The 56,822-nt window shown below is 69.0% G+C and carries 50 protein-coding genes (2 of these 50 running past the window's edge); 33 read left to right on the plus strand and 17 right to left on the minus strand.

Annotated features, from left to right (window positions below):
* The 17 genes from H8R02_RS24770 to H8R02_RS24850 form a co-directional block, all read left to right on the plus strand.
* Positions 1-585, plus strand: partial view of an ABC transporter substrate-binding protein gene (locus tag H8R02_RS24770; RefSeq protein ID WP_187084280.1) — the 3' portion only. The gene continues 198 nt to the left of window position 1, outside the view; 585 of the gene's 783 nt are visible here — the last part of the coding sequence; its start codon lies off the left edge, out of view; it ends in the stop codon at positions 583-585.
* Positions 586-602: 17 nt separating this feature from the next.
* Positions 603-1,559, plus strand: a complete 957-nt coding sequence (locus tag H8R02_RS24775; protein WP_187084281.1) for a FecCD family ABC transporter permease — start codon at positions 603-605, stop codon at positions 1,557-1,559.
* Complete coding sequence (locus H8R02_RS24780; RefSeq protein ID WP_187084191.1) at positions 1,556-2,374, plus strand: ABC transporter ATP-binding protein; 819 nt, start codon at positions 1,556-1,558, stop codon at positions 2,372-2,374. The genes H8R02_RS24775 and H8R02_RS24780 overlap by 4 nt, the downstream gene beginning before the upstream one ends.
* The gene (cbiB, locus tag H8R02_RS24785) at positions 2,364-3,317 is read left to right on the plus strand and encodes an adenosylcobinamide-phosphate synthase CbiB (RefSeq protein WP_187084290.1); all 954 of its coding nucleotides are present in this window, start codon (positions 2,364-2,366) and stop codon (positions 3,315-3,317) included. Before H8R02_RS24780 ends, cbiB begins: the two co-directional genes overlap by 11 nt.
* A gap of 34 nt (positions 3,318-3,351) precedes the next feature.
* Positions 3,352-4,779, plus strand: a complete 1,428-nt coding sequence (locus tag H8R02_RS24790) for a cobyric acid synthase (RefSeq protein ID WP_187084192.1) — start codon at positions 3,352-3,354, stop codon at positions 4,777-4,779.
* On the plus strand, positions 4,776-5,780 hold the full coding sequence (gene cobT / locus H8R02_RS24795; RefSeq protein WP_187084193.1) for a nicotinate-nucleotide--dimethylbenzimidazole phosphoribosyltransferase: 1,005 nt from the start codon (positions 4,776-4,778) through the stop codon (positions 5,778-5,780). Before H8R02_RS24790 ends, cobT begins: the two co-directional genes overlap by 4 nt.
* 64 nt (positions 5,781-5,844) lie before the next feature.
* A complete protein-coding gene (locus H8R02_RS24800; RefSeq protein ID WP_187084194.1) occupies positions 5,845-6,282 on the plus strand; it encodes a universal stress protein in 438 nt (145 codons plus the stop codon).
* Between the two features lie 50 nt (positions 6,283-6,332).
* Positions 6,333-7,979: an alkaline phosphatase family protein gene (locus H8R02_RS24805; protein ID WP_187084195.1), complete on the plus strand. Its 1,647-nt coding sequence runs from the start codon at positions 6,333-6,335 to the stop codon at positions 7,977-7,979.
* A gap of 102 nt (positions 7,980-8,081) precedes the next feature.
* Positions 8,082-9,944 carry an efflux RND transporter periplasmic adaptor subunit gene (locus tag H8R02_RS24810; protein ID WP_187084196.1) on the plus strand — a complete coding sequence of 621 codons (1,863 nt, stop codon included), beginning with the start codon at positions 8,082-8,084 and terminating at the stop codon, positions 9,942-9,944.
* Positions 9,945-10,035: 91 nt separating this feature from the next.
* Entirely contained in the window at positions 10,036-13,167 is a 3,132-nt protein-coding gene (locus H8R02_RS24815) for an efflux RND transporter permease subunit (RefSeq protein ID WP_187084197.1), read from the plus strand.
* Positions 13,164-16,361 carry an efflux RND transporter permease subunit gene (locus tag H8R02_RS24820; RefSeq protein ID WP_187084198.1) on the plus strand — a complete coding sequence of 1,066 codons (3,198 nt, stop codon included), beginning with the start codon at positions 13,164-13,166 and terminating at the stop codon, positions 16,359-16,361. The genes H8R02_RS24815 and H8R02_RS24820 overlap by 4 nt, the downstream gene beginning before the upstream one ends.
* Positions 16,358-17,761 carry an efflux transporter outer membrane subunit gene (locus tag H8R02_RS24825; RefSeq protein ID WP_187084199.1) on the plus strand — a complete coding sequence of 468 codons (1,404 nt, stop codon included), beginning with the start codon at positions 16,358-16,360 and terminating at the stop codon, positions 17,759-17,761. Before H8R02_RS24820 ends, H8R02_RS24825 begins: the two co-directional genes overlap by 4 nt.
* A gap of 44 nt (positions 17,762-17,805) precedes the next feature.
* Positions 17,806-18,099: a hypothetical protein gene (locus tag H8R02_RS24830; protein WP_187084200.1), complete on the plus strand. Its 294-nt coding sequence runs from the start codon at positions 17,806-17,808 to the stop codon at positions 18,097-18,099.
* Positions 18,099-18,569, plus strand: a complete 471-nt coding sequence (locus H8R02_RS24835) for a PIN domain-containing protein (RefSeq protein ID WP_187084201.1) — start codon at positions 18,099-18,101, stop codon at positions 18,567-18,569. Before H8R02_RS24830 ends, H8R02_RS24835 begins: the two co-directional genes overlap by 1 nt.
* Before the next feature lie 10 nt (positions 18,570-18,579).
* Entirely contained in the window at positions 18,580-19,653 is a 1,074-nt protein-coding gene (locus H8R02_RS24840) for an alpha/beta fold hydrolase (protein WP_187084202.1), read from the plus strand.
* A 129-nt stretch (positions 19,654-19,782) separates the two neighbouring features.
* Complete coding sequence (locus H8R02_RS24845) at positions 19,783-19,965, plus strand: hypothetical protein (RefSeq protein ID WP_187084203.1); 183 nt, start codon at positions 19,783-19,785, stop codon at positions 19,963-19,965.
* Positions 19,966-19,975: 10 nt separating this feature from the next.
* Positions 19,976-20,776, plus strand: a complete 801-nt coding sequence (locus H8R02_RS24850) for a class I SAM-dependent methyltransferase (RefSeq protein ID WP_187084204.1) — start codon at positions 19,976-19,978, stop codon at positions 20,774-20,776.
* On the opposite strand, the gene H8R02_RS24855 is transcribed toward H8R02_RS24850, so the two are convergent.
* The 5 genes from H8R02_RS24855 to H8R02_RS24875 are packed head-to-tail and all read right to left on the minus strand — an operon-like array spanning position 20,764 to position 33,043.
* Complete coding sequence (locus H8R02_RS24855) at positions 20,764-21,789, minus strand: adenylate/guanylate cyclase domain-containing protein (protein WP_187084205.1); 1,026 nt, start codon at positions 21,787-21,789, stop codon at positions 20,764-20,766. The genes H8R02_RS24850 and H8R02_RS24855 overlap by 13 nt on opposite strands.
* The gene (locus H8R02_RS24860; protein ID WP_187084206.1) at positions 21,782-22,108 is read right to left on the minus strand and encodes an Hpt domain-containing protein; all 327 of its coding nucleotides are present in this window, start codon (positions 22,106-22,108) and stop codon (positions 21,782-21,784) included. The genes H8R02_RS24855 and H8R02_RS24860 overlap by 8 nt, the downstream gene beginning before the upstream one ends.
* Entirely contained in the window at positions 22,108-31,698 is a 9,591-nt protein-coding gene (locus H8R02_RS24865) for a GAF domain-containing protein (RefSeq protein WP_187084207.1), read from the minus strand. Before H8R02_RS24865 ends, H8R02_RS24860 begins: the two co-directional genes overlap by 1 nt.
* Before the next feature lie 47 nt (positions 31,699-31,745).
* Complete coding sequence (locus H8R02_RS24870) at positions 31,746-32,030, minus strand: hypothetical protein (protein ID WP_187084208.1); 285 nt, start codon at positions 32,028-32,030, stop codon at positions 31,746-31,748.
* 20 nt (positions 32,031-32,050) lie between these two features.
* Positions 32,051-33,043, minus strand: coding sequence for a LysR family transcriptional regulator (locus H8R02_RS24875; protein WP_187084209.1), 993 nt, complete (start codon positions 33,041-33,043; stop codon positions 32,051-32,053).
* A 68-nt stretch (positions 33,044-33,111) separates the two neighbouring features.
* Here H8R02_RS24875 and H8R02_RS24880 point away from each other — a divergent pair, with 68 nt between their 5' ends.
* From H8R02_RS24880 to H8R02_RS24910, 7 genes are read left to right on the plus strand one after another with little or no spacing between them, the layout of a single operon-like run.
* Entirely contained in the window at positions 33,112-34,242 is a 1,131-nt protein-coding gene (locus tag H8R02_RS24880) for an FAD-dependent monooxygenase (protein WP_187084210.1), read from the plus strand.
* Position 34,243: 1 nt separating this feature from the next.
* Complete coding sequence (locus H8R02_RS24885; RefSeq protein ID WP_187084211.1) at positions 34,244-34,798, plus strand: GAF domain-containing protein; 555 nt, start codon at positions 34,244-34,246, stop codon at positions 34,796-34,798.
* 5 nt (positions 34,799-34,803) lie between these two features.
* Positions 34,804-35,214 (plus strand): VOC family protein, encoded by a 411-nt coding sequence (locus H8R02_RS24890; RefSeq protein ID WP_187084212.1) that lies wholly within the window; start codon positions 34,804-34,806, stop codon positions 35,212-35,214.
* On the plus strand, positions 35,207-36,016 hold the full coding sequence (locus H8R02_RS24895) for an alpha/beta fold hydrolase (RefSeq protein WP_187084213.1): 810 nt from the start codon (positions 35,207-35,209) through the stop codon (positions 36,014-36,016). Before H8R02_RS24890 ends, H8R02_RS24895 begins: the two co-directional genes overlap by 8 nt.
* Before the next feature lie 49 nt (positions 36,017-36,065).
* On the plus strand, positions 36,066-36,812 hold the full coding sequence (locus H8R02_RS24900; protein WP_222622633.1) for an ABC transporter ATP-binding protein: 747 nt from the start codon (positions 36,066-36,068) through the stop codon (positions 36,810-36,812).
* A gap of 1 nt (position 36,813) precedes the next feature.
* Positions 36,814-37,683, plus strand: coding sequence for an ABC transporter permease (locus tag H8R02_RS24905; protein ID WP_187084214.1), 870 nt, complete (start codon positions 36,814-36,816; stop codon positions 37,681-37,683).
* Between the two features lie 18 nt (positions 37,684-37,701).
* Positions 37,702-38,787, plus strand: a complete 1,086-nt coding sequence (locus tag H8R02_RS24910) for an ABC transporter substrate-binding protein (protein WP_187084215.1) — start codon at positions 37,702-37,704, stop codon at positions 38,785-38,787.
* Here H8R02_RS24910 and nth read toward each other — a convergent pair.
* Both nth and H8R02_RS24920 read right to left on the minus strand, forming a co-directional pair.
* Entirely contained in the window at positions 38,777-39,421 is a 645-nt protein-coding gene (gene nth, locus H8R02_RS24915; protein WP_187084216.1) for an endonuclease III, read from the minus strand. The two genes, H8R02_RS24910 and nth, sit on opposite strands and share 11 nt — an antisense overlap.
* Positions 39,418-40,275, minus strand: a complete 858-nt coding sequence (locus H8R02_RS24920) for a LysR family transcriptional regulator (protein WP_222622629.1) — start codon at positions 40,273-40,275, stop codon at positions 39,418-39,420. The genes nth and H8R02_RS24920 overlap by 4 nt, the downstream gene beginning before the upstream one ends.
* A 99-nt stretch (positions 40,276-40,374) precedes the next feature.
* Here H8R02_RS24920 and H8R02_RS24925 point away from each other — a divergent pair, with 99 nt between their 5' ends.
* From H8R02_RS24925 to H8R02_RS24935, 3 genes are all read left to right on the plus strand, one after another.
* On the plus strand, positions 40,375-41,982 hold the full coding sequence (locus H8R02_RS24925; RefSeq protein ID WP_222622630.1) for a gamma-glutamyltransferase family protein: 1,608 nt from the start codon (positions 40,375-40,377) through the stop codon (positions 41,980-41,982).
* A 108-nt stretch (positions 41,983-42,090) separates the two neighbouring features.
* Positions 42,091-42,309: an AbrB/MazE/SpoVT family DNA-binding domain-containing protein gene (locus H8R02_RS24930; protein WP_187084218.1), complete on the plus strand. Its 219-nt coding sequence runs from the start codon at positions 42,091-42,093 to the stop codon at positions 42,307-42,309.
* Positions 42,310-42,313: 4 nt separating this feature from the next.
* Complete coding sequence (locus tag H8R02_RS24935) at positions 42,314-42,703, plus strand: type II toxin-antitoxin system VapC family toxin (protein WP_187084219.1); 390 nt, start codon at positions 42,314-42,316, stop codon at positions 42,701-42,703.
* 1 nt (position 42,704) lies between these two features.
* Here H8R02_RS24935 and H8R02_RS24940 read toward each other — a convergent pair whose 3' ends face one another.
* The 4 genes from H8R02_RS24940 to H8R02_RS24955 form a co-directional block, all read right to left on the minus strand.
* Positions 42,705-43,502: an esterase/lipase family protein gene (locus H8R02_RS24940; RefSeq protein WP_435531302.1), complete on the minus strand. Its 798-nt coding sequence runs from the start codon at positions 43,500-43,502 to the stop codon at positions 42,705-42,707.
* A 98-nt stretch (positions 43,503-43,600) separates the two neighbouring features.
* A complete protein-coding gene (locus tag H8R02_RS24945; protein ID WP_187084221.1) occupies positions 43,601-44,932 on the minus strand; it encodes an anthrax toxin-like adenylyl cyclase domain-containing protein in 1,332 nt (443 codons plus the stop codon).
* 21 nt (positions 44,933-44,953) lie between these two features.
* Positions 44,954-46,504, minus strand: a complete 1,551-nt coding sequence (locus H8R02_RS24950; RefSeq protein ID WP_187084222.1) for a wax ester/triacylglycerol synthase family O-acyltransferase — start codon at positions 46,502-46,504, stop codon at positions 44,954-44,956.
* A 40-nt stretch (positions 46,505-46,544) separates the two neighbouring features.
* Positions 46,545-47,717, minus strand: a complete 1,173-nt coding sequence (locus tag H8R02_RS24955; protein WP_187084223.1) for a GNAT family N-acetyltransferase — start codon at positions 47,715-47,717, stop codon at positions 46,545-46,547.
* On the opposite strand from H8R02_RS24955, the gene H8R02_RS24960 reads away from it, so the two are divergent.
* Together H8R02_RS24960 and H8R02_RS24965 are read left to right on the plus strand one after the other, a co-directional pair.
* Complete coding sequence (locus tag H8R02_RS24960) at positions 47,716-49,368, plus strand: NAD+ synthase (protein ID WP_187084224.1); 1,653 nt, start codon at positions 47,716-47,718, stop codon at positions 49,366-49,368. The two genes, H8R02_RS24955 and H8R02_RS24960, sit on opposite strands and share 2 nt — an antisense overlap.
* A gap of 16 nt (positions 49,369-49,384) precedes the next feature.
* Positions 49,385-49,723, plus strand: a complete 339-nt coding sequence (locus H8R02_RS24965) for a P-II family nitrogen regulator (protein WP_187084225.1) — start codon at positions 49,385-49,387, stop codon at positions 49,721-49,723.
* Positions 49,724-49,725: 2 nt separating this feature from the next.
* Here H8R02_RS24965 and H8R02_RS24970 read toward each other — a convergent pair whose 3' ends face one another.
* The 6 genes from H8R02_RS24970 to H8R02_RS24995 are packed head-to-tail and all read right to left on the minus strand — an operon-like array spanning position 49,726 to position 52,910.
* Entirely contained in the window at positions 49,726-50,313 is a 588-nt protein-coding gene (locus tag H8R02_RS24970; RefSeq protein ID WP_187084226.1) for an LOG family protein, read from the minus strand.
* Positions 50,310-50,711 carry a diacylglycerol kinase gene (locus H8R02_RS24975; protein WP_187084227.1) on the minus strand — a complete coding sequence of 134 codons (402 nt, stop codon included), beginning with the start codon at positions 50,709-50,711 and terminating at the stop codon, positions 50,310-50,312. The genes H8R02_RS24970 and H8R02_RS24975 overlap by 4 nt, the downstream gene beginning before the upstream one ends.
* A gap of 25 nt (positions 50,712-50,736) precedes the next feature.
* Positions 50,737-51,195, minus strand: a complete 459-nt coding sequence (locus tag H8R02_RS24980) for an RDD family protein (protein WP_187084284.1) — start codon at positions 51,193-51,195, stop codon at positions 50,737-50,739.
* 41 nt (positions 51,196-51,236) lie between these two features.
* Entirely contained in the window at positions 51,237-51,914 is a 678-nt protein-coding gene (locus H8R02_RS24985; protein ID WP_255429544.1) for a DUF3106 domain-containing protein, read from the minus strand.
* A 4-nt stretch (positions 51,915-51,918) separates the two neighbouring features.
* Complete coding sequence (locus H8R02_RS24990; RefSeq protein ID WP_255429545.1) at positions 51,919-52,314, minus strand: DUF3619 family protein; 396 nt, start codon at positions 52,312-52,314, stop codon at positions 51,919-51,921.
* Between the two features lie 29 nt (positions 52,315-52,343).
* Positions 52,344-52,910 carry an RNA polymerase sigma factor gene (locus tag H8R02_RS24995; RefSeq protein ID WP_187084229.1) on the minus strand — a complete coding sequence of 189 codons (567 nt, stop codon included), beginning with the start codon at positions 52,908-52,910 and terminating at the stop codon, positions 52,344-52,346.
* 211 nt (positions 52,911-53,121) lie between these two features.
* Here H8R02_RS24995 and H8R02_RS25000 point away from each other — a divergent pair, with 211 nt between their 5' ends.
* The 4 genes from H8R02_RS25000 to pssA all read left to right on the plus strand — a co-directional run.
* On the plus strand, positions 53,122-54,897 hold the full coding sequence (locus tag H8R02_RS25000; RefSeq protein WP_187084230.1) for an acetolactate synthase 3 catalytic subunit: 1,776 nt from the start codon (positions 53,122-53,124) through the stop codon (positions 54,895-54,897).
* Between the two features lie 86 nt (positions 54,898-54,983).
* Complete coding sequence (gene ilvN, locus H8R02_RS25005) at positions 54,984-55,475, plus strand: acetolactate synthase small subunit (RefSeq protein ID WP_187084231.1); 492 nt, start codon at positions 54,984-54,986, stop codon at positions 55,473-55,475.
* Positions 55,476-55,505: 30 nt separating this feature from the next.
* On the plus strand, positions 55,506-56,525 hold the full coding sequence (gene ilvC, locus H8R02_RS25010) for a ketol-acid reductoisomerase (RefSeq protein WP_187084232.1): 1,020 nt from the start codon (positions 55,506-55,508) through the stop codon (positions 56,523-56,525).
* Between the two features lie 9 nt (positions 56,526-56,534).
* Positions 56,535-56,822, plus strand: the 5' portion of a protein-coding gene (gene pssA, locus H8R02_RS25015) for a CDP-diacylglycerol--serine O-phosphatidyltransferase (RefSeq protein ID WP_187084233.1). The gene runs 531 nt beyond the window's last position; only the first 288 of its 819 coding nucleotides appear in the window; it begins with the start codon at positions 56,535-56,537; its stop codon lies beyond the right edge, outside the window.

Here is a 56,822-nt window from a genome sequence, read left to right on the forward strand (position 1 = left end):
GCGCTCAAGCCGGACCTGGTGCTGCTGCCGGTGTCGTCGCGCGCCACGGAGCGCCTGAAGTCCCTCGGGCTGCGCGTGGTATCGCTGGAGCCGCGCAGCCTCTCGGACCTGCAACGCGTGCTGGCGGAAGTCGCGCAACTGCTGGGCGCGAGCGATGGCGCGAGCGCCTGGAAGCGCATCAACGAAGGCGTGGACGCCGCGGCCCGCGAGCTGCCGCCCGCGCTGCGCGGCACGCGGGTGTACTTCGAAGTGAACAGCGGGCCGTATGCGGCGAGCGAGTCGTCGTTCATCGGCGAAGTGCTGGCGCGCGTGGGTGCGGCGAACATCGTGCCGGGGTCGTTGGGGCCCTTCCCGAAACTCAACCCGGAGTTCGTGGTGCGCGCGGACCCGCAGGTGATCATGGTGTCCGACCGCAACGCGCAGGCGCTCGCGTCGCGGCCGGGCTGGGCACGCATCGATGCACTTCGCAGCGGCCGCGTGTGCATGTTCACGCCGGCGCAGGGCGACGTGCTCGTGCGCCCCGGCCCGCGCATGCCCGAGGCGGCGCAGCTGATGGTGCGGTGCCTCACCGGCAGGCTGAAGTGACGCGTTCGCCGTTTTCGTTGTTCGTCACGCTCGTGGTTGCGAGCGTGCTGCTGCTGGCGTTGGGCACGGCGATCGGCAGCACAGGTTGGGAGAACCTGTGGGCGGGCGGTGGCACGACGCAAGCGATCCTGTGGGAGATCCGTTTGCCGCGCAGCCTGGGGGCATGGCTGGCGGGGGCGTTGCTGGGGCTGGCGGGTGCCGTGGCACAGGGGCTGTTTCGCAATCCGCTGGCCGACCCGTATTTGTTGGGCAGTGCAACGGGTGCGGCTTTGGGTGTCGCGTTGCTGCTGGTGTTGTTCGGTGCGTCACCGGCTGCTGCGGGCTGGGCGGCTCGCGTGGGGCTCACCGGGGCGGGCTTCGTTGGCGCCGTGGCTGCCGTGATGGTCACGCTGGCGCTCGCGAAAGGTGTGCAGCACACATTGCGCTTGCTCCTCGCCGGCGTGATCGTCGGGATGGTGTTCGGCGCGTTCGCGGCGCTGGTGATGTTCTGGGTGCCGGACATCATGCGGGCGATGCAGGCGTTCCTGCTCGGCACGACCGGCTACCTCGGGTGGAGCAGCGTGGCGCTGCTCGGTGTGTTGTTCGTCGTGAGCCTGGGGGCGGTGGTGGTGTTCAGCCGCGCGCTGGATGCGCTGTCGCTCGGGGAGACCACGGCTGCGAGCCTGGGCATTGCGCTCGGCCCGGTGCGCTTCGTGCTGATCGCGGTGATGGCGTTGGCAACCGGGGCCGCGGTGGCGCAGGTGGGGCTGATCGCGTTCATCGGGTTGATCGCGCCGCATCTCGTGCGGGCCGCGGTGAAGCCGACGCATCGCTGGCTGCTGCCGCTTGCCGCGCTTGCCGGCGGGGTGCTGCTGCTGGCGGCCGATGTGCTGGCCCGTTGGGTGCTGGCGCCGCAGGAGTTGCCGGTGGGCGTGCTGACGGCGGTGCTCGGAGGTGGGTACCTGTTGTGGTTGATGCATCGGAGGCCCGCATGACGCCTGCGCTGACCGCGCGCGGCTTGCGTGTCGCATTGGGCGGCGTGGAGGTGCTGCATGGTGTCGACGTCGACATCGCACAGGGCCGCTGGACCGCGATCGCGGGGCCGAACGGCGCGGGCAAGACGACGCTGCTCAAGGCGCTGGCGCACCTGCTGCCTTGCCGTGGCGAGGTGACGCTGCTCGGCCGTGACATCGCGCAGTGGCCGCACAAGGAGCGCGCGCGGGCGATGGCGTGGCTGGGGCAGGGCGAGACCGGTTCCGAGGACCTGCTCGCGCGCGATGTCGTGATGCTCGGGCGATTGCCGCACCAGGACTGGCTGGGCACGCCGAGTGCGGCGGATCGTGCGGCGGTGGAAGCGGCGATGCGCGAGACACAGTCGTGGGACTGGCGCGACCGCGCGCTGGGGCAGCTCTCCGGCGGGGAGCGCCAGCGCGTGCTGCTCGCGCGTGCGCTTGCCGTGCAGGCGAGCGTGCTGCTGATGGACGAGCCGCTGGGCCACCTCGACCCCCCGCACCAGGCGGACTGGCTCGCGATCGTGCGGCGGCACGTCGCGCGCGGCGGTACGGCGGTGAGCGTGCTGCACGAGATCACGATGGCGCTGCAGGCCGACGAACTGCTGCTCGTGGACAAGGGGCGCATCGTGCATCACGGTGCGTGCTCGGATGCCGAGACGCATCGCGCGCTGGAACAGGTGTTCGAAGCACGCATCGCCGTACACCAGGTTGCGGGCCAATGGGCTGCGTTGCCGAGGGAGAAATTGGAATCTGACCCCGATTCTTTTGCGGGGGTGCGGGAAAAAATTGGAATCTGACCCCAATTGTTGGGCGATCGTGGTGGCGCTGGTGCTGGACCGCGTGTGGGGCGAGCCGCGGCTGCGGTGGCATCCGGTGGCGTGGATGGGCAGGTACCTGGGGTGGATCGGGGGCTTGATCGCGCCGAGAAGCGCGCAGCCTTCGCCGAACTGGACGGCGTTCTGGGCGGGAGCGCTCGCGTGGTACGGCGGGGCGGTGATGGTGGGTATCGCCGCGTGGGGCTTGCAATGGGATGCCATGACGCTGCATCCGTTGGCAGCGGGTGCGCTGGTGGGCGTGATGCTCAAGCCGATGCTGTCGTGGAAGATGCTTCGCGACGAGGTGATGCAGGTGGAACAGGCGCTTTCGCAATCGCTCGACGCGGGCCGCAGGCAGCTGGGGCGCATCGTGAGCCGCGAGGTGATGCAGCTCGATGAATCGCAGGTGCGCGAAAGCGCGATCGAGTCGCTGGCCGAGAACCTGAACGACTCGGTGGTGGCGCCGCTCTTCTGGTTCGTGGTGGCGGGGCTGCCCGGCGCGGTGGTGTACCGCTTCGCGAACACGGCCGATGCGATGTGGGGCTACCGCGGCTTCCGCGCGGGTGTGCATTGGGAATGGGCCGGCAAGTGGGCGGCGCGTGCCGACGACGTGCTGTCGTGGATCCCGGCGCGGCTGACGGCCTTGCTCCTCGCGATCGCATCGGCCGATGTGGCGGTGTGGCGCTTGCGCAGGGAGGCGAAGCAGACGCCGTCGCCCAACAGCGGCTGGCCGATGGCGGCGATGGCGCTCGCGCTGGGTGTGCGGCTGCGCAAGCCGGGCGTCTATGCGCTCAATGCCAGCGGCCGGGCGCCCGGCAGCGACGACACGGTTCGCGCCGTCGCGCTTGGCAGCCGCAGTATCGTCATCATGGCCGCATGGGCAGTGCTGATGCTGCTCGCGCTGCAATGGGGCAGGGCGGTTTGATGCGGCTGATCACCAAACGGGCGGGAGCGACTTGATGCGCGCGAAGTGCGTGATGGTTCTGGGCACCACCAGCGGCGCCGGCAAGAGCTGGCTGGCCACGGCGCTGTGCCGCTGGTACGCGCGGCAAGGCCTGAAGGTGGCGCCGTTCAAGGCGCAGAACATGAGCAACAACGCGCGCGTTGTCGCCGGCGGCGAGATCGGCAGCGCGCAGTACTTCCAGGCACTGGCTGCGCGCGCGGAACCGGAGGTGCGGATGAACCCGCTGCTGCTCAAGCCCGAGCGCGACACGCACAGCCAGGTGGTGCTGCTCGGGCAGGTGAGCGACGAGCTCACGCATGCGCCCTGGCGCGGGCGCAGCGAGAAGGTGTGGCCCGTTGTCGCGAAGGCACTCGACGAACTGCGCGAAGAGAACGACGTCGTCGTCATCGAAGGCGCCGGCTCGCCGGCCGAGATCAACCTCAAGGACGCCGACATCGTCAACATGCGCATCGCGCGGCATGCCGGCGCGCGCTGCCTGCTCGTCACGGACATCGACCGCGGCGGCGCCTTCGCGCACCTCTACGGCACGTGGGCGCTGCTGGACAACGAGGAGCGCAAGCTGCTCAAGGGCTTCGTGCTGAATCGCTTTCGTGGCGATGCCTCGCTGCTCGCGCCCGGCCCGCAGCAACTGCAGCAACTCACCGGCGTGCCGACCGTCGCCACGCTGCCGATGTGGTGGCATCACGGCCTGCCGGAAGAAGACGGCGTGTTCGACGACCGCAGCACGGCCGCGGGCGAGGTGAAGCTCACGATCGCCGTCGTCGCATACCCGCGCATCAGCAACCTCGACGAGTTCCAGCCGCTGAAGAACGTGCCCGGCGTGCGCCTCGTGTGGGCGCGCAGCCCGGCCGCGTTGGCCGGTGCCGACTGGATCGTGCTGCCGGGGTCCAAGCACACGACGGGCGACCTCGCGTGGCTGCGCGCGCAAGGGTTGGACCGCGCGATCGCCGCGCACGCGCAACGCGGCGGCCGCGTGCTGGGCATCTGCGGCGGGCTGCAGATGCTGGGCGAGGCGCTGGTGGACACGCACGGCATCGACGGCAATGCGCCCGGGCTCGGGCTGCTGCCGCTGGTGACGCACTTCGAGCCCGACAAGACCGTGAAGCGCACGGCAACGCGGTTCGCGGAGCTCGCCCAACCATGGGCCGCGCTGTCGCACGTCAGCGTGAGCGGCTACGAGATCCACCACGGCCGCACGTTGCAGCACCCGGCGATGGCACCCGCGCGTGAGCTCATCCCGGCGCTGGCGTGGCAGTCGGGCAGCGTGCTGGGTGTGTACCTGCATGGCATGTTCGAGGACACGGCCGTGCTGCAAGCGCTGTTCGGTGCCGCCGCACCTACGCTTGACAGCGTGTTCGAAGGCCTCGCCGATTTCATCGACCGACACTTCGACCGCGGCCGCCTGCAGGCCCTCATTGCATGAACCTCGAACAGACATTGCGCGAAAGGCTCGACGCCAAGACCAAACCCATCGGCTCGCTCGGCCGCCTCGAAGACCTCGCGGTGCAACTCGGCGTCGCGCTCGGCACCGACGAACCTTCGCTCGACCACCCGCAGATGATCGTCTTCGCGGGCGACCACGGCGTGGCCGCCGCGCACGGCGTCTCGGCGTACCCGCGCGACGTGACCTGGCAGATGGTCAAGAACATCCTCGCGGGCGGCGCCGCGGTCAGCGTGCTCGCGCGCCAGCATGGCATCGCGCTCACCGTCGTCGACTGCGGCGTCGACCACGACTTCGCGCCGCAGCCCGGGCTGGTGTTGCGCAAGGTGACGCCGGGGACCGCCGATTCGACGCAAGGCCCCGCGATGACGGCCGCCGAGTGCGCGCAAGCCATCCAGCATGGGCGCGAAGTCGTGCGCGCATTGCCCGGCAACGCCGTGCTGCTGGGCGAGCTGGGCATCGGCAACACGTCGGCGGCATCGCTGCTGTGCGCGGCGCTGGCCGGGTGCACGCTGGACGACTGCGTGGGGCCCGGCACGGGGCTGGACGCCGCCGGTGTGCTGCGCAAGCGCGGCGTCCTGCAGCGCGCGCTCGAGCTGCACAAGCACGCGAGCGAGCCGCTGCAGGTGCTCGCGGCCTATGGCGGCTTCGAGATCGCGGCCATGGTCGGCGCGATCCAGCAGGCCGCGCAGGAGCGCCGCGTCGTGGTCGTGGATGGCTTCATCTCGACTTCCGCCGTGCTGGTGGCGCACGCCGTCGACCCGAAGGTGCTGCCAAGCTGCGTCTTCTCGCACCGCTCCGGCGAGCGCGGGCACGAACTGATGCTGCGCCACCTCGGTGCGAAGCCCTTGCTGGACCTGGGCCTGCGGCTCGGGGAGGGTTCCGGGGCTGCGTTGGCGTGGCCGCTGCTGGTCTCCGCGTGCCTCATCATGCGGGACATGGCCACTTTCGAGTCCGCGAGGGTTTCGGGTAAGACCCCATAGAAACCAGTTGTGGCGCCGCGTCCCCGGGGCTATCCTCCGCGCATTACAAAGCCTGGGAGCGCACATGTACAAGCGAATCCTCCTCGCCTATGACGGCTCGGACGCGGGCCAGAAGGCCCTGCTGGACTGCGGCGAGCTTGCGCAGTGGAGCCAGTCCGAAATCTTCCTCGTGGCCGTCATGCCGTCGGCCATGAGCTTCGTGGGCCTCGAAGGCGGCGTGTACGACGTGGAGCTCGAGGAGCGCGAGAAGAAGAAATACCAGGCCGTGCTGGAAGACGGGCTTCGGCGCCTGTCCGAGCGCGGATGGGCGGCCAAGGGTGAAGTGGTCGTGGGCGAGGCCATCGACGAGATCACCAAGTACGCGAGGAAGGTCGACGCCAACCTGATCGTCGTCGGCCACAAGCACCTGGACAGCTGGGCCGCGCGCTGGTGGCGCGGCTCGATCTCCGGTGCGCTGATCGAGCACGCACCGTGCAGCGTGCTGGTCACCATCACGCATTGAGGTTGCACCCGGATTGCGAGGGCGAGTCATCTGCCCTTAAGCTCGCGGGCATGAAGCAAGCACGCTGTACTTTCCTTGCCGCCTCCCTTGTCGTCCTGCTGGCCGGCTGCGCCGGCATGGCGCCCAGCGCGTCCGCGCCGCCGCCGAAGCTGGTGGTGTTCATGGCCGTCGACGGCCTGCCGCAGCGGCAGGTGCTGGCCTACCGCGACCAGCTCGCGCCCGACGGGTTCGCCCGCTTCCTCGACCGCGGCGCGTGGTTTGCCGACGCGCACTACGCGCACTCGTTCACCGTCACGGCCGCGGGACACGCCACCATGCTCACGGGCGCCTACCCGCACCGCACCGGCATCATCGGCAACGAATGGAAGGACCAGGCCACCGGCGCCGACGTCTACAACACGGGCGACACGTCCTGCCAGTACATCGGCAACCGCACGCGCCCGCTGGACGGAACCAGCCCGCGCAACCTGAAGGTCGAGACGGTGGGCGACGTGCTGCGCCGCGTGAGCCCGCAAAGCAAGGTGATCGGCATCTCCGGCAAGGACCGCGGCGCGATCCTGCCCGCGGGCAAGACCGGCACGGCGTACATGTACATGGGGGAGACCGGCCAGTTCGCGTCCACCACCTGCTACATGCCCAGGCACCCCGCCTGGGTCGATGCGTTCAACGCCGCCAAGCCGGCGGACCGCTGGTTCAAGCAGGAGTGGAAGCCGGTGCTGGCGGAGGAGGCCTACGCGCGCTCGCTGCCCGACGCGCAGCCGTGGTTCGGCCGCAAGGGCGCGAAGCTGCCGATGATGATGGGCGCCGCGTCCGACGACAAGCCGGGCCCCGCGTACTACACCGGGCTGCTGCCCAGCCCCTTCGAGGACATGCTGTCGCTCGAATTCGCGCGCGCCGCCATCGCCGGCGAGCAGCTCGGCCGCGACGACGCGCCGGACATCCTGTCGGTGAGCCTCTCGGGCCACGACTACATCAACCACGCGTACAGCGCGGAGTCGCGCCTGTCGCACGACCACTTCCTGCACCTCGACCGCATGCTGCAGGCCTTCTTCCGCGACCTCGATGCGACGGTAGGCCCCGACAACTACATGGTGGTGCTCACGGCTGACCACGGTTTCATGCCGGCGCCGGAAGTGTCGCAGCAGCAGGGGCGCGACGCGGGCCGCATCGACTTCCGCCGCGCGCTGGCCAACATCAACCAGGGGCTGGCCACGCAGTTCGGCGTGCCGGGCCTCGTGATGAACTATTCGTCGGCGACGCTGCTGCTCAACAAGAAGCTGATCGCCGAGAAGAACCTCTCGCTCGACGCGGTGGCCGACGCGGCGCGCAAGCTGCTGCTCGCGGAGCCCGGCTTCGACACCGCGTACACGCGCGCCGAGCTGCTGTCGGGCAGCCGCCGCGGCGACAGGTTCTTCGACGCGCAGCGCAAGGCCTGGCACCCGGACGTGTCGGGCGAGGTGCAGTTCTCGCTGAAGCCGTACTGGATGTTCGCAAGCTCTTCCGCGGCGACGCACGGCTCGCCGCATCCGTACGACACCAACGTGCCGATCCTCGTGTACGGGCCGAAGTGGGTGAAGCCGGGGCGCATCGACATGCGCGTCGAAGTTGCCGACATCGCGCCGACGCTGGCGGGCCTGCTGCACGTGCCGCCGCCTTCGACGGCCGAGGGCAAGCCTCTGCCGCTCATCAGGCCTTAACAATCGGGACACCCAAGCTACATCGCGGTCGGGCATGCTTGAGGGCTGGCGCGGTATAACAGCGGGCAACTCGAGACTCGCAGCCAGCCAGCAAGGATCGCGATGCAAGAAAAAACGCCGGGACCACCGGCCGACCCGCCCGAGTATTTCGAAACCCCCAACCCTGCCCAACCGCGGCGCCTGAGCCGCCGCGCGCTCGTGGGCGGCGGCGTCATCGCCGTCGCCCTGCTCGCCGGCCTCGGCTGGTGGGTGTGGGAGCTGACGCATCCCGACACGCCGGCAACTGCCGGTGCGGGTGGACCGGGCGGGCCGGGTGGGCCTGGGGGTGGCGGCGGCGGTGGTGGCCGCATGGGTGGCGGCGGGCCGGGCGGCGGCGGCCTCGGTGGCGGGCGCACCGCCACCACGGTAGGCATCGCGGTCGCGCAAGCCGCGGACATCCCCGTGAACCTGGAGGCGCTGGGCACCGTCGTGCCGCGCGCCACCGCACGCGTGCGGCCGCAGGTCTCGGGCCCGCTGGTCAAGATCCATTTCACGGAAGGGCAGAACGTCAAGCGCGGCCAGCTGCTGGCCGAGATCGACCCGCGGCCCTTCGAGATGCAGCTGCAGCAGGCCATCGGCCAGCGCATGCGCGACGAGGCGCAGCTCGCGGTGGCGAAGACCACGCTCACGCGCTACCGCACGCTGCTGCAGCAGGACTCCATCGCCCGGCAGGAGGTGGACCAGCAGGCGGCGCAGGTGGGCCAGCTCGAAGCCACGGTCGTGTCGAGCAAGGCGCAGGAGGGCACGGCACGCCTGAACCTCTCGTACACGCGCATCAGCGCGCCCATCTCCGGCCGCATCGGCCTGCGCGCGGTGGACGTGGGCAACACGGTGAGCCCGAGCGACGCCAACGGCATCGGCACGATCACCGAGCTCACGCCGATCGACGTGGAGTTCTCCATCCCGCAGGACCACGCGTCCTGGCTGCAGCACAACAGCGGTGCCTTCATGGAAGTCAAGGCGTACGACCGCACGAAGACCGAGCTGCTGGACACGGGCGTCTTTGCGTCGCTCGACAACCAGATCGACACGACGACGGGCACCGTGAAGGCCAAGGCGCGCTTCAACAACGCCCGCATGCAGATGTTCCCCAGCCAGTTCGTCAACGTGCAGCTGCAGGTGCGCACGATCAAGGACGCGGTGGTGGTCCCGGTGACGGCGGTGCGCCAGAGCGGCACGGGCGAGTTCGTGTTCGTGCTGCAGCAAGACCGTACGGTACAGATGCGCCCCGTGGTGCGCGGCCAGCTCATGGGCGACCGCGTGCAGCTGGTGAGCGGGCTGAGGATCGGCGAGCGCGTCGTCACCGAGGGTGCCGACCGCCTGCGCGACGGTTCGCGCGTGATCCTGCCGGGCGATACGCCGGGGCAAGGCTGGGGTGGCGGTGGCGGCCGCAGGCGGCAAGGTGGCGCGAGCGGCGCCACGCCGGGCGCTTCGTCGCCGTTCCAGGGTGCGTCGGCGGCGCAAGGGCCGGGTGGCGGTGGCTGGGGTCGCGGTGGCGATGCCGGTCCGGGCGGCTCGGGTGGCGGGCCCGGCATGGGCGTCGGCCCGCGTGCCGGTTCGCCCTTCGCGGGTGCGAGTGCGATGCAGCGGCAGGCGGAAGCGGGTGCACCTTCCGCGCGGCCGGGCGGGCAACCCGAGGCAGGCGCGATGCCTGCGCGGCCCAACGCACAAGCGGGCAGCGCGCCGGCACGCCAGCGCGCGGAAAGCGCAGCGCCGCCGCCGGCGCAGGCTGCGGCCGCCGGCGGCAGCAAGGGCCCCACGCCCGAGCAGCGCCAGCGCATGCTCGACGCCGTGAAGGACAACCCCGAGCAACTCGAGCGCCGCAAGCGCTTCCTGGCCGCGCTCGACCGCGGCGACCCCGAAGCCATCGAGCGGTGGCAGATGATGCAGCAGCGCCGTCGTGAAGGCGGGGGCGGGAGTCAATGAGCCCCCACGCTCCCCGCTTCGCGAGGATCGCTGCCCCCCGAGGGGGCTGTTTCGCCTTGGGGCGGCCCGGCGGCGAAACGGTCGCGCACTGATGTCTCCCTCGCGCCCCTTCATCCTGCGACCGGTGGCGACGTCGCTGCTGATGCTCGCCATCGTGCTGGCGGGCCTCGTCGGCTTGCGCTTCCTGCCGCTGTCCGCATTGCCGCAGGTGGACTACCCCACGATCCAGGTGCAGACGCTGTACCCCGGCGCGAGCCCGGAGGTCATGGCGCAGACCGTCACCGCGCCGCTCGAACGGCAGTTCGGGCAGATGCCGGGCCTCTCGCGCATGGGGTCCACCAGCGCGGCTGGCGTGTCGATCGTCACGCTGCAATTCAGCCTCGGCCTCGCGCTCGACGTCGCCGAGCAGCAAGTGCAGGCCGCGATCAACGCGGGCGCGTCGCTGCTGCCCGCGGACCTGCCCGCGCCGCCGGTCTACGCGAAGGTGAACCCGGCCGACGCACCCGTGCTCACGCTCGCGCTCACGTCCGACGCGATGCCGCTGACCGAAGTGCGCAACATCGCCGACACGCGCCTTGCGTTGAAGATCAGCCAGGTCTCCGGCGTCGGCCTCGTCACGCTCTCGGGCGGGCAGCGGCCGGCCGTGCGCATCCAGGCCGACAACCGCGCGCTGGCCGCCATCGGCCTCACGCTCGACAACGTGCGCACGACGATCTCGCAGGCCAACGCGAACGCGGCCAAGGGCAGCATCGACGGCGCCACGCGCTCGTACACGATCAACTCCAACGACCAGCTGATGACCGCCAAGGACTACCAGAACCTGGTGGTCACGTACCGCGGCGGCGCGCCCGTGCGGCTGGGCGAAGTGGCGACCGTCGTCGAAAGCGCGGAGAACGTGAAGCTGGGCGCCTGGGCCAACCTGCAGCCGGCGATCGTGCTGAACGTGCAGCGGCAGCCCGGCGCCAACGTCATCGCCACCGTGGACGCGATCAAGCAGCGGCTGCCGGAGCTCACGGCGGGGCTGCCGGAGTCGATCAAGGTGGAGGTGCTGGCCGACCGCACCACGGGCATCCGCGCCTCGGTCCACCACGTGCAGATCGAGCTGGTGCTGGCCGTGGTGCTGGTGGTGCTGGTGATCTTCGCTTTCCTGCACAGCCCGCGCGCGACGGTGATCGCGAGCCTGTCGGTGCCGATCTCGCTCATCGGCACCTGCGGCGCGATGTACCTGCTGGGCTATTCGCTCAACAACCTGTCCTTGATGGCGCTCACGATCGCGACCGGTTTCGTCGTGGACGATGCCATCGTGATGATCGAGAACATCTCGCGGCACATCGAGGAGGGCCAGCCGCCGATGCAGGCCGCGCTCAACGGTGCCACCGAGATCGGGTTCACCATCATCTCGCTGACGGTGTCGCTCATCGCGGTGCTGATCCCGCTGCTGTTCATGGGCGATGTCATCGGGCGGCTTTTCCGCGAGTTCGCGGTGACGCTCGCGATCACGATCATCATCTCCGCGGTGGTGTCGCTCACGCTGGTGCCGATGATGTCCGCGCGCTGGATCAAGGCCGAGCAGATGCACCCGCGCGGCTTCGGCAAGAAACTGCAGGACGGCTTCGACTGGGTGATCGGCCACTACGACCGCGCGCTCGTGTGGGTGCTGGCGCGCCAGCGCCTGACGCTGCTGGTGGCGCTGGGCACGCTGCTGCTCACGGTGCTGCTGTACATCGCCATCCCCAAGGGCCTGTTCCCGATCCAGAACACGGGGCAGCTGCAGGTGCGGGTGGAGGCGCCGCAGTCGGTGTCCTTCCCGCGCATGGCCGAGCTGCAGCAGGAGGTGGCGCGGCTCATGGCGGAAGACCCGGCCGTCACCAGCATCGCCAGCTTCGTCGGCGTGGACGCGGCCAACAACACCATGCTGCACACGGGCCGGATGCTCGTGAACCTGAAGGAGGCGCGCGGCAGCGTCGACGACATCATGGAGCGGCTGCGCCAGCGCGGCCAGCGCGTGCCCGGCGTGCGCCTCTATTTGCAGCCCACGCAGGACCTGACCATCGAGTCCGAGACCGGCCCCACGCAATACCGTTTCTCGCTCGAAGGTGCCGACCAGGCGCTGGTGGCCGAGTGGGCGCGGCGCATGGTGCAGCGCCTTTCGAACGAGAAGGCGGTGCGCAATGTGTCGACGGATGCGGACGCGACCGGCGCCGCGGTGTACGTCGACATCGACCGGGACACGGCCTCGCGCCTTGGCATCAGCACCTCCACCATCGGCGAGGCGCTGTACAGCGCTTTCGGCCAGCGCATCATCTCCACGATCTTCACCGAGACCAACCAGTATCGGGTGATCCTGGAAGCGCGGCCCGAGCAGAACGCATCGCCCGAGTCGCTCACCAACGTGCAGGTGCGCACCTCGTCGGGCGACCCGACGCCGCTGTCGGCGATAGCGCGCATCACCGAGCGCCGCGCGCCGCTGCAGATCACGCACGTGGCGCAGTACCCGGCGGCGACGGTCGGCTTCGACACGTCGCCCGGCTATTCGCTCGGGCGCGCGGTGGACACGATCAAGGACGCCGCCGAAGACCTGAAGCTGCCCGCCGGTGTGAGCATGACCTTCCTCGGTGCCGCGGGCGCGTACCAGGCGTCGCTGACCAACCAGCTGTGGCTGATCCTGGCGGCCGTGGTGTGCGTCTACATCGTGCTCGGTGTGCTGTACGAAAGCTACGTGCACCCGATGACGATCCTCTCGACGCTGCCGTCGGCCGGTGTCGGCGCGCTGCTCGCGCTGATGGTGACGGGCAACGACCTCGGCGTGATCGGCGTCATCGGCATCATCCTCCTGATCGGCATCGTCAAGAAGAACGCGATCATGATGATCGACTTCGCCATCGACGCCGAGCGCAACGAGGGCAAGAGCCCGCAGCAGGCCATCCACCAGGCCGCGCTGCTGCGCTTCCGGCCGATCATCATGACGACGTTCGCGGCGCTCTTCGCGGCCATCCCGCTGATGTTCGGCTGGGGCGAGGGCGCCGAGCTGCGCCGGCCGCTGGGCCTGTCGATCTTCGGCGGGCTGATCGTGAGCCAGCTGCTCACGCTGTTCACCACGCCGGTCATTTACCTGTGGTTCGACCGGCTGGGGCAAAGATACCGTCGTCCCCGCGCAGGCGGGGACCCAAAGCGTTCGGAAGCCTTGGATTCCCGCCTTCGCGGGAATGACGGTGCCGCATGAACCTCTCTGCTCCGTTCGTGCGAAGACCCGTCGGCACCGTGCTGCTCACGGCATGGCTGGCGCTCGCGGGCATCGCGGCGTTCTTCAAGCTGCCGGTGGCCTCGCTGCCGAACGTGGACTTCCCCGTCATCTCCGTGCAGGCGCAGTTGCCCGGCGCGAGCCCGACGACGATGGCGACGAGCGTCGCCACGCCGCTGGAACGCCGGCTGGCCACGATCGCCGGCGTGAACGAGGTGACCTCCAGCAGCGGCGTGGGGAGCACGCGCATCACGCTGCAGTTCGACCTCAAGCGCAACGTCGATGCCGCCGCACGCGAAGTGCAGGCCGCCATCAACGCGTCGCGCGTGGACCTGCCGTCCACGCTGCGCAGCAACCCGACCTACCGCAAGGCCAACCCGGCAGCCGCGCCGGTGATGATCCTCGCGCTCACCTCGCCGAAGCTCAAGCCGGGCGAGATCTACGACGCCGTCTCCAATATCGTGCAGCAGAAGGTGGCCCAGGTGCCGGGCGTGGGCGACGTCGAGCTGGGCGGCGGCTCGCAGCCCGCGGTGCGCGTGGAGCTGATCCCCTTCGCGCTCAACCGCTACGGCATCTCGATGGAGGACGTGCGCGCCGCGCTACAGTCCGGCGCGGCCAACCGGCCCAAGGGCGACATCGACATCCAGGGCCGCCGGCTGCAGATCTACACGTCCACCGGCATGAAGACGGGCGGCAAGACGGCCGCGGACTACCGCGACCTCGTCGTCGCCTACCGCAACGGCTCGCCGGTGCGCCTGAGCGACATCGCCGAGATTTCCGACAGCGTGGAGAACATCAACACGCTGGGCCTGTTCAACGGCCAGCCGGCGGTGATCGTGCTGATCACGCTGCAGGCGGGCGCCAACGTGATCAACACGGTGGACGGCGTGCGCAAGCTGCTGCCGGAGCTGGAGGACCAGCTGCCGCACGACATCAAGCTGGAAGTGGCGAGCGACCGCACCAACTCCATCCGCGCGGCGCTGTTCGAGGTAGAGGTGACGCTGCTCATCTCCATCGCGCTGGTGGTGCTCGTGGTCAGTGCCTTCCTGCGCAGCGGGCGTGCGACGCTGATCCCGGCTGTGGCCACGATCGTGTCGCTGCTGGGTACGCTCGGGGTGATGTACCTGCTGGGGTACTCGCTGAACAACATCACGCTGATGTCGCTGACCGTGGCGACCGGCTTCGTGGTGGACGACGCCATCGTCGTGCTGGAGAACACCAGCCGCCACATCGAGGCGGGCATGGACCGCTTCAAGGCGGCGCTGCTGGGCGCGCGCGAGGTGGGCTTCACGGTGCTGTCGATCAGCCTCTCGCTCGTCGCCGTGTTCATCCCGCTGTTCGCGATGGGCGGGCAGGCGGGCCCGATGTTCCGCGCGTTCGCCGTGACGCTGTCGGTGGCCGTGATGATCTCGCTGGTGATCTCGCTGACCACCACGCCCATGATGTGCGCCTGGCTGCTCAGCCGCGACGCGCACGTCAAGAAGCCCGGGCCCATCGGCCGCGCCTTCGAGCGCAGCTTCGCGTGGACGCTGCGCATGTACGAATACGCGCTGGACTGGGCGCTGGCCGCGCGCTGGCTCGTGCTCGCCGTGCTCGTGATCCTCGTGGGGCTGAACATCTACCTGTTCATGTACATCCCCAAGGGCTACTTCCCGCAGCAGGACACGCCGCAGATCAGCGGCGGCATGCGCGCCGACCAGAGCATCTCGTTCCAGGCGATGCAGTCCAAGCTGCGCGAGGTGGTGGACATCATCCGCGCGGACCCCGCGGTCGCAACGGTGGTGGGCTTCACCGGCGGCGGCCGCGCCGGCGGCGGCTTCATGCAGGTGACGCTCAAGCCCGCGCGCGAGCGCAACGGCGAGAAGGCGTCGCAGGTCATTGCGCGCCTGCGGCCGCAGCTCGCGCAGGTGACGGGCCTGAGCCTGTTCCTGAGCCCTGTGCAGGACCTGCGCATGGGCGGCCGCCAGAGCAACAGCACCTACCAGTACACGCTCAAGAGCGACAACGTCACCGACCTGCGCCGCTGGGCCGCGCGCCTGGCCGAAGCGATGAAGGCGCAGGACGCGCTCGTCGACGTGGACACCGACCAGCAGGAAAACGGCGTGGAGGTGTACGTGGACGTGGACAAGGACACGGCTTCGCGCATGGGCATCACCTCGCGCGACATCGACAACGCGCTCTACAACGCGTTCGGCCAGCGGCAGGTGGCCACGGTCTACGACGAGCTGAACCAGTACCGCGTGGTGATGCAGATCTCGCCGCGCTACATCCGCAGCCCGCAGGCGCTGAGCGACGTGTTCGTGCCCGCGCGCAACCCGGGCAACGCGGTCACGCTGGGCGCCGCGGTGAACCCCTCGCTGCGCGACGCGTCGCGCGGCAACGCGATCAGCGGCACGGCCACGCGCATGGTCCCGCTGTCCGCCATCGCGAAGATCGCCGAGCGGCCGACGGCCAGCGCCGTCAACCACCAGGACGCGGAGCTGGCGACGACGATCTCCTTCAACATCGCCGAGGGCAACAACCTGGCCGATGCGCGCAAGGCGGTGGCGGATGCCGAGGCGCAGATCGCGATGCCGAGCAACGTCCGCGGCAGCTTCCAGGGCACCGCGCGCGCGGCGGCGGAGTCGCAAAGCCAGCAGACGCTGTTGATCATCGCGGCCATCATCGTCATCTACATCGTGCTGGGCGTGCTGTACGAGAGCCTGGTGCACCCGATCACGGTGCTCTCCACGCTGCCGGCGGCGGGCATCGGCGCGGTGCTGGCGCTGCTGATGTTCAGGATGGATTTCTCGATCATGGCGCTGATCGGCCTGTTCCTGCTGATCGGCATCGTCAAGAAGAACGCGATCATGATCATCGACTTCGCGCTCGACGCCGAGCGCTCGCGCGGCCTCACGCCGTATGCCGCGGTGCGCGAGGCGTGCCTGCTGCGCTTCCGGCCGATCCTGATGACGTCGCTGGCCGCCGCGCTTGGCGCGCTGCCGCTGGCCATCGGCTTCGGCGAGGGCGCCGAGCTGCGCAAGCCGCTGGGCGTGGCCATCGTGGGCGGCCTCATCGCCAGCCAGGTGATCACGCTTCTCACCACGCCCGTGGTCTACCTCCTGATGGACAAGCTGCGGCGCCGCAGCCCGATCGAGCGCCAGCTCGGCCGGCATGCGGAGCCGCAACCGACATGATGAAGAAGCTGATACCCCTGACTGCGTTGACGGCCGCGCTGGCGCTGGCCGGTTGCGCGAACCTCGCACCCGAGTACAAGGTGCCCGAGGTCGAAACCCCGGTCGCCTTCAAGGAAGGGCAGGGCGTGTGGGAGCCCGCGAAGCCCGCCGACACTCTGGAACGCGGCCCCTGGTGGGAGCTGTTCGGCGACCCCGTGCTCAACGACCTGGCCTCGCGCATCGAGGTGTCGAACCAGAACGTGGCGGCGGCCGTCGCCGCGTACGCGCAGGCCCGTGCCGAGGTGGCGGAGCAGCGCGCCACGCTGTGGCCCACCGTCAACCTCAATTCCAGCAGCAGCCGCAGCGGCACCGGCGGCAGCAACGGCAGCACGCGCAGCAGCCACCAGGTGAACATCGGCGCGAGCTGGGAGCCGGACGTGTTCGGGCGGCTGCGCCTGGGCGTGCAGAGCGCGCGCGCCGCGGAGCAGGCCAGCGCCGCCGACCTCGCGGCTGCGCGGCTCGCAGCACAGGGCGAACTGGCGGTGAACTACTTCAACCTGCGCGAGGCGGAGATTTCGCGTGCGCTGCAGGCCGAGACCATCGAGGGCTACAAGCGCTCGCTGCAGATCGCGAAGAACCGCTACGAGGTCGGCGTGGTGGCGCGCACGGACGTGTTCCAGGCCGAGTCGCAGCTTGCCAACGCCGAGGCCGAGCTGCTGACGCTGGAGCGGCAGCGCGCCGTTTTCGAGCACGCCATCGCCGTGCTCGTGGGCCGGGCCGCGTCCAACTTCTCGCTGCCGGCCGACCCCAAGGTGAAGCTCAATGTGCCTGCGATTCCGCCGGAAGTGCCCTCGACACTGCTGCAACGCCGCCCCGACGTCGCCGCAGCTGAACGCCGAGTGCAACAGGCCAACAATTCGATCGGCGTCGCGCGCTCCGGCTACTTCCCGAACATCCGGCTGACCGGCTCGGCCGGCTTCACGGCGGCGAGCATCGGCGACCTCTTCAATGCCTCTGCGTTCGCGTGGTCGCTGGGCAGCTCGCTCGCGCAGATGATCTTCGACGCCGGCGCGACGAGCGCGCGCGTGGAGCAGGCGCGCGCGGGGCTCGAGCAGGCCTCGGCGCGCTACCGCAACGTCGTGCTCAACGCCATCGCCGACGTCGAGGACCAGCTCGTTGCGCTGCGCGTGCTGGAGCAGCAGCAGGTGCTGCGCCAGCGCGCCTACGAGGCTGCCGAGCGCGTGGAGCAGCAGGTGATGAACCGCTACCGCGCGGGGCAGGTGGGTTACACCGAGGTGATCACCGCGCAGAACAGCGCGGCGAATGCGCGCCGCGCGCTGGTGGGCGCGCAGATCGACCGGCAGGTGGCGGCAGTAGCGCTGATCCAGGCGTTGGGTGGGGGCTGGACGGGGCTGCAGTAGCGCCACATCTTCCGTGTAACACGGATTACGTGTAATATCTTCGTATGGCAAACCTGACCCTGTCCATCGACGACAAGCTGCTGCAGGCCGCGCGCGTGCGTGCCGTGCACGAGGGCACCAGCGTGAACGAGATCTGCCGCCAGGCGATCGAGAACTACGCGCGGGCGGCCAACGCGGACCGTTTGCGCAGGTTCGACGAGCTGATGGCCAGCATCGACGCAGCCCAACGTGACGTGCAGCCGGTCGAGGTCCCGTGGAAGAACCGTGCCGAGATGTACGAGCACATCATCGCGGAGCGTCACCCCACGCTGATGAAGCGTGGCAAGGGCAAGGCCTGATGGACTTCTTCGACACGAACATCCTCGTCTACACCGTCGACCCACGCGACCCGCACCGCCGTTCGGTGGCGCGGGAGGTGCTGCGTGCCGCGGTGGACGGTGAGCGGCTTGTCTTGAGCGTGCAGGTGATGCAGGAGTTCTACAACGTCGTCATGGGCAAGCGGCTTCTGCCGCACGCCAACGCCGTTGCGGCGCTGCGCGAATGGAGCCGCACGGCACCGGTGGCGCCGACAACTCCCGAATTGCTGTGGCATGCGCTGGAGCTGCGCGAGCGCTGGCAATTCTCGGTCTGGGATGCTCTCGTCGTGCAGGCGGCACTCCACGCGGGCTGTTCGCGCCTGGTCACGGAAGATCTCCACCACGGCCTGCGCATCGGCGCGTTGGAAGTGTTCAATCCGTTCCTGCCGGGCCACGCCGTCCATGAGCCGAGACCGCGGTACGGCGCCCGCAAGAAGACCGCGAAGGCCTAAACTGCCGCGGATGACGGCCTTCCGGCAGCAGATCCGCTTCGCCACCGCATCCGACGGCGTGAAGATCGCCTACGCCACCAGCGGCGACGGCCCGCCTCTCGTGCGCGCGGGGCACTGGATGACGCACCTGGAATGGGACTGGCGCACGCCGGTGTGGGGGCCGTGGATCGAGCGGCTGTCCGCGCGCCACCGCCTCGTGCGCTACGACTCGCGCGGGTGCGGCTTGTCGGACGGCGAAGTCGAGGGCGTGGGGCTCGACGCCCTCGTGGCCGACCTCGAAGCGGCGGTCGATGCCGCGGGACTGGAGCAGTTCGCGCTCCTCGGTGTCTCGCAGGGCGGCGCGGTGGCGATCGCGTACGCGGCGCGGCACCCGCAGCGCGTGAGCCGGCTCGTGCTCCTCGACGCGTTCGCGCGCGGCGCGCTCGTGCGGCGGCCGGGCGACGAGGAACTGCTCGACGCGATGGCGCGGCTGGTGCTCGCGGGCTGGGGCCAGGACAACGCGGCGTTCCGGCAGATGTTCACGTCGCAGTTCTTCCCGCGTGCCACGCCGGCGCAGGCCGAAGCGTTCAACGACCTGCAGCGCGTCTCGTGCACGCCCGCGCATGCGCACCGCCTGATGCGATCGTTCGCGCGGCTGGACGCTTCGGCGCTGCTGCCGGCGGTGCGCTGCCCCACGCTCGTGCTGCATTGCCGCGGCGACGTGCGCGTGCCGTTCGAGGAGGGCCGGTTCGTGGCATCGGGCATCGCCGACGCGAGCTTCCAGCCGCTCGAGTCCGCGAACCACGTGCCGCTGCAGGGCGAAAGCGCGTTCGACGAGGCGGTGCAGCGGATCGAGGAGTTCCTGGGCGTTGCCGCAGCCGGCGGCGGCGCGTTCGCCGCGCTGTCCCCGCGCGAGAGGGAGGTGGTCGAGCTGCTGGCGCGCGGGCTCGACAACGCGCAGATCGGCGCGCACCTGGGCCTGGCCGAGAAGACGGTGCGCAACAACGTCTCGCTGCTGTTCGACAAGCTCGGCGCGGAGAACCGCGCGCAGGCGATCGTGCGCGCGCGCGAGGCGGGCTATGGGCGCGGTGCGGCGGGCGGTTGAGCGTGTGCCGGGTCGGTTGTCCCGTGTCCCTGGGGGGCTCCGGGCGTTGCCCGGGACAACCGTCCCGCGAAATGCGCGGCCGGATCGCCTTCAATGAACCCATCGCAACCAACCAGACCGGAGAGCGCGATGGAAACCACGAACCGCAACGCCGAAACCGCCCGCATCTGCCGCGAGGCCTTCCGCCGGGCGCACCAACTGCGCCGCGAGAGCCACGACGAGCTCGTCAAGGCGATGCTTGCGGCCCTCGCCGGCCCGCTGCACGCGGTGCACGCCTTGCTGCCGCGTCGAAACCAGAAGCGCCCCGCCTGAGGCCCGCACGATGAGCGACCTGGAAGCCTGGAATTCCGCCGATGCCTACGAGCTGTGGGTCGGCCGCTGGAGCCGGCAGGTAGCCGCCGGGTTCGTGCAGTGGCTCGCGCCCGCGCCCGGCCTGCGCTGGGCCGATGTGGGCTGCGGCACCGGAGCGCTCGCGGATATCGCGTTGCGCGAAGGCGGCGCGTCGATGCTGCGCGGCGTGGACCGGGCCGGCGGCTACGTGCAGGCTGCGCGCGAGCGCATCGCCGATCCGCGTGCGCGCTTCGAGACCGGCGACGCCCTGGCCTTGCCGTGGGCGGACCGCGAGTTCGACGTCGCCGTGTCCGGCCTCGTGCTGAACTTCGTGCCTGACCCCGCGCGAATGCTCGCCGAGATAAAGCGCGTCACGCGCCCCGGCGGCACGGTCGCCGCCTATGTATGGGACTACGCAGGCGGCATGCAGATGATGCGGTTCTTCTGGGACGCGGTACTCCAGCTGCGGCCCGGCGACGCGTGGCTGGACCAGGCCGAGCGTTTCCCGCTGTGTGCCCCCGAGCCGCTGCGCGACGCGTTCGAGGCGGCCGGCCTTGCGGAGGTCGACGTTCGCGCGATCGAGATCGACATGCCCTTCGCCACCTTCGACGACTACTGGCGGCCCTTCCTGGGCCGGCAAGGCGCCGCACCCGCGTATCTCGCCAAACTGCCGCAGGAGGAACAGGACCGCATCCGCGAACACCTGCGCGCGAAGTTCGAGGCGCGCGGCCAGGGCACGATGCCGGCGCGTGCCTGGGCCGTGCGCGGCCGCGTGCCGGCTCAGGCGGCGTAGACCTCCGTCGCCACCGTCTTGCCCTTGAACGTGAACACGCCGCAGCTCTCCATCGGGATGCGCTCGCGCACCGCAGCCCAGGTGGCCCCATCGACCGCGATCCCCTTGTCGATGGCCTTCGTGTGCGCCTCCAGCCGGGCCGCAAGGTTCACGGTGTCGCCGATGCACGTGTAGCTGGCGCGCTGGTGCGTGCCCGCGTAGCCGGCGATCATCTCGCCGGTGGCGATGCCGATGCCGATCTTCAGCGGCGGCTTGCCCTGCGCGCTGCGCTCGTCGTTGAGCAGCTTCACCATCTCCTGCATGTCGAGCGCGGCCCGCACCGCGCAAAGCGAAGGCTCCTGCAGCGGCAGCGGCGCCCCGAAGATCGCCATCAGCCCGTCGCCCGCCATCGTGTTCACCACGCCGCCATGCGCGCCGATCGCATCGAACATCAGCGCATACCAGGCGTTGAGCAGCTCGATGCATTCCTGCGGGCCGATCGCCTCGGACAACGTGGTGAAGCCGCGGATGTCCGTGAACATCACGGCGCCGTGCACGTGCCGGCCGCCGAGCGCGAAGCCGGACTCGTCGAGGTGCTGCTCGACCTCGGGCGTCGCGAATCGACGCAGGGTCAGGCGCAACTCGTCGCGCAGGCGCTTCTTCTCCAGGCTGGAGCCGATGCGTGCCTTCAGCAACACGGCGTTGACCGGCTTGCGCAGGTAATCGTCGGCACCGAGCTCGATGCAACGCACCGCATCCTGCAGCCCTTCCAGCGCGGAGGTGACGATGACGGGGATGTCGCGCAGGCGGCGGTCGGCCAGCATGTGCTCCATGACCTGGAAGCCGTCCATCTCCGGCATCTCCACGTCCAGCAGCACGAGGTCCCAGCGGTCCTCGCGCAGCATGTCGAGGGCGATGCGGCCGTTCTCGGCGGTGCCCACGCGGTGGCCCAGCTGCTCCACGCTGCGCGCGAGCAGCAGGCGGTTGACCTTGTTGTCCTCCACCACGAGCAGGCGCGCGCCCGATTCAGCCATGGGCGAGCTCCTTCAGTTCCGCGGTGGCGGCGTCGAAGGCGCGCTGCAGGTTGTCGAGCGGTTCGATGTCATCCGGCAACCCCCCCGTTTCGAGCTGCCGCGCCAACGCGGCGAAGTCCGTCGCACCGAAGGTCATGCCGTTCGACTTGAGCGAGTGCGCGGCGCGGCGGAAGCGGTCGGCCGACTTCTCGTGCCACGCGGCCCGCAGGTCGGCGATGATCCGCGGCCCTTCCTGCAGGAAGGTGTCGACGAGTTCGACGACGAAGTCGGCACCGGCCGTCTCCTGCAACTCCCGGAAGATGCTCGTGTCGATCGCCATCAGCGGTCCTTTCGTGGTGTTGCCAGGTTCAAGGCCTCGACCAGCCGGTCCACGCGGATCGGCTTGGTGACGTAGTCGTCCATGCCGGCACCGAGGCATTCCTCGCGGTCGCCCTGCATGGCGTTGGCCGTCATCGCGACGATGCGCGGCCGGCTCTCGCGCGGCCAGCGCGCGGCGATCGTGCGCGTGGCTTCGAGCCCGTCCATCTCGGGCATCTGCACGTCCATCAGCACCACGTCGTAGGGCTGGCGTTCGACGGACTCGACGGCCTCGATGCCGTTCGAAGCGACGTCGGCGCGGTAGCCCAGCTGCTGCAACAGCCGCAGCGCGAGCTTCTGGTTCACGGCGTTGTCTTCGGCCAGCAGGATGCGCAGCGGGTGGCGCTCGGCCATGCGCGCGTCGCCGGAGACGGGCGCGCGCGTCGCGATGGGGCGCGGCTGCGCCGGCTCGCCCAGCAGCGTGACGAGCGTGTCGAACAGCTGGCTCTGGTGCAGCGGCTTGGCCAGCAGCGCCTTGAACAGCTCCGGCCGCGCGTTGTCGCGGTGGCCGAGGCTGGTGAAGAGCACCATCGGCAGCTGCGGGTCGAGCTCGCGCGCGGCCTGCGCGAGTTCCACGCCGTCCATGCCGGGCATGTGCATGTCGAGGATGGCGAGGTCGAAGCGCTCGCCGGCGCGCAGCAGCTCCAGCGCCGCCTCGGGCCCGGCGCAGTCGCGTGGCGCCATGCCCCAGCGGGACATCTGCAGCACGAGGATCTTGCGGTTGGTGGCGTTGTCGTCCACCACCAGCACGCGTTTGCCCGCGAGGGCGGGTTGTTCGCCAGTGAAGTCCCGCCGCGCAGTTGCAGGCATGGGGGCCGGCGGCGCATCGATGGTGAAGCGGAACACCGAGCCTTGGCCGGGCCCCTCGCTCTCCACCCACATCATCCCGCCCATCAGCTCCGCCAGGCGCATGCTGATCGCCAGGCCGAGGCCCGTGCCGCCGTACTTGCGCGTCGTGGAGCTGTCGGCCTGGCTGAAGCTCTGGAACAGCTTGCCCATCTGTTGCGGCGTGAGGCCGATGCCGGTGTCGCGCACGCAGAACTCCAGCTGCGGCGTGCCCTCGCGCGGCGGGGCTGGCGACACCGTGAGAACCAGCTCGCCTTCTTCGGTGAACTTCACCGCGTTCGACAGCAGGTTGAGCAGCACCTGCCGCAGCCGCGTCACGTCGCCTTCGATGGCCGGCGGCACGTCGCCCTCGAAGAGGTACGCGAGGTCGAGGCGCTTGTCCGCGGCACGCACGCTCACGAGGTCCAGCGCCGACTCCACGCATTCGCGCAGGTCGAAGGGCTGCGACTCCACGTCCATGCGGCCCGCCTCGATCTTCGAGAAGTCGAGGATGTCGTTGATGATGGTCAGCAGCGTATCGCCCGAGTCGCGGATGGTCGATGCGAAACCGCGCTGCTCGTCGTTCAACGGCGTGTCGAGCAGCAGCCCGCTCATGCCGATCACCGCGTTCATGGGCGTGCGGATCTCGTGGCTCATGGTCGCGAGGAAGGCGCTCTTGGCTTCGTTGGCGGCTTCGGCGGCGGCGCGGGCCTCCTGCAGTTCGTTGAACAAACGCGTGTTGCGGATGGCGATGACGGCTTGCTGCGCGAACGCGGTGAGCAGCGCCACGTCCTGCTCGCTGAAGGCGCCCGCCTCGGCGCGGTTGACGACGACCGTGCCCAGGGCGGCGCCCTCGTGGATGAGCGGCACGACAAGGAAGCTGCGCGCGCCCCGCGCCCGGGTGGCCTCGCGCACGGCCGGCGACACGCCGGGGTCCGTCTCGACGTCGGCCACGACCATCGGCGTGCCGTCCTGGAAATGCCTCTGGAGCGAGGTCGACTCGACCTTCAAGGGGTACATGCGCTTGAGCGCCTCTTCAGACGCCGCACCGCTGAGGCTCCAGGCCGCCAGGTGCAGGTGCCCGTCGATCAGCTGCGTGACGTGCGCGGTGGCAGCGTGCAGCAGCCGCTGCGCGCTGGCCACGATTTCCTCGAAGACGGGCTGAACGTCGGAAGGCGAAGCGGCCATGACCTTGAGGACGGATGCGGTCGCCGTCTGGCGTTCCAGCGCCTGCTGCGTCTCCGTGAAGAGCCGCGCGTTCTCGATGGCCACGGCAGCCTGGTCCGCGAAGCTTCGGAAGAGCGCCTGCTCGCCGGGCGTGAACACATCGCCCGGCCGGCGCGTGATGACGAGCGAGCCGATGCGTGTTTCCCCTTGCGAGAGCACGGCAGCCATCAGCGAGTAAGTGGCCCCGACGCGCCTGGCGAGCGCCCGCGTCCCTTCGGGAACGGAAGGGTCGCCCATGACGTCCACGGTCGTGAACACGCCGCCGAGCGGCAGCAGCCGCGTCAGGTTGCCTTCGTAAGGCATCGGGTACCCGGACTGGACGAGCCTGCGCACTTCGTCGACGTCGATCTGGAGGTCGTTGGCCAGCACCTGGAAGTCCGGCCCGTCGAAAAGTTGCAGGGCGCCCAGGTGCATCAGCCCGTCCGCGCCGCGGATGTTCACGGTGGCCGATCCTGCTCGCAGCAGCTTGCCGCAGCTCTCGACGATCTTCTCCAGCACCGGCTTCGGGTCGGCCATCGACTGGCTGATGACGCCCAGGACCTCGGCCGACGCGGTCTGCCGCTCCAGCGCCTGCTTCGTCTCGTTGAACAGCCGCACGTTCTCGATGGCGATCACCGCCTGGTCGGCAAAGGACTTGAGCAGCTGGATCTCGCCGGCACTGAACGGCCCGGCCTCGCTGCGTCCCACGAACACACTGCCGATGCCGCGGCCTTCGGACACCATGGGCGCGAAGATGGCGGCCCGCACGCCGGTGACACGCGTCGCCACGCGCGTGAATTCGGGCACGCCGGGCGCTTCGATGTCGGGGTAATGCACGACCTCGCGGTTCGCGATCGCCCGGCCGTTGCTCGAGTCTGCGAAGGGCACCGGGAAGAGCGCCGCAAAGGCTTCCTTTTCGGGGCCGCGGTACGCGCCCAGTGCGAGCGTGCCGTCCGCCTGCACGACCGTGATGCCCATCGTCTGGACGCTCATGATCCGCTCGCAACTCGCGGTGATCGCATCGAACACCGGGGTGGTGTCGGCCATCGAGTTGCTGATGACGCGCAGCACCTCGCCGGTGGCGCGCTGCTGGTCGAGCGCTTCCTTCGTCTCGCGGAACAGGCGAGCGTTCTCGATGGCAACGACGGCCTGCCGGGCGAAGCCCTCGAGCAACTCCAGCTCGCGCGGGTCGAAGGACACACCCGCGGCGCGCGTCACCTGGATCGAGCCGATGCGCCGGTCGGCCTTCTGCAGCGGAACCAGCGCCGCCGCGTAGCTGAAACCGAGGGCCAGGGCGGGGCGGCGCATCCGCTCGGGGATGTCCGGGTCGCCCAGGACGCTCGCGGAACAGATCGCTCGCCCGAGTTCCAGCGCCACGCGGGTGCTGGACTGCTCGTAGGGCACGGGGTAGACGGAGCGCGTGAGCGCCTCGAACTCCTCGGCGGTCATGTCCGACACGCCCCCGGATGCCGCTGCGGGGTCGGCGACCTTGAGGTGCGCGAGATGCACCATGCCGTCGTCGCCGACGAGATTGATCGCGACGCCGGTGACGTTCAGGAGCTTCTCGCAGCTGTCCGCGATCTTCTCCAGCACCGGCTGCGAGTCGGCCATCGAACCGCTGATGACCTGCAGCACGTCGGCGCTGGCCGTTTGTTGCGCCAGGGCCTCGCGCGTGTCGTTGAACGCCTGCGCGTTCTGGATGGCCACGACGGCCTGCGCGGCGAAGGTCTCCAGCAGGGCGACTTCCTGTTCCGCGAACGGCCCCGGCGCCGCGCGGGTAACGGCCACCACGCCCAGCGTTTCGCGGTCGCGGATGAGCGGGCACACGAGCATGCTGCGCCAGCCGCGCGCCCGCGCCATGTCGCGCATGGCGGGGATTTCGTCCTCCGACTGCGCGTCCTCGATCACCACGGTGTGGCCGGCCAGCACGCCGTCGCGGTAGGCGTCGTCGAGCGGGCGCGGGAACGACGCTTTCAGCGCGGCATCACCCTCTGGCGAGGTGGGCGTGAACGAGACCAGCTCGAGGTGGTCGCCGCGGATGCGGCTGACGGTCGTGGAGTGCGCATGCAGCAGCCGCTTGGAATTCGCGGCGATAGCATCGAACACCGGCTGCACGTCGTCCGGCGAGCCCGCGATCACCTTCAGGATCTCGGAAGTGGCGGTCTGCCGCTCGAGCGCCTGCCGTGTCTCGTTGAAGAGGCGAGCGTTCTCGATCGCGACGACCGCCTGCTCGGCGAAAGCCTCCAGCAGTTCGACGTCGGCGGCCGACAGCGGCGCATCGACCGGCCGCGTGACGCCGATCGACCCGATGCTTCGCGTGCCCGCACGCATGGGGACGATCGCGGTCGTCCAGCTGAAGCCGGCGGCGGCAGCCAGGCGGGACTGCATCTCGATGGTGCGGTCGGTCATCACGTCCGCCACGACGATGGGGCCTCCGCGCTCCAGCGCCATGGCGGTCGCCGAGCCGGCGAACTGCAGCGGGAACGCGGCCCGCGTGCGCGCCACCAGCGCGTCGACGTCCGCGACGCCGTTCTCGCGCAAGCCGCGGCGGCCCGCTTCGGTCATGCGGAACGCGCCCAGGTGCACGCGGCCGTCGTCGCCGAGCAGGTTGACGGACAGCGACCACACATTCAGCAGGCGGTCGCAGCTCTCGGCGATCTTCTCCAGCACCGGCTGCGCGTCCGCCATCGAGCCGCTGATCACCTGCAGCACTTCGGCGGATGCCGACTTCTGCGCAAGCGCCTGCCTGGTCTCGTTGAACAGGCGCACGTTCTCGATGGCGATGGCCGCCTGCGCCGCGAAGGTCTGGAGCAGCTCGACATGGTGCGGCTCGAGCAGCCCCGGCTCGCGCCGGGCGATGTTGATCGTGCCGATCGCCTTGCCGTCGCGCAGCATCGGGATCCACGCCAGGCTGCGGTAACCCCGCAGCCGGCCGGCGTCGCGGGTACCCGGCCCGATGTCCGGGTCGGACTCCGTGTCGGCAACCATCTGCGGCTGGCAGGTCTGCAAGGCCTCGATGATCCGTGCCGACGCCTGCGCGACAGGGCGCGGGAACTGCGCCGCCAGCGCCTCGTCCGCTTGCGGGTTGAGCCGGGTGAAGGCCTTCAGGTGCAGCTCGTCGCCGATCACCTGGGTCACGGCTGTCGTCGAAGCCCCGATCAGCCGCCGCGCGCTTTCGCAGATGGCCTCGAAGACCGGCTGCACGTCGCTCGGCGAGTTGGCGATGACGTTCAGGATCCCGGCCGTCGCGGTCTGCCGCTCGAGCGCCTGCTGCGTCTCGTTGAAGAGCCGGGCGTTCTCGATCGCCACGACGGCCTGCGCCGCAAAACCCTGCAGCAACTGGCGTTCGGCCTCCGGGAAGTCCTCGCCTGACGCGCGCGTGACCTGGATCGCCCCGATGCGACGGGCGTCCTTGCGCAGCGGCACGACGAGCGCCGAGTAGCTCACGCCGATCTGCCGCGCGCGCGCGCGCAGGCCCGGCGGGGCGGCGGTGTCGTTCAGCGCGTCGAGCGTGAAGATCGGGCCATCGGCGTCGAGTGCCGCTTCCGTCGCCGTGCCCGCCACCGGCGAAGGGTACGAGCCGCGGATGCGGGCAACGAGCGCTGCGGCATCCAGCCCCGCGCCGCGGCCGATGGCATCCATCGATTCACGGTCGTAGCGGAACGCGCCGAGGTGAAGCCGCCCATCCTCGCGGATCAGGCTGATGCGCGTCGTGCTGCCGGGCAGCAGCCGCTCGCAGCTCTCCGCGATCTTGTCCAGCACCGGCTGCGCATCGGACATCGAGCCGCTGACCACCTGCAGCACCTCGGCCGACGCCGACTTCTGCGCCAGCGCGCGCTGCGTCTCGTTGAACAGGCGCGCGTTCTCGATGGCGATCACCGCCTGGTCGGCGAACGTGCGCAGCATCTGCTTCTCGGCGTCCGTGGTTGCGCCGGGCTGCGGCGACATGATCGCGATCACGCCGATGCTGCGGTTGTTGGACACGAGGGGCACCGCGCAGATCGAGCGGTACATGGTCGCGACGTCATTGCGCCGTGCGAAGGAGTCGGCGTCCATCGCGCTCGTGTCGGGCAGGTCGACCACCTCCGCCCCCAGGAAGGCACGGCCCGCCGCGCTGTCTTCGCCCACTGCGATCTCGAGGAACCGGCCGGCGGCGTCGCGCGGGAAACCGGGGCTGATCGCGCGGCGCACCAGCTTGTCGCCCTCCAGCACGCGCACCGAGCAGTAGCGGGTGCCGCCGCAAAGCCGCTCGGCGCTGTCGACGATGGCCTGGAACACGGGTTCCACCTCGCCGGGATGCCGCGCGATGACCTTCAGGATCTCCGCGGTGGCCGTCTGGCGCTCGAGCGCACGCTGCGTCGCGTTGAACAGCCGCGCGTTCTCGATGGCGACGACGGCCTGTTCCGCGAAAGTCCGCAGGAGCCCGATGTCGTCGTCCGTGAACTCGTCACCGAGCGAGCGGGTCAGCACGAGCGAGCCGATCGGCCGCGTGGCGCTTCGCAGCGGCAGGACCGCCGTCCCCCAGCTGAAGCCCGCGCGGCGCGCCCAATCCTGTTGCGAGGGCAGCCTCGGGTCTTCACTGACATCGCGGCTCACCACGACTTCGCCGGTGCGCAGCACGTGCCCGGTCGTCGACGTCTCGAGCTCGAGCGGATAGTCGGAGCGGATGCGCGCCATCCATGCGTCCGGGTCGAGGCCGTGCCGGCGGACTTCTTCGTACCAGTGGCGGGATTGCCGGTCGGCGCCCCGATACAGGCGGCCATCCTCGCCGACGACGTTGATCGTGATGGAGCGGCCGCGCAGGAGGTGGTCGCAGGCCTCGCAGATCTTGTCGAGCACCGGCTTCGCATCGGACATCGAGCCGCTGATCACCTGCAGCACCTCCGCGGAGGCGGACTTCTGCGCCAGCGCCCGCCGGGTCTCGTTGAACAGGCGAGCGTTCTCGATCGCGATGACGGCCTGCGACGCGAACGACTCGAGAAGTTCCACCTGCTCGGGCGCGAAGCCGCCGGTCTGCGCCCGGCCCACGTTGAGGGTGCCGATGGCTTCGTCGCCGCGCATCAGCGGCACGAAAATGCAGCTGCCGTAGCCGCCGGCGCGCGCGGCGTCGCGGATGGAAGGGTCCAGGCCCTCGGTCTTCTCGAAGTCCTCGACCACGTGCGGCGCGCGGCGCCGGATCGCCTCGCCGGCATCGCCCGGCACCGCGACCGGGCGCGGATAGCGCGCCCGCACGATCGCTTCGGATTCCGGCGTGCTGCCCGTGTGCGCCGCGAGGTGGAGCATCCCGCTTTCATGGCGCGTGACCGAGACGACCAGCGCGCCGATGAGCCGCTTGCTCGTGTGGGCGATGCTCTCGAACACCGGCTGCACGTCTTCCGGCGAGCGCGCCACCACCTTCAGGATCTCCGCCGTTGCGCTCTGCCGCGCGAGCGCGCGCTGCGTCTCGTGGAACTGCCGGGCGTTCTCGATGGCGACGACCGCCTGCTCGCCGAAGCCCTTGAGCAGTTCCAGCTCGTCGCCGCTGAACCCCTGGCCCGCGCGTCGCGCAACGAAGAGCGAGCCGATCGGCCGGCCGGGCCGCTGCAGCGGCACCATCGCCATCGCGAAGTCCAGGCCGAGACGCGACCGGGACCGCATGAATGCCGCCGGCAGGCTCGCGTCGTTGACCACGCCGTCGCTCGTGATGGTCCCGGCGCGCAGAACGTGCTCCGTGCCGGTGCCGTCGATCGGCCAGGGGTACATGTCGCGGTAGCGCTGCTCGAAATCCTTGACGTCGATGCCATGCTCGGCGAGCAGCCCATGGGCCGTATGCCCAGGCACGCGCAGCTCGCCCAGGTGCAGCAGCCCGTCCTCTCCGATGACGTTGATGACGATCCATTCCGTGCGCAGCAGCTTCTCGCAGCTTTCGCTGATCTTCTGCAGCACGGGCTGCGCGTCCGACATCGAACTGCTGACGACCTGCAGCACTTCGGCCGAGGCCGTCTTCTGGGTGAGGGCGCGTTTGGTCGCGTTGAAGAGGCGAACGTTCTCGATCGCGATGACGGCCTGCGCCGCGAACGTTTCGAGCAATGCGAGGTCTTCGGCGTGGAAATTGCCTGCCTCCGCGCGTGCGACGGCGATGGCGCCGATCACCTCGCCGTCCAGCAGCAGCGGCACGATCGCGCCGCTGCGATAGCCGCCCCTGCGGGCGGCCTCCGCCGTACGCGGGTGCAGCCCCTCGGCGGCCAGGATGTCTTCGGTGACGAAAGGCATGCGCTTGCGCACGACCTCGCGCATGCCCGATGCTTCCGACAGCGGCATGGGATAGACGGAATCGTAGTCCGCGTCGCTGGCGGGGTTGGCCGACGACCTCGCCGCGAGGTGCACGCAGCCGCCGTCCACCCGCGTCACCATGGCGGCCACCGCGCCCATCAGGCGCTGCGCGGCGTCGGCGATGGCCTGGAACACGGGCTGCACGTCTTCCGGCGAGCGCGCGACCACCTTCAGGATCTCGGCCGTGGCGGTCTGGCGCTGCAGCGCCTGCTGCGTGGTGTTGAAGAGGCGCGCGTTGCGGATGGCGACCACGGCCTGCGCCGCGAAGGTCTCCATCAATGCCACCTGGTACGCAGGGAACGCGCCCGCGCGGCGGCGGCCGATGCTCAGCGACCCGATGACGCGGCCGTCGTCGACCAGCGGCACCATCAGGTTGGCGCGAAATCCTCGCGCCCGCGCCAGTGCGCGGTACGAGTCGTCGATGCCGGGCGCCTCGCTGTCGGCGAGCATGGAGGCGCGGCCGGTGGCGTACACCTCACGGATCGTGGACGTCGCCTGCGCCAGCTTGAGCGGGAAGCGCGTGGCCAATGCCCGGTGCGCCTCGTCGGTGCCGGCCGTGTGCGCGACGAGGTGCAGCGTGTCGCCCTCGCGGCGCAGCATGGTCGTCGCGACGGAGCCGGCGAGCCGCATCGCGCTCGCCGCGATGGCATCGAAGACGGGTTGCGGGTCGCCGTGCGACCGGCCGATCGCACGCAGCACTTCATCGATCGCTGCCTGCGCCGCCCGGCTGCCGTCCAGCTGGACGAGCGTCTCCAGCGGGCCGGCCGCCAGCTCGCCCAGCCGATCGAGCAGGGCACGGTGGCCTGCTTCGAAGCGGCCCGAACGCCCGTCCAGGTCGGCATAGATGCTGGCAAGCGCCGCGCCGGCCCCCGCAATCGGGGCCACGAGACAGGACCGCTGCTGCACGTTCGGCACGCCGGCCGGCCCATGGCGCAGGCGCGAGGCAAGGGACGTTTCGGCTTCGGCAAGCCATGGGCCGATGGCGGCCAGCAAACCCTGCCGGGTTTCGCCGCGCCGCAGCCGGGCGTGCAACACGTGCGTGCCGTCGTTGCCGTGCAGCACGAACGCGACGCGCGTCGTGCCCAGCAGCCCTGAGGTTTCCTCCACGACGGCGCGCGCAAGCTGCGGCAAGTCGCGCGACCGCGCGAAGCGCAAACCAGCATCGGAAATCCTGCGGCCGACATCGACCGAGCGCTCTTTCGTCGCCATGGGCCCCCGTCCTCGCGGCCCACTCTACAGGACCGGGGCGGGTTGCGCTATTCCTTCTTGCCGGGCTCGGTGCCTTCGCCGAGCAGGGCGAGCATGCCGCCTTCGAGCGCGTCCATGTGGCGCGCGAGCTGGGGCGTCTGCTCCTTGGCGATCTTCATGTAGCCCTTGAAGGCGCGCAGCAGCGTCGGCCGGTCCGGGTGGTGCAGCAGCACCGTGGCCAGCGCGGCCTGCAGCACCTGCACCTGGCCCGCCAGCAGCAGCTGGTTGTCCATGAGGCCCTGGATGCTCTGCGTGTGCACGTCCAGCAGGGCCTTGAGTTCCTTGTCGTCCATTTCGTCTCGCGATGCGGGTGTCAGCCCATTGTCGCCTTGTTTGCGCCGGCGCGGGACCCCGCGAGCTTCTTCGATGCGTCGCGCAGCACGGCCGCCAGCGAATCCATCGGCGCGCTGCCCGCCAGCGGCTGCAGGCAGAAGAACGTGACCGGCGGCAGCGTCCACGCCAGCCGGTGCTGCAGCGGTGCGATGCGGCCACCCTTGAACAGCTCGTCCACCACGTCGCGCGGCAGGATGGCGATGGCATTGGGCTCCGTGCTGAGCACGGTCTCCATGCTGCGCACGGAGATCGTCTCCATGATCGCGAGCGGCGGCTGCACGCCGGCCGTGACGAAGATGGTGTTGTAGAGCCGGCGCATCGGCGTGTTGGGCGGCGGCAGGATCCAGTCGAGCTGGGCGAGCTTGTCCCAGTCGAGCGGGCCGCGCGACAGCCGCTTCTGGTGGCGCGCGCCGACGACGAGGCATGGCTCCTGCTCGTAGATCGGCTCCTGCACGATGCCCTGCGCCTCGCCCTCGTAGGAGCGGCCGATGGCGCAATCGAGCTCGCCCTCGACCATGCGGCCGACGAGCTGGTCGGTCGTGCCCTCGGTGACGAACACCGACAGGCGCGGGCGCTGCCCAAGGAGGTGGCCGAGCGCGGCGGACATCAGCGCCTGCGGTACCTGCGTCGTCATGCCCATGCGAACGCGGCCGCCGTGGCCGGCATCGATGGCGGCGAGCACCTGCGACGTGGACTCCAGTTCCGCCAGCCACCTCTGCGCGTACCGCAGCACCGCATCGCCGGCCGGCGTGGGCGTGAGGCCGCGGCTGGATCGCTCGAAGAGCGTCGTGCGGAAGATGTCTTCCACTTCGCGCAGCGCCTTCGTGATCGCGGGCTGGCTCAGCCGCATCTCGGCAGCCACGCGGTTGAGGGTGCGATGGCGGTCGATCGCCTGCAGCAGCGCGAGCTGGCGCAGCTTCAGGCGCGACTGCACGGAGTGGCGGATGGCGGCGGCGGGGTCGTGGATGGCCATAACCGTGAGGTTATAGCGGCATCAGAAAATAGCGCATTCGGGTGAACACGAGCGCCTAGACTGGATTCATGACGAAAGACGTCCTCATCTCCGGAGCCAGCATGGCCGGCCTGTCGGCAGCCCACTGGTTTGCCCGCCTGGGCCACCGCGTGACGGTGGTCGAACGTGCCGACGGCCTGCGGCCCGGCGGCGCGCCGATCGACGTGCGCGGGCGCGCGCTGGGCACGGCGCAGCGGATGGGGATCCTCGCGAAGATCGAAAGCGAGAAAGTGGCGATCGTGGAGCCGGCGCCGGTGCTCGACGGCACGGGCAAGCAGGTCGCGACGCTCGACCTGCGCTGGTTCGCAAACGAGACGGACGAGGACGTGGAGATCACGCGCGACCGGCTGAACCGCATCTTGCTCGAGTCGATTCCGGAAGGCGTCGAGTTCCGCTTCAGGACGTCGATCGTTTCCATCGCGGGTAACGACGTTGCTTTCACCGACGGCGGGCGGGGCCGCTACGACCTCGTCGTGGGCGCGGACGGCCTGCACTCCAACGTGCGCAAGCTCGCCTTCGGGCCCGAGAAGGACTTCGTGCGGCACTTCGGCTACTACGTCGCGCTCGTCGACCTGCCGCGCGGCCGCGACTGGGGCCGCGCGATGCTCAACATCCCCGGCCTGACGGTGGCCGTGCGCGACGCGGGCGACGGCCCGCAGGCAATGATGCTCGTGGCGAGCCCCGAGATCGACTACGACTACCGCGACCTCGACGCGCAGCGCCGGATGATTGCGGAGTTTCTTTCACGCGTCGATGCATGGCAGGTTCCCGCGCTGCGCGCGGCCTTCACCGACCCCGCCGCGCAGGGCTTCTACTTCGACTCGGTCAGCCAGACGCACATGCCCAGCTGGATCAAGGGCAATGTCGCGGTGATCGGCGACGCGGGGCACTGCGCGGCCCTGTTGTCGGGCATGGGCACGACGCTGGCGATGTTCGCGGCCGAAACGCTGGCGAACACGTGGACCGAGTACGGCTGCGATGCGGAAGCTGCGTCGCCGGCGTACCACGAGCGCCTGCGCCCTTACGTGCAGCAGTGCCAGGCTTTCGCGCATGAAGGCGCGCCGATCATGGTGCCGCCCACCCAGGCAGCGCTCGACGAGCGCAACGCGATGTTCCGCGAATACGCGGCGAAGTTCGCGGGGGCGGCCCAGGATGCATGACATGGTGATGACCGCACTGGCTTCCAACCTGCTCGACGCGCTGGGCGAGGCGCGCGATGCGGACACCGCGCTCGAACTCATTGACCATGCGCGCAGGGTGATCGCCGGGCCGGGCATCTTCAGCATCCAGGTGAACGTGACCACCGCGCGAGACCCGAAAGGCGAGCTGCGCCTGCAGCGCTTCTACGCCTCGCCCGCGGCCGCGGTGCGTTGGCCGGTGAACGGCGTGAAGCGCAAGACCTACACGCCGTGGACCGAGACATTGTTCGTACGTGGCCAGCCCTTCGTGGCGGCGGGCGCGGATACGATGGCGCGCGCCTTCGACGACTACGACCAGATGAAGGCGATGGACATCGACTCCGTCGTCAACGTTCCCCTGATGAAGGGCAACCTCTGCTACGCCACGTTCAACGTGTTCGGCACGAAGGGCGAGTGGCAGCCGCACCAGGTGCTGGCCCTGCGGCTGCTGGCGCTTGCAGCCGCACGCTGGGTGCCGCCAGCGGCCGACCTGATGTACAGCTTCGACAACCACGAGGCCGCCGCGCAAGCGGCGTGACTGCCATGCCCGGAATCGTCACCGGCCTGAACCACTACACCATCCGCTGCGCGCCGGGCGAGCTGCCGGCGCTGGACGACTTCTACATGCGCGTGATCGGGCTGGAGAAGGGCAGGCGGCCCGACATCCCCGCGCCCGGTACGTGGCTGTATGCCGGCGGGGTGCCGATCGTGCATCTCTACGCCATCCTCGATCGCGTTGTCGAGGCGGGCGAGCCCGTCACGGGCCCGCTGGACCACATCTCGTTCAAGGGCCGCGACCTCGAGGCGACCAAGGCGCACTTGCGCGCGCAGGGCGTTGCGTTCACGCAGGCGCCCGTCCCCGGCTGGAACATCGAGCAGCTGTTCCTGCGCGACCCGAAGGGGCTGAAGATCGAGCTGACCTTCTTCCTGGACGAGGAGGGCGGCCGTGCCTGAGTTCCTGCAAGCCGGCGATGTGCGCATCGCGTACGAGCGCACGGGTGAAGGGCCGCCGCTCGTGTTGATGCACGGGGCGGAAGCGAACCGGCAGATGTTCGGCGCGCTCGTGCCGCTGCTGGCGGATCGGTTCACCGTCATTGCGTACGACCAGCGGGATTGCGGCGACACGGAATCACCCGCACAGCCCGCGACGCTACAAGAGCTGGCGAATGACGCCGCCGCGCTTGTGCACGGTCTCGGTTGGGAGCGCGCGCACGTGTTCGGTTCGTCGTTCGGCGGGCGCGTGGCGCAAGCGATGGCGCTGCTGCATCCCGGCTCGGTGGATCGCCTCGTGCTGGGCAGCACCTGGGCCATCCCGCTCACCTATGAGCAGGCGTACCCCGAGGGCGCGTCGCGCATCGGCGAGTTGCGTTTGCGTTTGCCTGACACCGCGGAGGAGCTGGCCGGCTGGTTCTTCCCCGAGCGCTTCCTGCGAGAGCGGCCGGACCTGCGCCGCATCTTCGCGAATGCGCGGCCGAACACCGAGCGCTCGCAGCGGCGCACGCGCACGGTTTCCGCGGCGTTGAATCTCACGCCCGCTGCGATCGAAGCGCCCACCCTCGTGTTTGCGGGTGCGTTGGACCGCGTGGTGCCGCCGCAGATCACGACGGCGCTCGCGGACAGCATCCCCGGCAGCCGCCGGCTGATGCTGGACGACGTGGGCCACGTCACTGTCATGCAAGCGACTGACGCCGTTGCGCACGCAATCACGAATTTCCTCGAGGAGACGGAACATGAACACGTGTCATCCCGGGCTTGACCCGGGATCCATGGTGGCGCAGGACGATGGACGCCGGGTCGAGTCCGGCATGACGATCCGGGGCCTTTCGAAAACTTTCGGCGACGTCGTCGCACTCAAAGGCATCGACTGCACCATCGAACGCGGCAGCTTCGTATCCATCGTCGGCCCCAGCGGCTGCGGCAAGAGCACGCTGCTGCGAATCCTCGCCGGCCTGCTCGATGCCTCCCATGGCAGCGTTACGCTCGACGGGCAGCCGGTCAACGGCACCCGCCGCGACGTCGGCTTCGTCTTCCAGAGCTCCATCCTGCTGCCATGGCGCACGATCCTCCAGAACGTGATGCTCCCGGCCGAAGTGCTCGGCCTCGACCTCAAGGCCGCGCGCGAACGCGCGATGCAGCTGCTGCACATGGTGCGGCTCGATGGTTTCGAGGACAAGCTGCCGCGCCAGCTCTCCGGCGGCATGCAGCAGCGCGCCTCCATCGCACGCGCGCTGCTGCACGACCCCAAGATCCTGCTGATGGACGAGCCCTTCGGCGCGCTCGATGCGCTCACGCGCGAGCGCATGAACCTCGAGCTGCAGCGCATCTGGTCCGAAAGCGGCAAGACAGTCATCCTCATCACGCACTCGATCCCCGAAGCCATCTTCCTGGGCGACAAGGTGCTCGTGATGACGCCGCGCCCCGGCACGATCGAGCGCGAGTTGCGCGTGGACCTGCCGCGGCCGCGCACGATGCATTCGATGGCCGAGCCCGAATTCGGCCGAATCGCGGACGAGATCCGCGACCTGTTCTCCCACACCGGATCGTTCGACTGACATGTCCACCACCTTCCCTGTGACCACCGCCATGCCCGAGGCACCCACCACCCGCCCGCAGCCGCGCAAGCGGTGGCGCATGGGCCCGCGCGCGAGCTCGCTCGCGCTGCTGGTGGTGCTGCTCTCGGCGTGGGAGGCGGGCGTGCGGCTGTTCCACGTGCCCAAGTTCCTCATCCCGCCCGTGAGCGACATCGCGGTGGCCTTATGGCGCGGGCTTGCGACGTCGCCGATGGCGAAGGACGGGCTCTGGTACCACAGCGGCGTCACGCTCATCGAGATCCTGCTCGGCTTCTTCGTCGGCAGCGCGATCGGCCTGGCGATCGGCGTGATCGTGTCGCAGATGCCGCGGCTGGAGGCGATCCTGGAGCCCTATGTGGCCGCGCTGCAAAGCCTGCCCAAGGTGGCGGTGGCGCCGATCATCGTGGTCTGGCTCGGCTTCGGCATCGGCTCGAAGGTGGCCATCATCTGCCTGCTCACGTTCTTCCCGGTGCTGGTGACCAGCATCGCGGGCTTCAAGGCGGTGGACCCGGACCGCATCGACCTGCTGCGCTCGCTTTCCGCCACGCCGTGGCAGATTTTCCGCAAGGCCAAGTTCCCGAGCGCGCTGCCCTACATCTTCGCGGGGCTGAACATGGCCGCGGCGTTCGCGGTGGTGGGCGCCATCGTCGGCGAATTCGTCGGCGCGCAGGCGGGGCTGGGCGTGCTGATCCTGCAGATGGAAGCGCAGATGGACACGGGCGGCAGCTTCTCGGTGTTCATCGTGCTGTCGGTCATCGGCATCGTGCTCACCGCGATATTGCGGCGCATCCAGCAACGCGTGCTGCACTGGATGCCGCAGGACCCGGCGCAGCAGCGGACCATCAACGTTTGACATCGAAGGAGAGACTCCATGTTGACGCGACGTGAATTCGGCCTGGGCTCGCTGGCCCTGGCCGCCGTGCCGGCCTTCGGGCAGGGCGTGAAAGTGCTGAAGGTGGCCAACACCGCCGGCGTGATGGATGCGCAGCAGTGCTTCATCACGAGCGGGCAGCACCCGAAGATCAATTTCTACAAGGCCGAAGGCGTGGACGTCGAGTACGTCAACATGACCTCGATCACGCAGGCGCTGCAGAGCCTCATGACGAACCAGGTGCACTTCGGGCCGATGGCGCCGGGCATCCTGCTGCCGGCGATGGCGAAAGAGCCGACGCTGGACCTCGTCGCGGTCTACGAATGGCTGCCGCGCAACGCGAACGTCATCGTGGTGAAGCCGGGCAGCCCGATCAAGAGTGCGGCGGACCTCGCGGGCAAGAAGATCGGCGTGCGCAACCAGGGCGACCCCGGCATCGTCGTCACCAAGACGATGCTTGCGGAACTCGGGCTGAAGGACGACAAGAACGAGTACATCGCGATCGGCGACGGCGCGCCTGCCGGTGCGGCGATCGACAACGACCGCGTCGATGCGATGGTGACGTTCGACACGGCAGCAGCGCGCATCGAGCTGGTCGGCACGAAGTTGCGCTACGTGCCGCTCACGCCCAAGTTCACCAAGGTGGGGTCCAGCTGGATCTGCGTGCCGCGCAAGGCGCTGCAGGCGGACCGCAAGGCCTACGTCGGCCTGTTCCGCGCGATGGCGAAGTCCACGCTGTTCGCGCACTCGAACCTCGACGCCGCGATCGACGCGCACTGGGGCGTGTACCCGGAGAGCAAGCCCAAGGGCAAGACCGAGGACGAGGCGCGCAAGGAGATGAAGTTCATCCTGAAGGACCGCAAGGAGAACTGGATGCGCCGGCCCGACGACAGCGACCAGCGCTTCGGCGCGTCGAGCCTGGAGGAGTGGAAGGCGCACATCGCGGTCGCAAGCGAAACGGCGAAGATGCCCGAGCTCGCGAAGCAGGTCGACGCCAACAAGGTGTTCAGCAACGAGCTGATCGACGAGGTGAACGCGTTCGACCGCAAGGCCGTCATGCAGATGGCCCAGGCCTTCAAGGCGTAGGCGGCGCGGTTTTCGGCTGGTAGTCGCAGTACTGGATCACGGCGCACTGCCAGCACTTCGGCGTACGCGCCACGCAGACATAGCGGCCGTGCAGGATGAGCCAGTGGTGGGCGTCCACCATGTACTCCTCTGGCACGCGCTCGACCAGCTTCATCTCGACCGCGTACGGGTCCTTGCCGGGGGCAAGGCCCGTGCGGTTGCTCACGCGGAAGATGTGCGTGTCGACCGCCATGGTGGGCTCCCCGAACGCGACGTTGAGCACGACGTTCGCGGTCTTGCGGCCGACGCCGGGCAGGGCTTGCAAGGCCTCGCGGTCTCGCGGCACCTCGCCGCCGTGTTGCTCGACGAGGATGCGGCACGTTTCCAGCAGGTGCTTGCCCTTCATGCGGTAGAGGCCGATGGTCCTGATGTAGCCCTCGAGGCCTTCGGGCCCGAGCGCAAGGATCGCCTGCGGCGTGTTCGCGACGGGGAAGAGGCGGCGGGTCGCCTTGTTCACGCCCGCATCGGTGGCCTGCGCGGAAAGCAGCACGGCCACGAGCAGCTCGAAGACGCTCGTGTATTCGAGCTCGCTCGTGGGCAGCGGGTTGGCCGCGCGCAGCGTGGCGAAGAAGGGGTCGACGTCCTGGTCTTTCATTTGTCGGTTCTCAGCTGGAATTCGCGCGCGACGGCGGCGATGACGGCGGCCTTGTCCGAGTCGCGCCGCCGCGCGAGCGCCATGCGCCGCTCCTCCGCGTGCGGGATCTCGACGACGCGCAGCCGCGGCTCGGTGGCCCAGCGCGCATCCCGCAGCAGCGGCAGCACGGACACGCCGAGGCCCGAGCGCACGAGGTCCACGATGCCCTCGATGGCGTTGAGCTCCAGGAATTCCTGCGGCTTGGCGCGAAGCTTCTTCAGCGTGCGCTCGACCAGCTGGCCGGTGTGCTGCGTCGGGTCGAAGCGGATGAAGCGGTGCCGCTGCAGCAGCTCGCGCGGTGCAGCCGCCTCCACGTTGCGCGGCGCGAGCAGCACCATCGGCTCCGCGTAGAGCGGCGTCCACGCGAATTCCGCGCGGCCGCTGCCGGGCTCGCGCACGACGATGGCGGCATCGAGCTCGCCGGCCGCAAGCCGCGAGAGCAGCTCCATGGACTTGCCGCCGGAGACGTGCAGGTCCAGCGCCGGGTGGCGGTCCTTGAGCACGAGCGTCGCCTGCACGAGCGCGCGCAGCGCGGAGACCACGCCACCGAGGTGCACGGTGCCCGCCATCGCGTCGGGCGCGCCCGGGTCGGCGAGCATCTGCTCGTACTGCCCGACGAGGCGACGCACTGAAGGCACCAGCGCCCGCCCGGCATCGTTGAGCACCACGGCCTTCCCATGCCGCTCGAACAAGGGCCGCTTCAGCTCGGCCTCGAACGTGCGCATCTGCTGGCCCACGGCCGCCTGCGTGAGCGCGACGCGGTGCGCGGCGGCGGCGAACGAGCCCTCCGACGCGACGGCGAGGAAAGTCTTCATGAGGCGGATGCTGGACACCCCGCCATCCTAAAGCAGAGCTTTAGGCCCGCTAAAGGATTATTCGCTTTTCGTTTGGCGTGGCAGGCCGATAATCGGCGCATGAATTTCGATTTCGACAACCCCTACCGCACCACGCGCCTGCCCGTCTTCGCGCGCAACGCCGTCTCCACCTCGCACCCGCTCGCCTCGCAGGCCGGCCTGCGCATGCTGTGGAAGGGCGGCAACGCGGTGGATGCCGCGATCGCCTGCGCCGCCGCCATGACCGTCGTCGAGCCCGTGAGCAACGGCCTGGGCAGCGACAGCTTCGCGATCCTGTGGGACGGCAAGCAGCTCCACGGCCTGAACTCGTCGGGCTTCGCCCCTTCGGCCTGGACGCCGGAGTACTTCAAGTCGAAGTACGGCGACGCGAAGACGCCGCCCAAGCGCGGCTGGGACTCCGTCACGGTACCCGGCGCCGTCGCGAGCTGGGTGGCGCTGTCGCAGAAGTTCGGCAAGCTGCCCTTCGGCGACCTGCTCGAGCCCGCCATCGAGATCGCGGAGCGCGGCTACCTGATGCCGGTGGTGGTGCAGCAGAAGTGGGCCGCGGCGACGCCGGAACTCGGCTCGTTCCCTGGCTTCGCGCAGAGCTTCCTGCCCTGGGGCCGCGCGCCCAAGGTCGGCGAGCTGTTCCAGTTCAAGAATGCGGCGCGAGCCCTGCGCCTGATCGCGGAGACGAAGGGCTCCGCGTTCTACGGCGGCGAGATCGCCCAGGCGCTCGAGCGCTTCGCGCGCGAGCACGGCGGCAGCATGACGGCGAAGGACCTCGCCGAGTTCAAGCCCGAGTGGGTGACGCCGATCGCGAAGAACTACAAGGGCTACACGCTGCACGAGATCCCGCCCAACGGGCAGGGCATCGCGGCGCTGATGGCCGTCGGCATCCTCTCCAACTTCGACCTCGCCGAGCTGCCGGTGGACAGCCCCGACTCGCAGCACCTGCAGATCGAGGCGATGAAGCTGGCCTTCGCGGACGTGTACAAGTTCGTCGGCGAACGCTCCGCCATGGAAGTCACTTCCGAGCAGCTCCTGGACGGCGGCTACCTCGCCTCGCGCGCGAAGCTGATCGACATGAAGCGTGCGCAGGACTTCAAGGCCGGCAACCCGGTCAAGGGCGGCACGATCTACCTCACCGCGGCCGACGAGAACGGCATGATGGTGAGCTTCATCCAGAGCAACTACATGGGCTTCGGCTCGGGCGTGGTGGAGCCGACCTTCGGCATCAGCCTGCAGAACCGCGGCCACGGCTTCAACCTCACCGGCGGCGCCAACCTCGTCGCACCGCGCAAGCGGCCCTTCCACACCATCATCCCGGCCTTCCTCACGAAGGACGGCCAGCCGGTGATGAGTTTCGGCGTGATGGGCGGCAACATGCAGCCGCAGGGCCACATGCAGACGCTGGTTCGCATGCTCGACTATAAGCAGAGCCCGCAGGCCGCGTGCGATGCGCCGCGCTGGCGCTTCAACCAGGGCCTGGAGCTCAACGTCGAAGCGGCGATGAAGGCCAGCACCATCCAGGCGCTGCAGGAGCGCGGCCACAAGCTGGACGTCATCAACGACAGCTACCAGGACTTCGGCAGCGGCCAGTTCATCTGGCGCGCGGGGGACCCGAAGGTGGAAGGCTATGTCTGCGCCTCGGACTCGCGCCGCGACGGGCTCGTCGCGGGTTTCTGAAGCGCTGACGCATCCCGACCGCGTCATCGACGCCGCGTCGGGGTATCACCGCCGTGCAGATACCACGGCCGATTGATCCGCAGATCGTTTAACGATATGATGATCGATATGGAAGTCGTTACCCTGTCTCCCAAGTTCCAGGTGGTCATCCCGCAGCCGATCCGGTCGGCTTTGCGGCTGTCGCCGGGCGACAAGATGCACGTGATCGGCTACGGCAACCGTGTGGAGATCATCCCGGCCAGAGCCATGAAGTCCATGCGCGGCATCCTGCGGGAGTCCGGGCGTCCAGCGGACACGCAGGTGGACCGCGACGACGACCGGCTCTGACCGCATGGCGCCGCGCAAGCCCTTCAACGTCGTCGACTCATCCGCATGGCTGGAGTATTTCTTCGACACGGCTCACGCGGATCGCTTCGCGGCAGCGATCGAAGACACCGAACGCCTTGTCATTCCCGTTCTCGTTCTCTACGAGGTTTTCAAGAAGGTCCTGCGCACGCATGGTGAGGACACCGCCTTGCAGGTTGCAGCGCAAATGCAGCAGGGGCAACTCGTGCCGCTCGATGAAATGCTGGCGCTGAGCGCGGCGAAGCTGGGCCTGCCGCTGGCCGACAGCATCATCTACGCAACCGCGCAGGCGTTCGACGCGGTGTTGTGGACGCAGGACCAGCACTTCGACGGGCTGCCGAACGTGCGGTTCTTCCCAAAGGACTTGCCGGCCTGAGCTACGGGCGGTGCGGGTCCGGATAGAGCAGCCCCTTCAACCCATAGAACCCGAACCGGTCGAACGGCTTCCACTCACCTTCCGGCTGCGCCAGCCGGTCCGCCACCGCCCACCACGCGCTCGGGTTCACGCCGATGCCGATGTGGCTGGCGATGACCTCGATGTTCTCCACCTGCGCGTGGTCCCGCTTCTGGATGCTGCCCTGCCACGCGACGATGCCGTCGGTGCGCGAGTAGATGCTGGTCGTGGGCACCGGCGGCGCGATGTGCAAATCGGCGTTCTCTTCATGCTCCCGGTCGGCGCTGCGGCCGCTGGTGAGCTCGTAGATGCGCCACGCGTTGGTGGACTTCGGGTGCGCCGCGAAGGGCGTGCCCAGCGTGATCACGCAGCGCACGCAGTCTGGCATTGCCTTCGCAAGTTCGCGCGCATAGACGCCGCCCAGGCTCCAGCCGATCAGGCTCACCTTGCGGCCGCTTGCGTCGTTCGCTGCCTGCACCGCGCGGCGCGCCGCTTCGACGACACCCGCCCGCGGACCGAAATTGAACCCCTGGTTCCACCCGTCGGCGTTGTAGCCGCGCGAGGCGAGGTAGCGGCGCAGCGGCACGGTGGACGAATCGCTGGCCGACAGGCCCGGGAACACGACCACAGCGTGGCCATCACCGGCCGGGGCGTGCTGCAGTGCGGGCCAGGCGGGGAAGAGGGCGCCGAACTCCCATGGCGCGCGGAATTCGAGGGCGAGGAGCGCAAGGCTCGGCGGGGGGAGGTGGTCGTTACGGGTCCTGCGCGTTGCCATCAGCATCGAGACTGCGTCCTGTCGGTTGTTGTGCAGCCCACCGTATCACCGTTGCGCCTTGCCGTCCCTCAGGCTTGCCCTCGTTTAGGTGGCCGCCTCTAGAACTAGCCCCTGCGGATGCCGCCGGGGAAGGGGTTGAACGTGGCGAACCGGTTGCGCACCGACATGTTCCAGCTCGAATTGCGCGGCACCTGGTAGCCCGCGGCTTCCAGAGCGTCGCAGTACGCGCGGAACTCGGTCATGTTCTCCAGCGTCGCCACGTCGCCGTAGGTCCAGCCCGTGCGCTGCTGCAGCCCGCGCGGGTGGAAGCCCGTCATCGGGAACCCTTCGTTGGCCGATTCCATCTCGCCCGCCTGCAGCGCGCCGAAGGTGGAGTGCCGGTGCGACTCGGCGTTGTGGTGCACGCGGCGCAGCGGCGAGTCGCCGGTGTCCGGGCTCATCGCGGCGTTCAGCGCGTTGATGCAGCGAAGGATGCGCGGCGTGAGGTTGCCCATGTCCCCGTGTTCGCCCAGCTTCTCGCCGGTCGCCTCGCCATCCACCATGATGTTGTTGTGGCTGTCGGCGGTGAGGCCCTGGAAGGTGACGTAGCCGCCACTGGGCGTGCGCCGCGCCACGGCGCCCGTGTTGACGCGCATGTCGAGCACGCGGTCCATGAAGCTGCCCTTGGCGAAGGTCTGGCCCGTCGCCGTGCTCTCGTGCCCGGTGAACACGACCGCGGCCTTGGTGATGTCCTCCGTCGAGCGGGACATGTAGTCGCGCCAGGGGGGGCAAACTGCCATGAGGTCGTAGTCGCCCGTCATCGGCCGGTTGTTCGCGCCGCGTTCGGACGACGTCATCACGTGCAGGGGCCTGACCGGCATCAGCTCCAGCCGGGCGAGGTCGCCCGTGGGCGTGTCGTCGTCGTACACGAAGATCTGGAACTTGCCCTTGAGCCAGTCGTTGCGCACCGCCTTGAACGCGAACACGCGGTTGTCGCCGCTGCGGCGCGCGAAGAGCAGGTAGTTGCGCCCGTTGCGCGTCTGCACCATGCGGTGCATCGCATACCGCTGCGGGTTTTCCTCGGGCTGCAGCAGCTGGACCAGCAGGTCCCCGTGCGACAGCACCAGCTGCGCCTTCGCGGCGTAGCCGTCGTGGATGCCGGTGTCGTTGAACCCGGTGGACTTGTTGGCCTTGGTGAGGTTGTCGCCCACCTTGCTGTACTTGCCGAGGTAGGGCACGAAGCCGGCCTGCGGCCCCCAGTCGGAGCTCTTGCCCTTCACGTGGAAGTTCTTGGTCGGGTAGCCCTCCCGGATCCACCGCTTGGACCAGGGCCCCGTCGAGCGGAAGATGATCACCTCGTTGTAGCGGTCCGCGACCGAGAGTGTCGCGTTCATGTCGCCCTCGATCATGCCGTTCTCGGGATGCGCGAGCGATGCGACGAGGCCGATGGCCGCCATGGCGATACTCCTTTGCCGGGGCTAGGCCGCAGCGCGGCGGGGCGCCGGCGCGCGCTTGCGGGCCACCTTGGCGGGCCGCTTGCGGGGCGCAGGCTTCGCAGCCAGTGTCTCAGGTGCGGCGGCAAACAACCCCCGGGCTTCCACGAATGCCGCTTCCAGCCCATCCGCCAGCGCCTGCAGCTGCGGCACCGCCTTGCGGTCGGCGATCAGGCCGAAGTCGACACGGCCCGCGTAGGTTTGGATCGTGATGTTGAGCGCCAGGCCGTGCATCACGATCGACAGCGGGTGGAACGTGAGCATGCGCGCGCCGGCCAGGTAAAGCGGCACCTGCGGGCCGGGCACGTTGCTGATGGCGACGTTGGCGATGGCCGGCAAACGCTCGGTGATGCCTTCGCGTCCGTACGTCTTGAGCACGATCCTGCCCGCGCCACCCACAAGCCAGGGCGCCAGCAGCGAGGGGTAGTCGGTCGGCAGCACGGACTTCAGGCCGGCGAGGGCCTGCTTCACCTTGGCCGTGGACTCCATGATGGCCTGCATGCGCTTGAGCGGATTGGCGTGGTTGGTGCCGAGCTGCACGACGCTGATCGAGGCCTGGTTGTTCAGCTCCTTGTTGCTTTCCTCGCGCAGGCTCACCGGCATCGCGGCCACGAGCGGCTTCTTCGGGAGAGCCGCGTGTTCCTGCAGGTAGTTGCGCAGCGCGGTCGCGCAGATCCACAGCACGATGTCGTTGAACGAGCCGCCGACGGCCTTGGCCATCGTGCGGCATTCGGCGAACGGGATCGTCGCGGTCGCGAACGACCGCTGCGACGTGATGCCGACGTTGAAGATGGTCTTGGGCGCGAGCTGCACCGGCATCTTGGGCCGGATGCTCGTGAGCCCCTTGTCGCCGCCCTTGACGGACTGCTTGACGAGCGCACTGCCCACGCCCGACGCCGCCACCGGCAGCGACTTCGCGAGCTTGGCGTACTGCGCGAGCGAGTTGGAGAACACCGCGCCGATCATCTCGCCGATCTTCAGGTCGCCGGCCGTGCGCTTGCGGCGCGACGGGTCGGCCGGCGGCACTTCGCGCGGTGTTGCCGCGATGTCGAGGATGGCATTGGCGAGCACGGTGCCGCCTTTGCCGTCGAGCGCGGCGTGGTGGATCTTGGAATAGAAGGCCACCAGCTTGCCTTCGAGCGCCATGCCCCTGGGCGGCTTGACGTTCTCGAAGACGTGGAACTCCCACAGCGGATGCTCGCGGTCGATCAGCTGCGAGTGCAGCTTCGCGGACATGGCCTCCGCCTGCTTCACGGTCATCGCGCCGCCGGGCACCTTGCGGATGTGGAAGTCGAGGTCCACCTCGTCGGCCTCGACCCAGAGCGGATGGCCGAGGTCGAACGGCATGAAGGCGAGCTTGCGGCTGAAGATCGGTGCCAGGTGCATCCGCTTCGCGATGTGGTCCCGCATCGCGTTGCGGAAGCTCCCCTTGAACCCGGGCGGCAGCTCGTACAGCTGCAGCGAGCCCACGTGCATGGGCGTTTCGGGCGTCTCCAGGTACAGGAAGGTGGCGTCGAGGCCGCTGAGTGTCTTCATCGCGGCATATTGAACCGGAAGCCGCCGCGGAAGGTTAGGGTTAGCGTGGAGGAAAACTGTCGCCTTGGCGAAACGGCGAGCGCTCGGCGAGGTGCTCGAGGTAGTTCTCGATGCCCTGGCCTTCACGCTCGAGGAATCGCTCGACCGCGTCGGCAAAGGCCGGGTGGGCCAGCCAGTGCGCGCTGGTGGTGCGCACCGGCATCAGCGCGCGCGCCATCTTGTGCTCGCCCTGGGCGCCGCCTTCGAATCTGGTGAAGCCGTGCTCGATGCACCACTGCAGCGGCTGGTAGTAGCAGGCTTCGAAGTGGAGGCAGTCCACGCGCTCCAGGGCGCCCCAGTAACGGCCGTAGGCGACGTTGTCGGCGACGGCGATCAGGCTGGAGGCGATGGGCCGGCCGCGCCGCTCGGCAATGAACATCAGCCAGCACTCGGGCATGTCGGCCGCCATCCGCGCGAAGAAGTCGCGCGTGAGGTAGGGCGGGTTGCCGTGCTCGAGGTAGGTGCGCTCGTAGCAGCGGTAGAAGAAGTCCCAGTCGGCCCGCGCGATGTCCGCGCCGCGCGACCAGCGGAACGTGACGCCCGCTTCGGCCACCTTGCGGCGCTCCTGGCGGATCTTCTTGCGCTTGTCCTGCGCGAGGCTGGCGAGGAATGCGTCGAAGTCGCTCCAGCCCGCGTGGGTCCAGTGGAACTGGACGTTGTGGCGCAGCATGAGGCCCGCATCTTCGCAGGCCGCGACGTCCTCGTCCTCGGTGAACAGCAGGTGCAGCGACGACAGCTCTTCCTTGCGGCAGTACGCGAGCAGCGCGTCCACGAGCGAGCGGCGCGCTTTCGCGTCACGCGCGAGCAGCCGAGGCCCGGGCACGGGCGTGAAAGGCACGGCCACCAGCCCCTTCGGGTAGTACGCGAGCCCATGCTGCTCGTACGCATTGGCCCAGGCCCAGTCGAACACGTACTCGCCGTACGAATGCGCCTTCACGTAGAGCGGGCAGGCCGCATGCAGCTCGCCGCCGCGCCACAGCGTGAGGAAGCGCGGCGTCCAGCCGGTGCGGGGCGTGGCACTGCCGCTGCCGTGCATGGCAGCAAGGTACGCATGGCGCACGAAGGGCGAAGCGCCCGCAGGCAGCAGCGCGTCCCATTCGGAGGCTGTTACCTCGCCCGGTGCACCGAGCACCCGGGTGACATAATCGTTTGCGACTCGACTCAACGCTGCCATGCCCCTCAAGATCTGCGTCGCCCAGCTCAACCTGACGGTCGGCGACATCGCCGGCAACTCCCAGAAGATCATCGACGCGGCGCGCGCTGCCTATGAACGCGGTGCGCGGCTCGTCGTCACCCCGGAACTCTCCATCTGCGGCTATCCCGCGGAGGACCTGTGGCTGCGGCCCGCCTTCATGGCTGCCTGCGATGATGCCGTGAAACGGGTGGCCCATGAACTCGCGGGGTTGAAGGGGCTGCATGTCGTCGTTGGCCATCCGCACGGCCGCTCGCTCAAGAGCAAGTCGGTGCAGGTGCAGCAGCGCTACAACGCGGCCAGCGTGCTGGCCGACGGCAAGGTCATCGAGACCTACGCCAAGCGCGAGCTTCCGAATTACCAGGTGTTCGACGAGTACCGCTATTTCACGCGCGGGCAGGGCACCTGCGTGTTCCAGGTGGAAGGCGTGAGCGTCGGGCTCATCATTTGCGAGGACGCGTGGTTCGACGAGCCGGCCAACCTGGCGCTCGCTTCCGGCGCGCAGCTGCTCGTGGTGCCGAACGCATCGCCGTACCACGCGAACAAGGACGCCGAGCGCATCGGCCGCATGGGCGAGCGCGCGCGGGCCGTGGGGCTGCCGCTCGTGTACGCGCACCTCGTCGGCGGCCAGGACGAGGTGGTGTTCGACGGCGCCTCGTTCGCGGTCAACGCCGACGGCGTGCTCGCCGCGCGCGCGCCGAGCTTCCGCGAGGACCTGTTCTTCGTCGACGTCGACGATTCGGTGAATATCTCCGGGCCGATGGCGCCGGACCCCGTGGCCGAAGCGGAGCTCTGGGACGCGCTCGTCACCGGGGTGCGCGACTACGTGACCAAGAACGGCTTCCCCGGCGTGCTGCTGGGGCTGTCGGGCGGCATCGACTCCGCGCTGGTGCTCGCGATCGCCGTGGACGCCTTGGGCAAGGACAAGGTGCGCGCCGTGATGATGCCGTCGCCCTACACGGCCGACATCTCGTGGCTGGACGCGCGCGACATGAGCCAGCGGCTGGGCGTGCAGTACGAGGAGATCGGCATCACGCCGATGTTCGAGGCGTTCAAGGGCGCGCTCGCCAACGACTTCGCGGGCCTGCCGGAGGACACCACGGAGGAGAACATCCAGGCGCGCATCCGCGGCGTGATCCTGATGGCGCTTTCCAACAAGTTCGGCAGCATCGTGCTGACCACCGGCAACAAGAGCGAGATGGCCACGGGCTACTGCACGCTGTACGGCGACATGGCCGGCGGCTTCGCGGTGATCAAGGACGTGATGAAGACGACGGTCTTCAAGCTCGCGCGCTGGCGCAATGCGAACGACCCGTACGGCACCGGCGCCAACCCGATCCCGGAACGCATCATCGTGCGCCCGCCCAGCGCGGAACTGCGGCCCGACCAGGTCGACCAGGACAGCCTGCCGCCCTACGAGGTCCTCGACGACATCCTCTCGCGCTACATGGAGTTCGACCAGGGTGTCGACGAGATCGTGGCCGCCGGCTTCGACCGCCCCGTGGTGGAGAAGGTGGCGCGGCTGGTGCGCATCAACGAGTACAAGCGCCGGCAATCGCCTGTGGGCATCCGGGTCACTCACCGCAGCTTCGGCAAGGATTGGCGGTATCCTATTACCAACAAATTCCGCTGACCTCCTCCACCGCCCCATGAAACAGATCACCGCCGTCGTCAAACCGTTCAAGCTCGAGGAAGTGCGCGAGGGCCTCGCCGAGTGCGGCGTCACGGGCCTGACCGTCACGGAGGTCAAGGGGTTCGGGCGCCAGAAGGGCCACACCGAGCTCTATCGCGGCGCCGAGTACGTGGTGGACTTCCTGCCGAAGGTGAAAGTGGAAGTGGTGGTGAAGGACGAGGACGTGGACCGCTGCGTCGACGCCATCATCCGCGCCGCGCGCACCGGCAAGATCGGCGACGGGAAGATCTTCGTCACGTCGGTGGAGCGCGTGGTGCGCATCCGCACGGGCGAGGTGGACGAGAGCGCCGTCTAGATCTAGATCCGCGAAAGGTCGATGCGCGTGCCGCGCCCCGCGGCCTGCACCAGCTCCTGCATCAGTGCCTCGGGGTCTTCGCCCACCCGCAGCAGGTCCATCTGCCAGCTGCTCATGAACCCGCTCGCGACGCTTTGCGAGAGGAACTGCAGCAGCGCGTCGTAGTAGCCGCCGCTGTTGAGCAGGCCCACGGGCTTGTCGTGGTAGCCCAGCTGCTTCCACGTCCACGCCTCGAAGAACTCCTCGAAGGTGCCGATGCCGCCGGGCAGCGAGAGGAACGCGTCCGCGCGCGCCGCCATCATCGACTTGCGCTCGTGCATGTTGGCCACGACGTGCAGCTCGGTGCAATCGCGCTTGGCCCACTCGCGCTCGACCAGCGCCTGCGGGATGATGCCGACCACGCGGCCGCCCGCGGCGAGCGTGGCGTCGGCCATGACGCCCATGAGGCCGTTGTTGCCGCCGCCGTAGACCAGCTGGCCGCCATGGTCGCCGATCCAGCGGCCGACGGCCTGCGCAACCTGCGCGAACACGGGCGTGTCGCCCAGGCGCGAGCCGCAGTAGACGCAAAGCGAAAACGCCGGTGCGCTCATGCGAACCTCTGCACGAGGGCCGCGGCCCAGATTCCGCCCGCGAGCAGGCACGCGAGCAGGACGGCCGCACTGCCCATGTCCTTTGCGCGCTTGGACAGCTCGTGCCGCTCGAAGCCGATGCGGTCGATGGCCGCTTCGACGGCGGTGTTCAGCAGCTCCACGATCATCACCAGCATCACCGAGCCCGCGAGCAGCGCCACCTCCACCCACGTGCGGCCCAGCCAGAACGACGCGGGGATCATGACGATCGCGGCGAGCACCTCCTGGCGGAACGCGGTTTCGCTCCAGCCGGCGCGCAAGCCGGCGAGCGAATAGCCGGCAGCATGCCAGATGCGCGAGAGGCCGCTGCGCAGCTTCTGCGGGTTCACCGGCGTCAAGGCTTCGTGGGGCGTCGACATGGGCTGGATTGTGGCGCAGCGCGCGTCAGGGCTTGCTGCGCGGGGCGTCGACGAGCCGCGTCCCCGCCCAGGCGTCATGCCAGAACTGCCGCTGCGGGTGGAAGCGCGAGAGCACGGCCCACACCGCCACCCAGCCGGCCACCAGCACGGCCACTTCGGCAGGCCGCAGGTGGAAAGGCGCGAGCACGGCCAGCGGCGGCACGAACCAGATCCATGCGAGCACGTAGCGCAGCAGCGCGCGGCCCTGCGTGATCGGCAGCCCGCGGGCGTCGACGACACGGATGTTCCACGTGCGCATGGCCAGCGTCTGCCCACGCGACCAGAAGTAGGCGAAGTAGACGCCGAAGACGACGAAACAGAAGGCTTGCAGCAGCGGCCGGCGCTCGTCGATGCCGCTGCGCACCTGCCCGATCGTGCTGAACAGCCACCCGGCCACGAACACCACGCCGAACAGCAGGATGCCTTCGTACACCCAGCAAGCCATCCGGCGCCGCAACGGGGGCGCCACCAACGAGTCCACGGTGTTCAATGCTTGGTGTCGGAAGCGGCGGGGGCCGGCACGAGGTGGTTCTCGAGGCTGTCCGTCGTGGCCGCGATGCGCGGCGCCTTGGTGTCACCCACCTGCGGCTTCGGCACCTTGGCCAGGCGCTGGGGCGAGACCGGCTTGACGGCCGGGGCCGTGGGCGGCGGCGGCGGCTTCACTGCGGCGGCGCCGGCGGCCAGACGCTTCTTTTCCTCGGCGGGCAACTGCTGGTAAGCCTCCCACGCCGCCTTCTTGTCGCTGGGCGCGACCTTCTTCGTCTCTTCGAAGTTCAGGCGGGCGGTGGTGCGCTGCTGGGGCGAGAGAGCCGCCCATTCGGTCATGCGGCTGCGCAGCTTGGCCTGCCCGGCGGGGCTCATGCGCGGGTAGCTCTCGGCCAGCGCCAGCCACTTGCGCTTGTGCGGCTCGCTCAGGCTGCGCCAGCTGGCGCCCAGCGGCGCGAGGGTTTGCTGCTGCACGGGCGTGAGCTCGGACCAGAGGGGCTTGGCCTCTTCCTTCTGAGTTGCGGCGGGGGGCCGGGCGGGCGCAGCCTTGCGAGCGGAGGAGGCGCCGGGCATGTGGAGCCCCGGCACCTGGGCCTGGGCGGTCATCCATGCGGAGGCCGCCGCGCCGGCGGATACGCAGGCAGCGAGGAGGGCGAGCGCGAGATTCCTTGCGCTCATGCCCTTATTGCCCGCCGGTGCGCAGGAACTGGGCGAAGCCCGGGTCGGTGTACGCCTGCGGGGGCAGGTCGTCCGTGAGGAGCTGCACGTCCACCTCGGCCAGCTCGGACGCGCGGCGCTCCGACTGCGCGGTGTGGATCAGGATCAGGCCGCCGGCCAGCACGATGATCGGCAGCGCGGAGGCGATGCGCCCCCAGAGGTTCAGGCCGTCCTCGCCGAAGGTGAGCGCGGCGGCGCCGCCCATGCCGAGCACGGTGCGGGCGGGGCGCGGCTGGGCGACTTTACGGTGGGCCACGGCCTGGACACGGGCGGCGCGCAGCCGCTCCGAGATGTCGTAAGGCAGCTCGTGCGCGGCCTGCTGCAGCCGCGATGCGACCTTTCGGCCGAATTCGTCCGTCATTTGCAGGGCAGGGGCAGAGTTGGTGTGGCTCATAGTTGTATTCCCTTCGCCTTCAGCGCTTTGCCGAGGGCCTGGACTGCACGTGAACAGTGCGTCTTGACGCTACCTTCCGAGCAGCCCATGGCCGCCGCCGTTTCGGCCACGTCCATGTCCTCCCAGTAACGCATCAAAAACGCTTCCCGTTGACGGGCAGGCAGCTCCATGATCTCGGCTTCGATCTCACGCAAGATCTGCGCCCGGCGCGTGGAATCTTCGGCACTTTCAGACTGCTGGGATACGTCCTGCGCCGCATAAGTTTCCAGCAGGTCGAAATCGCCGTCCTCGCCGGGGGCTTCGAAGTCGCTCAGGTTGGAGAAAAGGGCGTTGCGCGTCTTCTGGCGGCGGAAGAAGTCCAGCGTGCAGTTGGACAGGATGCGCTGGAAGAGCATGGGCAGCTCCTGCGGCGGCTTGTCGCCGTAGTGCTCGGCGAGCTTCATCATGCTGTCCTGCACGATGTCGAGCGCCGCCTCCTCGTCCCGGACGTGGTAGATGGTGCGCTTGAAGGCCCGCTTTTCGACCGACTTGAGGAAGCCGGAAAGTTCGTTCTCGGTTGCCAAGGAGCTGTAGGGCCTGTCTCTTTATGGTCGAGCTGCGGGTGAGCCGGAAATTATCGGCCATAATCCGTCCTGCAAGTCAAAAGGCAAACGAGCCCGGGTCCGGCGATGCGAAAGGCACGCCCATGGCACGAGGTTCTAAGTCCTGACGCAGCTCCACAAGGGCGAGCGAGGGGCACCCAACAGGTCGTCACTGACACCCGAAAGGTTGATCATGGAAATCTCGAAGGCGGAAATCTCTTCCGCCGCGGCTGCCACAGCCAACAACACCCAAGAACTCCGCGGCGCGGAAATCCTCGTCAAGGCGCTCCAGGCCGAAGGCGTCAAGTACGTCTGGGGCTACCCGGGCGGTGCGGCGTTGCACATCTACGACGCCATGTACAAGCAGGACACCATCCAGCACGTGCTGGTGCGCCACGAGCAGGCGGCGGTGCATGCGGCCGATGGCTATGCGCGTGCGACGGGCGAAGTCGGTGTGGCGCTCGTCACGTCGGGCCCCGGCGTCACGAATGCGGTGACCGGCATCGCCACCGCGTACATGGACTCGATCCCGCTGGTGCTGATCACCGGCCAGGTTCCCACGGCGGCCATCGGCCTGGACGCTTTCCAGGAATGCGACACCGTCGGCATCACGCGCCCCATCGTCAAGCACAACTTCCTGGTCAAGGACGTGCGCGACGTCGCCGAGGTGATGAAGAAGGCCTTCCACATCGCGCGTTCGGGCCGCCCCGGCCCGGTGGTGGTCGACATCCCGAAGGACGTGTCCTTCAACAAGACCGCGTACACGGGCTACCCCGACAAGGTGGAGATGCGCTCGTACAACCCGGTGCGCAAGGGCCATGGCGGGCAGATCCGCAAGGCGGTGCAGCTGCTGCTGGCGGCCAAGCGCCCGTACATCTACACCGGCGGCGGCGTGATCCTGGGCAATGCCACCGACGAACTGCGCACGCTGGCCAACATGCTCGGCTTCCCGGTCACCAACACGCTCATGGGCCTGGGCGCCATGAGCGGCACCGACCCGAAGTTCCTCGGCATGCTGGGCATGCACGGCACGATCGAAGCCAACAACGCCATGCAGAACTGCGACGTGCTGCTGGCCGTGGGCGCGCGCTTCGACGACCGCGTGATCGGCAACCCCAAGCACTTCGCGCAGAGCGAGCGCAAGATCATCCACATCGACATCGACCCGTCGTCCATCTCCAAGCGGGTGAAGGTCGACATCCCGATCGTGGGCGACGTCAAGGACGTGCTGGCGGACTTCATCGCGCAGATCCGCGAAGCGGGCGCCAAGCCGGACAAGGACGCGCTCAATGCCTGGTGGGAGCAGATCGACGGCTGGCGCAAGAAGGATTGCCTCAAGTACGACCGCGGCAACCGCGACGTGATCAAGCCGCAGTACGTCGTCGAGACGCTGTGGAACATGACCAAGGACGTCGACACCTACGTCACGTCCGACGTGGGCCAGCACCAGATGTGGGCCGCGCAGTTCTACAAGTTCAAGGACCCGCGCCGCTGGATCAACTCGGGGGGTCTCGGCACCATGGGCGTGGGCATCCCGTACGCGATGGGCATCAAGCTGGCCAAGCCGGACAGCGAGGTGTACTGCATCACCGGCGAGGGCTCGGTGCAGATGTGCATCCAGGAGCTCTCGACCTGCCTGCAGTACAACACGCCGATCAAGATCATCTCGCTGAACAACCGCTACCTGGGCATGGTGCGCCAGTGGCAGGAGCTCGACTACGAGGGCCGCTACAGCCACAGCTACATGGACGCGCTGCCCAACTTCGTGAAGCTGGCCGAGGCCTATGGGCACGTGGGCATGCTGATCGAGCGGCCGCAGGACGTGGAGCCGGCGCTGCGCGAAGCGCGCAAGCTCAAGGACCGCACCGTCTTCATGGACTTCCGCACCGACCCGACGGAGAACGTCTGGCCGATGGTGAAGGCGGGCAAGGGCATCACCGAGATGCTGCTCGGGTCCGAGGATCTTTAAACCCAACGGACGGCGAAGCTATTGGTCGCCGAGCCCGCTGCTTACCGGCAGCGGGGGAGGGCGCCGAAAAGCCGAGCCGGTTTGACATGAAACACATCATCGCAGTGCTGCTGGAGAACGAGCCCGGCGCTCTCTCCCGCGTGGTGGGCCTCTTCTCGGCCCGCGGCTACAACATCGAGTCGCTCACCGTGGCGCCGACCGAGGACGCGTCGCTGTCGCGCATGACGATCCAGACGACGGGCTCGGACGACGTGATCGAGCAGATCACCAAGCACCTGAACCGCCTCATCGAGGTGGTGAAGGTGGTGGACCTCACCGAGGGCGCCTACACCGAGCGCGAGCTCATGATGGTGAAGGTGCGCGCGGTGGGCAAGGAGCGCGAGGAGATGAAGCGCATGGCCGACATCTTCCGCGGCCGCATCATCGACGTGACCGAGAAGAGCTACACCATCGAACTCACCGGCGACCAGGCCAAGAACGACGCCTTCCTGGAAGCCATCGACCGCACCGCCATCCTGGAGACCGTCCGCACGGGCGCCTCCGGCATCGGCCGCGGCGAACGGATCCTGCGCGTTTGACTGTTTTTTTGAATTTTTCCGGAGAGCACCATGAAGGTTTATTACGACAAGGACTGTGACCTGAGCCTGATCAAGGGCAAGAACGTCACCATCATCGGCTACGGTTCGCAGGGCCATGCCCACGCGCAGAACCTGAACGACAGCGGCGTGAAGGTCACCGTGGGCCTGCGCAAGGGCGGCGCGAGCTGGCCCAAGGTCGAGAAGGTGCCGGGCCTGAAGGTCGCCGAAGTGGGCGAGGCCGTGAAGACCGCCGACGTCGTGATGATCCTGCTGCCCGACGAGCAGATCGCCGAGGTCTACAAGCGCGACGTCGAGCCGAACATCCGCGAAGGCGCTTCGCTCGTCTTCGCGCACGGCTTCAACGTGCACTACGGCTTCGTCACGCCGCGCGCCGACCTCGACGTGTGGATGGTCGCCCCCAAGGCCCCCGGCCACACGGTGCGCGGCACGTACACGCAAGGCGGCGGCGTGCCCCACCTCGTGGCGATCGCCCAGGACAAGACCGGCAAGGCGCGTGACCTGGCCCTGTCGTACGCGATGGCCAACGGCGGCGGCAAGGCCGGCATCATCGAGACCAGCTTCCGCGAAGAGACCGAGACCGACCTCTTCGGCGAGCAGGCCGTGCTGTGCGGCGGCACCGTGGAGCTGATCAAGACCGGCTTCGAGGTGCTGGTGGAAGCCGGCTACGCGCCCGAGATGGCGTACTTCGAGTGCCTGCACGAGCTGAAGCTGATCGTGGACATGATCTACGAGGGCGGCATCGCCAACATGAACTACACCATCTCCAACAACGCGGAGTACGGCGAGTACGTGACGGGCCCGAAGGTCGTGAACGCCCAGACCAAGGAAGTCATGCGCCAGTGCCTGCGCGACATCCAGACCGGCGAGTACGCCAAGAACTTCATCCTCGAGAACCGCGCGGGCGCGCCGACGCTGCTGTCGCGCCGCCGCCTGACCGCGGAGCACCAGATCGAGGTGGTGGGCGAGAAACTGCGCGCGATGATGCCGTGGATCAAGGCCAACAAGCTGGTCGACAAGTCGAAGAACTAAACTAGCGGGATGCACGACGCATCCCATCCCAGCGACGACACGCCCGAGCCGGGCGTCGTCGTCCGCAAGCGCCGCAAGGGCATCTACATCCTGCCCAACCTCTTCACGCTGGCGGCGCTGTTCGGCGGTTTCTACGCGGTGGTGATGGCCATGAACGGCCGCTTCGACCTGGCCGCCAGCGGCGTGTTCATCGCGATGGTCCTCGACAGCCTCGACGGGCGCGTCGCCCGCATGACCAACACCACCAGCGCGTTCGGCGAGCAGATGGATTCGCTGTCGGACATGGTGTCGTTCGGC

The sequence above is a fragment of the Ramlibacter albus genome, from assembly GCF_014297445.1.
GTDB classification, from domain to species: domain Bacteria; phylum Pseudomonadota; class Gammaproteobacteria; order Burkholderiales; family Burkholderiaceae_C; genus Ramlibacter; species Ramlibacter albus.

Excerpts from the sequence above, each read along its gene's own strand:
- H8R02_RS24780 (WP_187084191.1), top strand. The coding sequence starts at position 1,556 with ATGACGCCTGCGCTGACCGCGCGCGGCTTGCGTGTCGCATTGGGCGGC.
- H8R02_RS24790 (WP_187084192.1), top strand. The coding sequence starts at position 3,352 with ATGCGCGCGAAGTGCGTGATGGTTCTGGGCACCACCAGCGGCGCCGGC.
- cobT (WP_187084193.1), top strand. The coding sequence starts at position 4,776 with ATGAACCTCGAACAGACATTGCGCGAAAGGCTCGACGCCAAGACCAAA.
- H8R02_RS24800 (WP_187084194.1), top strand. The coding sequence starts at position 5,845 with ATGTACAAGCGAATCCTCCTCGCCTATGACGGCTCGGACGCGGGCCAG.
- H8R02_RS24805 (WP_187084195.1), top strand. The coding sequence starts at position 6,333 with ATGAAGCAAGCACGCTGTACTTTCCTTGCCGCCTCCCTTGTCGTCCTG.
- H8R02_RS24810 (WP_187084196.1), top strand. The coding sequence starts at position 8,082 with ATGCAAGAAAAAACGCCGGGACCACCGGCCGACCCGCCCGAGTATTTC.
- H8R02_RS24815 (WP_187084197.1), top strand. The coding sequence starts at position 10,036 with ATGTCTCCCTCGCGCCCCTTCATCCTGCGACCGGTGGCGACGTCGCTG.
- H8R02_RS24820 (WP_187084198.1), top strand. The coding sequence starts at position 13,164 with ATGAACCTCTCTGCTCCGTTCGTGCGAAGACCCGTCGGCACCGTGCTG.
- H8R02_RS24825 (WP_187084199.1), top strand. The coding sequence starts at position 16,358 with ATGATGAAGAAGCTGATACCCCTGACTGCGTTGACGGCCGCGCTGGCG.
- H8R02_RS24830 (WP_187084200.1), top strand. The coding sequence starts at position 17,806 with ATGGCAAACCTGACCCTGTCCATCGACGACAAGCTGCTGCAGGCCGCG.
- H8R02_RS24835 (WP_187084201.1), top strand. The coding sequence starts at position 18,099 with ATGGACTTCTTCGACACGAACATCCTCGTCTACACCGTCGACCCACGC.
- H8R02_RS24840 (WP_187084202.1), top strand. The coding sequence starts at position 18,580 with ATGACGGCCTTCCGGCAGCAGATCCGCTTCGCCACCGCATCCGACGGC.
- H8R02_RS24845 (WP_187084203.1), top strand. The coding sequence starts at position 19,783 with ATGGAAACCACGAACCGCAACGCCGAAACCGCCCGCATCTGCCGCGAG.
- H8R02_RS24850 (WP_187084204.1), top strand. The coding sequence starts at position 19,976 with ATGAGCGACCTGGAAGCCTGGAATTCCGCCGATGCCTACGAGCTGTGG.
- H8R02_RS24855 (WP_187084205.1), bottom strand. The coding sequence starts at position 21,789 with ATGGCTGAATCGGGCGCGCGCCTGCTCGTGGTGGAGGACAACAAGGTC.
- H8R02_RS24860 (WP_187084206.1), bottom strand. The coding sequence starts at position 22,108 with ATGGCGATCGACACGAGCATCTTCCGGGAGTTGCAGGAGACGGCCGGT.
- H8R02_RS24865 (WP_187084207.1), bottom strand. The coding sequence starts at position 31,698 with ATGGCGACGAAAGAGCGCTCGGTCGATGTCGGCCGCAGGATTTCCGAT.
- H8R02_RS24870 (WP_187084208.1), bottom strand. The coding sequence starts at position 32,030 with ATGGACGACAAGGAACTCAAGGCCCTGCTGGACGTGCACACGCAGAGC.
- H8R02_RS24875 (WP_187084209.1), bottom strand. The coding sequence starts at position 33,043 with ATGGCCATCCACGACCCCGCCGCCGCCATCCGCCACTCCGTGCAGTCG.
- H8R02_RS24880 (WP_187084210.1), top strand. The coding sequence starts at position 33,112 with ATGACGAAAGACGTCCTCATCTCCGGAGCCAGCATGGCCGGCCTGTCG.
- H8R02_RS24885 (WP_187084211.1), top strand. The coding sequence starts at position 34,244 with ATGGTGATGACCGCACTGGCTTCCAACCTGCTCGACGCGCTGGGCGAG.
- H8R02_RS24890 (WP_187084212.1), top strand. The coding sequence starts at position 34,804 with ATGCCCGGAATCGTCACCGGCCTGAACCACTACACCATCCGCTGCGCG.
- H8R02_RS24900 (WP_222622633.1), top strand. The coding sequence starts at position 36,066 with ATGACGATCCGGGGCCTTTCGAAAACTTTCGGCGACGTCGTCGCACTC.
- H8R02_RS24905 (WP_187084214.1), top strand. The coding sequence starts at position 36,814 with ATGTCCACCACCTTCCCTGTGACCACCGCCATGCCCGAGGCACCCACC.
- H8R02_RS24910 (WP_187084215.1), top strand. The coding sequence starts at position 37,702 with ATGTTGACGCGACGTGAATTCGGCCTGGGCTCGCTGGCCCTGGCCGCC.
- nth (WP_187084216.1), bottom strand. The coding sequence starts at position 39,421 with ATGAAAGACCAGGACGTCGACCCCTTCTTCGCCACGCTGCGCGCGGCC.
- H8R02_RS24920 (WP_222622629.1), bottom strand. The coding sequence starts at position 40,275 with ATGAAGACTTTCCTCGCCGTCGCGTCGGAGGGCTCGTTCGCCGCCGCC.
- H8R02_RS24925 (WP_222622630.1), top strand. The coding sequence starts at position 40,375 with ATGAATTTCGATTTCGACAACCCCTACCGCACCACGCGCCTGCCCGTC.
- H8R02_RS24930 (WP_187084218.1), top strand. The coding sequence starts at position 42,091 with ATGGAAGTCGTTACCCTGTCTCCCAAGTTCCAGGTGGTCATCCCGCAG.
- H8R02_RS24935 (WP_187084219.1), top strand. The coding sequence starts at position 42,314 with ATGGCGCCGCGCAAGCCCTTCAACGTCGTCGACTCATCCGCATGGCTG.
- H8R02_RS24940 (WP_435531302.1), bottom strand. The coding sequence starts at position 43,502 with ATGCTGATGGCAACGCGCAGGACCCGTAACGACCACCTCCCCCCGCCG.
- H8R02_RS24945 (WP_187084221.1), bottom strand. The coding sequence starts at position 44,932 with ATGGCGGCCATCGGCCTCGTCGCATCGCTCGCGCATCCCGAGAACGGC.
- H8R02_RS24950 (WP_187084222.1), bottom strand. The coding sequence starts at position 46,504 with ATGAAGACACTCAGCGGCCTCGACGCCACCTTCCTGTACCTGGAGACG.
- H8R02_RS24960 (WP_187084224.1), top strand. The coding sequence starts at position 47,716 with ATGCCCCTCAAGATCTGCGTCGCCCAGCTCAACCTGACGGTCGGCGAC.
- H8R02_RS24955 (WP_187084223.1), bottom strand. The coding sequence starts at position 47,717 with ATGGCAGCGTTGAGTCGAGTCGCAAACGATTATGTCACCCGGGTGCTC.
- H8R02_RS24965 (WP_187084225.1), top strand. The coding sequence starts at position 49,385 with ATGAAACAGATCACCGCCGTCGTCAAACCGTTCAAGCTCGAGGAAGTG.
- H8R02_RS24970 (WP_187084226.1), bottom strand. The coding sequence starts at position 50,313 with ATGAGCGCACCGGCGTTTTCGCTTTGCGTCTACTGCGGCTCGCGCCTG.
- H8R02_RS24975 (WP_187084227.1), bottom strand. The coding sequence starts at position 50,711 with ATGTCGACGCCCCACGAAGCCTTGACGCCGGTGAACCCGCAGAAGCTG.
- H8R02_RS24980 (WP_187084284.1), bottom strand. The coding sequence starts at position 51,195 with ATGGCTTGCTGGGTGTACGAAGGCATCCTGCTGTTCGGCGTGGTGTTC.
- H8R02_RS24985 (WP_255429544.1), bottom strand. The coding sequence starts at position 51,914 with ATGAGCGCAAGGAATCTCGCGCTCGCCCTCCTCGCTGCCTGCGTATCC.
- H8R02_RS24990 (WP_255429545.1), bottom strand. The coding sequence starts at position 52,314 with ATGACGGACGAATTCGGCCGAAAGGTCGCATCGCGGCTGCAGCAGGCC.
- H8R02_RS25000 (WP_187084230.1), top strand. The coding sequence starts at position 53,122 with ATGGAAATCTCGAAGGCGGAAATCTCTTCCGCCGCGGCTGCCACAGCC.
- ilvN (WP_187084231.1), top strand. The coding sequence starts at position 54,984 with ATGAAACACATCATCGCAGTGCTGCTGGAGAACGAGCCCGGCGCTCTC.
- ilvC (WP_187084232.1), top strand. The coding sequence starts at position 55,506 with ATGAAGGTTTATTACGACAAGGACTGTGACCTGAGCCTGATCAAGGGC.